The sequence below is a fragment of the Bradyrhizobium sp. 6(2017) genome, assembly GCF_011058295.2.
GTDB classification, from domain to species: Bacteria; Pseudomonadota; Alphaproteobacteria; order Rhizobiales; family Xanthobacteraceae; genus Bradyrhizobium; species Bradyrhizobium septentrionale.
The window spans coordinates 4,899,929-4,957,599 of sequence record NZ_CP049289.2; the positions used below are offsets into that span (position 1 = coordinate 4,899,929).

Consider the following 57,671-nt stretch of genomic DNA (forward strand, 5'->3'; position numbering starts at 1 on the left):
CTCGCCGGCGCGACCCATCAACTCATAGATTCGCACCGGCTCGGTTTTGCCGGCGACCGTGATGGTGTCGATTTCGCGCGCTTCAATCGCGCCTTGTGCGAGCCGGAAAGTCTCCTCGCTGATGATGATGAGGGTTCCATAAATCTTGTTCATGCCCTCAAGGCGCGAGGCAAGGTTTACGCTGTCGCCGATAACGGTGTAGGAACGAGCGGAATCCGAGCCAATGGTGCCAATCACGGCTTCGTCGGTGGCAATACCCATCCGGATCACCAGCTCCGGTGCGTTGCGCCGCATTCCAGTGATCTCCGGTACTTGCTCTCGCAGAACGGCAATCGCGTCCTGCTGCTCCAGCGCCGCTCGGCAAGCATCGCTTGCATGTTCGTCTCCGTTTGAAAACGGCGGCACCCAGAACGCCATGACGGCGTCCCCGATGTATTTGTCGATGATCCCACGATGGCCGTGAATGACATTGGCCACCGCGCCGAAATAATTGTTCAGGAGGTGAACGACGGCGCTGGCGGTTAGCTGCTCGCTGATGCCCGTAAACTGCTTGATGTCGGAAAAGAAGATGGTGAGGCTGCGCCGTTCGGCCTGATCCGCGCCACTGGCAATCAGCCGGCTGACGAGCCTGGGATCGACAAATTTTCCGAAGGTGTCCTTGACGCGGTCTCGCGCGCGCAACTCGTCGACCATCCGGTTGAACGAGAGTGCCAGCTCGCCGACCTCGTCGCGGGTGGCTATCAAAACCGGCTCGGCGTCCGTGCCCAGTTCAAGCGCCTTCGTGCTTACGACAAGCTGGCGCAGACCGGAGACCACACGTGTCGATCCGATGGCGCTAACGCCCAGACCGATGCCGCATGCCGCAACGAAAAGGGCAAGGCTCAAATAGGTGTTCAACCGCTGCCTCGCGAGAACCCTGCGGGTCGACCGGTCGGTCAGATCGGCAAGCTCACGTCGAATCTGCGTGAGATCAGGGCCGAACGCCTGGGCGAATTTGGCAAAGCCGAGTGAAATGGTCCGGGCCTCGTCGCGACGTCCCTCCGAGATAGACGCAAGCGTGGCGTCCCCCACGGCGAGGAAGTCTTCCAGACTACGGCTCATGTACTTGAGGACGCCGGCCATGCGAGCTAAGTCAACGCGATCCTCAGTGTCGTAGCCGGGATCGCCGGTTGCTTTGTGGAGCAAGGCGCCACCTGTCTTGACGGTATCACGCAGCTCATCGGCCGTTGCCCGCACTGCGGCCATCGCCGTCCGCTCCGTCCCAGCATCGGCTCGATCGGATATCAGGACACGCAAGACTTGGAGCTCGTATCTATCGGTAAGGACGTCGAATTCAGAAACCTTGCGCGATAGTGGCAGCTCATATTCGGTGATGTTCCCGAGCTGATCGCTGTCGAGCTTTTGCGCGAAGCCGAGAACGCCAACGACGGCGCCGAAAATTGCCAGCAGAATGCCTGCAAGCAGAAAGATTTTCTTACGAATCGTCATGGTTAGCCATCGCCGCCACGGGTGAGCAAAAGCGAAGACCGGGCGGACATGCGGTCCGCAACTCATCCAACTCTAAAGCAACGCCCTCTGACTACTCAAGGCCCTCTTGAGCTTGTAATATGCTAGTTTGAGCCGGCACGATCCCCCGTTTTTCAGCCCGGACGTTGCACCGTGACCGATGGTCGTCACCCGGCATGGACCGAGGAAAGCCGCTTCCGCGGTGCCCTCGACGATGTGGTTGTCATCCCACTTGTTGTTATCACGCTCGCCACAAACAAGATCCTGCGTTTCGTGCTTTCGATCTTGATGCGGATGCTCGACTACGCCTTCCCTTTTGCAATGCAGATTCTCTGGCTTCCGCTCTTCGTGGCTAAAGTGCTTGGCGATGTCATCGTTACCGTCATAAACGGCACGTTGCGCTTCCTTCCCGTATCCCATGCGAAACGTCGACAATGGAGTAGATCGATTCGCCGGAGCTGGTTGTGGTTGCGGCGGAAGATTAGCTATCGGGCGTTCGAACAAGCTGTACATGATGCCTTTGAAAGCGGCATGGCATGGGTGTTCAGAGAATGCCGGCATCTCACGCCAAACACCGCATTGCTCGTGATCTTGGGCGCGGTACTTTGGCTGCCGATCTCTTTCGGGGCTGCAACGGCGATGCACGCGGTATTGTTTGCCAAGGTCACCTCTTGGCCAGCTTGGATGCAACTCTTGCATCCGCTCGCAACGGTCATAGCGAAGAGCAAGCTTTTGGTGCTACCGGTCTACCCGGCAGCCTGGCCGCAGGCAAAAAAACACCCAATCGTTCAGCACGTGTTCAAGGGCTACGAAACCATCAAGTGCGTGTATGTGATCAGAAAAGTCGGCTTTCGCTATCGGCAGGCAGAGATCGCCGGAATCGCGGCGGTTGAGAGGCTCGAGCGCACCGCCGGCCTCACATCGGCGATGAGGTGGCTGCGCGAGGCGCATGTCGCCGAACATCTCGGGGTCGAGAACCCCACTCGGGAATTGCGTTCGTTCTTCACGCGATGGTCAATCAAGTTCTCAGCTGAATACTACGAAGCGAAGGAACGGCAAGCCTCGGGTGTCCCATCATCAAACAGCACAAGCTGCGAACGCTGAGTTGATCATCAGTCTTAAAATCGCCAACGGCCTCACCGTGCCGCCGTCGCAGCCCGGCCGCGCCGACAAGGTAATCGAATGAGGCGCAATTTGCTGCGATGCATGAGTCCGGTTGTGGCCCTTTTCGGAAGTGCCGCGCTGGCTATCGAAAGTCCGGTGTCGGGGGTGAAGCGGACGTTACGGTTGCGCGTTCCAACTTCCGAGTTTGACCCAATTCGGAAATCGCGCCCAGTCAGAACCGAAACCAGGGAAGTGTGAGATAGACGCACGCGATCATCGAGAGCGCGGGAACCAACCATACCCATCCCCGCCAGATGGTTCGCGTCCACCGCCCGGGTAACAGCGCGGCAACAAAGCCGAGCATCAATGCCCCGAGTGCAGCCGTTGCTGCCCAGCCATACCAGTAGATCGCCGGTGCGAGGAAGCCCATCGCGGGGTCGGCGACGTCTCGTGTATGATGCGTGCCCGCAAGGACAACGCCTAGCGAGGGAAAAACGGTGAATAGCGCAACATCCCTTGCGAGTGCGACCACGTAAAGGATGGCGAATGTCGTCCCGAACGCAAATGCAAAGCGGCGAAACGAGGCCGATGACGTCATGAGCCGAAACCCATGATATTGTTGGCGACGTGGCCGGACAGAAAGCCCCACCAGACAATAAAGGCAAGGATCGAAGTGAGCGCGGTGCGTGTTTGGGCTGGTTCATCGTCAAGCGGCCGTCGCCAGCATACCCAGTAGGCGGGCAGCAACGCCAATCCGATAGCTGCGAAGTGCTCCTTGAGGTCGAAGAAGCCGAGTACGTGCCAGTGACCCGCGCGCTCTAACTCGGGTCTGACATCCACACGGAAATAAAGGTAGATGATCCCACCCAGCAGCGTTGTGGCCACATACAGAGCGACCACAGCGTTTGCAAACAAGGCGGACGGCACGGAACGAAAGCGGCCAAAGAATGAAGGCGGTCGCTTATCCGCCGATGCCCATGCTGCCAAAGTCTGGTGAGTTATCGCGCCAAGTAGTGCGACTGCGATCAATCCGTGAATGATCAGAAGAGCTGTTGCCAGAACCTCACTCCCGTAAACGCCTGCTTCCGGCTCACTTGAAGAGTTCCTCAGCCCCGAATGGCTCTGCCGACCACGGTCTGAACCGATTGAGGGTGAATTTCGTCTTCTGGCCGGGTTGGACATCGACAAGCACGTAATTGTACTCCTCTTTCGGTGCCTGTCCCTTCCAGTAGAGGTCCGGTGGATAGTCAGCGGGTACCTTGATGCTCGTGCGGCCGGGAAGGATTGGGTCCTGTTCCGCGCCGCCACCGCCCAGCATCAGATACTTTACGCCATCTACCTCGTAGATTTCGGTGGTGTGAACGTGCCCGTTCAACACGACCACCTCCATGTCCTTGGCGTACGACGCGATCACCTTGTGCGGATTGTCGGGGGCCGGGATTGGACCTAAGCCAGACCGCGCAAACACAGGATAGTGGAAGACAATAAAGGCCTTACGAATGCCATTGGCCTTGGCTTCGTCCATCCACTTCTGAAGCTGCGTCATCTGTTCGGCATACTTTGGCCGATCGGCGTCCCAAAGCGAAGGCGAACGGTAGTCGTACTTGCCGCTCCAAAGATAGATAAAGCGGGCACCTTTGAAGTCGAATTTGTAAATGAGGTTTTCGGGCGTTACGCCGAATTTCTTCAAATACGGCACGGCCGAGAGAGTGCCCTCAATCTTGGGGTCCGCCCAAACCTCGTGATTGCCCACACTCATGAAAAAGCGCCCGTCCAACCCGGCTGCGCGCATCTCGTCGTCTGGCACGGGCAGCTTCTTCAACATCGTGTCGTTCACCCGCTTCCAGTATGGGCTGTCGTTGACGGTTAGGCCCTGATTGCCCCACCAGACGGCGTCGCCACTATTGACCACGAATTTGGCGCGCCCGGACTGAACGTCCTTCACGATTTCACGTGTCACCCATTCACCGCCCTGAAGCCGGAACATCGTCCGATGCACCCCGGGAAGCAGTTTAGTGTCCTCAACGGACGCCTCGGTGACCCAACCGCTATCCACTGTCAGTGTCATGACTTCCGTCTTCGACGCGAACGGCATGATTACCTTAATCAGCTCTTTGGTGACCGGATCGAAGATCATCTTCACATCCCTCGCCACCACCGCTTCAGCGACCTTTTCCGGCATGACCAACCCGAACATTTCGACGAAGAATTTGTTCAGGTCCGGCTGCCCCTCTTTCAATGGAAGGTACATCATCGGTCGGGTATCGCCGACCGCCGCGAACGAAAACCCGGCCCCAGTGGCGATTGTTGTCTGCGCGACGGCCGTCCGCACACTGGCGACTAGCGGCATAGAAATCATGGGCAGCGCAGCGAGCGTTTGGAGTACGAGGCGGCGGCTTGGGCTGTTGGATGATCGCATGGTCGCTAATCCCTAAATTGAGGAGAGGGAATGACCTTCGCATGTATTCTCGCGCACAACCTATCTCGACGCGCCGCTTAGTTACAGCGCAAAATACGCTTTCATCGGAATTCAGCGGGGCCATTGGTCGCGCTAACGACGTGATCGAAGAAGGGCGGCTCCTATCTGTAAATGGCCCTTTTCGGAAGTGCCGCGCTGGCAATCGAAAGTCCGGTGTCGGGGGTGAAGCGGACGTTACGGTTGCGCGTTCCGACTTCCGAGTTTGACCCAACGCGGACATTCGATGCTTGGATGTCTCCCTTAAAGGTTCTACGCTGTAGTGATACACAGCAGGGGCACGTACCAATGCGGCGGCGGTACCTCGTTGCACTAATTGCTGGCATTGCGGTTTTGCCGCTCGCGGCGCTCGCGCAGCAGGCTGCTCCCTCGATCGCGCCGCAGGTTCACGAGGAGATGTGGGCGATTCCCTCCTCGCCTGTCCCGATGCTCGCCTATTTGATCCGACCCATTGGGGGCGGTCCATTTCCACTTGTCGTGATGAACCATGGAGTTTCGCTTGACGCGACGGGGCGAAGCTACTTTCCCATGATCGAATTCCGTGACGCCGCACTTTGGTTTGCGCGACAGGGCTACGTGGTGGTCGCACCCGTACGCCCTGGATATGGCGCTACGGCGATCGAAATCCCCGAGCGCGGTCTGTTCGGGGTTTTTTTCTCGGGCGTAGGAAAATGTTCGAATGCTGAGTTTCGTGACGCGGGGCTTGCCGTCGCGTCGATTGACAAGTGGGTCATCGACTACATGTCAACGCAGTCATTTATCAAGCGCGATGGGATCATCATTGTTGGCCAATCGGGAGGCGGCTGGGGGTCTATTGCGCTAGGCAGTCAAAATCCGGAATCGGTGCGGGCGATCATCGGGTTCGCAGCCGGCCGCGGTGGTCGTCTCAATGGCAAACCGAACAACAACTGTGCCCCCGACCAGCTGGTCGATGCCGTTGCCGAATTCGGCCGCACGGCGCGCGTTCCAATGTTATGGATCTACACCCGTAACGACAGTTATTTTGGACCTGATCTGTCAAAGCGGATGGCGGAAGCGTTTCGGGTCGCAGGCGGTAATGTCGAATATCGTCTGTTATCCGATTTCGGAGGGGACGGCCATTTTTTGATAGACTCGGCCGATGCCGTTCAACTCTGGGCGCCCATTGTCAGCGAATTCCTGGCCAAACATCCATGAAAGGAATTGCTTTATGGACATTCGGCTTCTGCACTCATCGGCACGATCAGCCCGGTATAGATTCCTGGCGACTGGATCATTTGTGGTGTTCATGACGACCACAGCGATGAAGGTCGACGCGCAACAACTGGTGCCATTTGGCGACGTCCCGGCGACCGAAAATTTTTCTGAGGCAGAGATCGCTACTCGGGGACGACAGCCAGATCGCCCGCTAACGTACGCGCCGTGGCGCAAGGTGTGTTTCAAGGCCACCCAAGAGGCCGGGTCGAAAATGGTTTGTCGCACGACCATCAACGGTAGATGGGACACGGGTCAGATCGCGCTCAGAGTCGATCTGATCGAACGAGAGGGCGATCCTGTTGGACGTCTGCAGATTTTCGTGCCCCCCGGATCATTCCTGCAGCCCGGCATCAAATTGACTGTCGACCAGAGATCGCCCATGCAAATACCCTATGTCATTTGTCTCACTAATGGTTGCGTAGCCGGAAGCGTGGCGAATGCCAGCTTCATTCATGACTTGGAGACAGGCCAGATGCTGGCTTTGGAGGCCGTTAATTCCAATGTCGTGGGTGTGACCACCTCGCTTCCTCTTACGGAGTTTGCCAAAGTTCACCAAGGGGTGCCGGCGCAAGTGTTTGAGCAGAGGCTCGAAGGAGACTGGGAGCAATTGGGTCGATGAAACGTGGTACGTTCAAGTTGCGCCGCTCGGCAAACAGGAAGGCAGGGGAGCTTAGGGTGGAAAGCAGATTCTCCGGATGCTTTGAACCGCTTAATCACAATGGCTGCTATTGCTGACTAGGACCGTTCGATAGTCACCAAGGCCAGGTCCTTTTTTGCGCATGAGTCCGGAAGTGGCCCATCGCGTCAGTTAGCGCAGTGCAGCGAATGTCCGAAGTTGAGGCTACATCGGAAGTAGCTGGCCGACTGGAGAAAACGATGCGATTGACCCATTAGCGGACACAGGCATGAGCCGTGCTCAGACTTGATCTATGTCAAAGTAGACGGCAGTACCGACCCTGAAGGTGATCGCCCTAGGACAGATGATTTCTCAAGGCCAGAGGGAGAAACGGACAATGAAAATTGGACGCTGGCAGGAATCATCGAGTGACGGGCGGCGAGTGGCTTCAAGGAGCGGCTCGCCGCTGAGCTCCAAGCGCAAGGAGGAAGCCATGATAAATCTGAAAGTTCTTGGCGCGGTCGTTATTGCGGCATCCGCCCTGTCCAGTTCTGCTGCACTGGCGCAGGCGGCCCTCTCCAATCCGGACGCGTGCCAAGCTGAATTCGCCAGCTGCACGGGTCTTGGAACCGGGAGTACGCCCACCGGCGGCTATCGATATCGGCAATCAACTCCGCGAACGGCGTATCGCCAGCCGGCGGCGGCGGGCGCTACCGTCGGCGGCTGGGGCAATTCCTACGCCATGTCCGGCGAGACGGGCTGGCACGGGACCTGGAATGCGTATGCTGCGAGCAACGGCATCGTCTGCCGGCCCGGCACCTATTTCAAGGGTGCTGACGGTCTCCAGCATCCCTGCCAATAGGTTCATCCGCTCTGAGGCCAAATCGGACGGCCCCAAAGGGCGGTCTGTTTTATGCCGGAGAGTGGCTCTTGTCCTGAGTGGGCCTGCATGGAGGCAGGCTGGCAGGCGCTCGTCTGCCAGCTGATGACCGCTTCTGGCACTTTTCGGACATGGAGCGATGTCCGACTTGAGTCCGTTGTGCGTACCAAAGCGGACTCTCCTGACTACTACAGATTTATGGATTCACGCCGTAGCCAGCTTGATGCAGCGCGGATCGAGGACTATCCGGTCGGCGGCGGTTCGATGCCGCGCCCCAGCGCGAACTGGCCGACCGGTCCCTCGACGTGAAAGTCGAGTCCAGTCATCTTCGCGAACAGATCGATATTGGCGGTGCCGATCGCGCAGCCGCCGAGGCCCAGATCGGTCGCCACCAGATACAGCGTCTGGGTCAGGACGCCGACATCCTTCAGGATCAGCGCATAAGCGATGGCGCTGTACTTCCAGGAGATCCGGCCAAAGCGCGCGGCGATCGTGATCAGGATCTGCGGTGGCGAGGGGGCGTCCATGGCAAAGCCCGCGCTTTGCATCATGGCCTCGAAGTGTTGTGCGCGGACGTCGATGGCTGCCAGCGCGTGCGCATCGGCGTCGTAGTGATAGAAACCTGGCGTGAGGCCATCGCAATTCGCGACGGCCAGATAAAGCTCGAGCTCGTAGGCGCTGCCTGCTGCGGGGTACGGCCTGCTGGTGTATTCGATGTCGGGACCGTCGTCGGCAAACTCAAGCGGGCTGCTCCATGTCGCCCGGACGCGCGCGACGCGGTTCAGGAACATCGAAAGTTCAGCCAGCCTGATCGGGTTCTGATCGTCGAACTCGCGCGTCGAATGCCTGTCATGCAGCAGTTGGTCGAGTGGCGATGCGATCCGGTCGGATTCCGGCAGCTTGATGGTGTTGCCGGGCCAGGCAGGCCGGATCGCGGGGAGCGGCGCAATCAGGCCGGTGTGCGGATAAAGGCCGCCCAGCGGACTGGCCTGTCGTCCTTCCGTGCTGCGGGCATGGAACAGCAGGTCGTGAAAATCCCAGAGCACGAGGCCGTCGTCGCCCTCCGCCTGCCGCAGCGTATCGGGTTTTGTCGCGTCGACCTTGATCAGGATTTGGCAGTCCAGCAGCAGAGCGAGCAGCGCGGGGCCCGGATAGCCATCCAGACGCCGGATGCGGCTGATCTTCTGCGGAGTGGCAAGGATGGTCAGCAGGGCCGCAATCCGCTCATCGCAGATACGCAACAGCGCGCCGGCCCGTGGCGATTCCAGAACCATCTCGGTGCCGCGCCGCCGCAGATAGGCGAAGCGTGACAGCACGACCGTTTCTGCATCGTCGAGCTTTGGCGTGCGCGGCCAGTAATCAGGGATCTGCGGCTCGATCACGACGAGATCACTGGCGTCGGCCGCGCGCGCCAGGCGGTATTCCAGCAGGCCGCGGCGTGCCAGTTGCCGCATCAGCCGCTCGACCTCTTGCGCGACCGCATCGCCGCCCTCGGAGGAAGGCAGCGGCAGGCCTGCGCCCAGCTTCCGGGCGCGTTGCACGGCGGCTGTGCTGAACGTTCCCAAAGGCTCCGCATAGCCTTCGACATGAGCCGCTATGGCCCCGTCAGGTTGCGCTTCAAGCGCGACTGCCGGGTTGAGCCGAACGAAGAGAGCCGGCGGCGCGGCGCGTGGCGATTTCTTTTTCTCGTTGGTTTTCCTGGACGCGCGCACGCCGGCATCACCTCAGGTGTGCGGGAGGAATGGCGTCAGCTCGCTTTCCAGCGATGGCCGATCGCGCAATCCGAGCTTGACCGGCACATCATAGAGCCGTCCCGGCCCGAAGCGGCGATAGAAATGGCGCATCCCGGGAACGATGACCCGGACCACCGGAACCTCGACGTCGGGCCGCGTCTGGTCGAGCACGAGGAAGTCGAGACCCGCGCGCGCCGCGATGTCGACGCAGGCATCGACCTGTGCACGGGTGTTGTCGAGCGGCACGTCTGCCGCGGCAGCCGGCGGGATCACGGGATTGGGGCTTGGAATCAGGAATGGATGTTCGTCGAGCCGCAGTGGATTGACGCCATCGAGGCTCGGCTTCTCGCCGCTGCCGCCGCCCATCAGGCCGATCGAGAGGAACTGATTCAGCTCGGTCAACGACCGCAACAAGGCAATGCGCGGATCAAAATGGGCGCCCGAACCGAACTCGATGTTCTCCTGACCGTTCTGCATCCAGTGCACGATCGCGACATAGGTCGGGACGCCGAGATCGCTGGTGATGTCCAGCACCCAGAGCCGCCGGCCCGATTCCTCGAGTTGGGTCTTCAGATCGCGGACGTAGGAATCGTCGAACTGGTCCAGATCGACCGCGGCGCGTTGCGACCGGTTGTACCACCAGATCGCGTAGGCATCGCGCTCCATCAGTTCGAGGAAGCCCTGCACGATGGCTTCCTCGCGAGTATTGCCGGCCGCGCAGCCGTTGGAATCGGCAGCGAAGGGGGCGGGGCCCTCGTAGAAGAAATACAGCAGGCTGGTCGGAATCTGCCTGAACCGCTTGTCGCGCAGCGACCAGACCGGCGTCCATTCGATCCGGGCTGTGGGATCAAACGGCTCCGGGGCCGGTTGGGTGTGGTGCGAGTCGTGGTGGTTCGGCTCAGCCCTGCCGCGGTACTGCTCGTCGCTGAACAGCAGGATGTCGTTGGGGCGGATGGCATCGCCCGACGGAAAGTCGGTGAAGCGCTTGCGCGCCCGGATCTCGTCGCCCTGGAAAATCCCTGAGTACCGCTCGATCGCCTCCATCAGCGCGCTGGCTTCGCCTTGCTCGGCCGTGCTGCCCTTGCCGAAACTGCCGCCGCTCAACCCGGCGCGGAGCTGGTCCACATTCTGCGCCGGTGCGGAGAAATTATGCTGCGCGTAGAAATTGGTGTTCATCGGCAGGTCGACCTCGATCCGCTCCAGCCGTGTCACCACGCCGGCGAGGGGGCTGACATGCTTCCTGAAGCGCGCCACCGTGGCGCCTGACGTCACCGTACGATAGCCGCCGCTGGTCATCACGAGCTTGGCGCCGGGCCCCAATTCAATCGGCTCTGGCGCGCGTCGCGGGTTCTGCAATTTCTTGCTTCCGCAGGTGGGACATTGCGGGCGGGCCGCCACGTAGTGCCTGGCGATGGTCGAGCCCAAGAGGTCGAGACTGACGATGTGATTGCGCAGATCGGTGCGGAAGCCGCTGGCGATCGCCTTGGCGATTTCAACGGCAGCCAGCTGAATGGCGCTCTGCCCAACCGGGTGCTGCGCGAGCGGAGAAACCGCGACCGGCCGAGCCGCGCCGCGATCAAGGAAGCCCTTGACCTCGCGGTTGCGGATCATCCGATCGAACAGGCAGGTCCAGCACGCGGTCTCGCCCGGATTGAACACAGGGCCGACCAGGGGAAATACGCCTGAAGGCTGCACCAGCAGCCAGGGTGATCCGTCGGATACGCGCTGCAGGTTGCGCTCGGCAAGCCGCCGGTCGAGATAGTCGTTCACCAGTGTGACCGTGAGGTCGGCCGATGTCTTGACGACGCGGACGCCCAGCTCCTGCAGCGCCTTGCTCAATTCGGCGGCGCCCTTGACTTCGATCGTCTCAAGTCGAACGCGGCAGTTGTGAAGGTTTTGTTCGGCGACCGTGTCGGGAAGGCCCAGGCTCGCCCAAAGCCCGGCAACCGTGTTGGCGTGAGCTGGTACGTGACCTGATGGCTTCGAGATCACATAGCGGCGGTCGAGCAGTCGCTTGATGGCTTCATTGATCGCCTCAGGCGGAAACGTTCGCCCGAGCTCGTCGGTGAGCTTGGCGGCGCTGCATCCCTTGGTGCCGATAGCGGATGCAAGTGCACAATAGAGCTCGCCATGGAGAAAGAACTTTCGGTCTTCGGAATAGAGGCAGACGACATCTGGAGGCAGCACATAGGCCGTGAAATTCGGTGCGAACTGCAGAACGTCCTTGTTGGCGCGCTGGCTGGATTTTCCTGGCAAAGAATCGTTCCTGTGCAGCTTGTGGGGCGATTGTGGAATCGGGCGAGGCGCCGGCCTCGACAGCTCCGCTCCGTTGGGCGAAGCGAGCCGCGCAACGATACGGGGACAACATGATTTGGCCGGGTCGACGTGTGTCGGACCCGGCCATAACGATTGATAGATGTCAACGCGACGCTGTCTGGATCAGCAGATGCGGCAGGCGCCCCACGACAGACAGCAGCCACCGCCGCAACCACCACAGCCACCGCAGCGGCAGGCACGGCAAGCGCGACAGCCACGGCAACCTCGACAGCCGCCGCATCCGCGCCATGCCACCTGGACGCCGGCACCGGCGGTCTCCTTGTCGAACAGATGGAATGTCGCCAGGCTGACGTCGGCGATTTCTTCTTCGCCGAGTGTGATGGCTTGCGTCGGGGTGTACTTCTGGATCTGCGGCGCGTCTGCTGTCGGCACGGCGGCCGCCGACGCACTGCCCACCAGTGAGAAGGTCAATCCGGCTGCACCCAGAGCGGGCACAGCGGCCTTGGTCACACGCTTGCTGGTCACGCGCTTGCTCTTGGGGGCTTGCTTCACTCGTGGCATACTCGCATCCTCCATTCCTGACGTGGAATTCAACTCTCGCGCAGTTGTACAATCCGTCGCAGCTGCATGCAAGACGCGCTGCGCACACACACTCGCGAGGTGCTAGCGTGTATCAAGTGTTGTCGTTCATCTTCGTTCCTAGGTTCATCTTGATGAACACGATTATTGGCCAGCGCTCTCGCCCAGCCGCAATCGTTAACACTTCGAGAATCGTCATGCTGCATTGCGATCACGCCGCTGCCGAAGCGAGGAATAGGCATGCCGGATGATGGCGCGAGCTTCGCCTGGTACGAGCTGCTAACCACGGACGTCGATGGTGCGATTGCCTTTTACGGCAGCGTCCTCGGCTGGGTGACGAAGGATGTGTCCACTCCCGCGCTTTCTTACAAATTGTTCATGTCGGGCGAATTTCCCCGCAGCGGCCTGATGGAATTACCGGAGGAGGGCAGACGCCAGGGCGCGACCCCGCGCTGGATCGGCTATGTCGGTGTCGACGACGTCGACCTCGTCGTCCGCCACATGCAGGAACGCGGCGGCGCCGTTTACGTGCCGCCGACCAGCACCAATATCGGCCGCGTCTCGATTGTCGCAGATCCGCAGCGGGCGACGTTCGGATTGCTGAGCGGATCAAGCATCGCGCGTCCTGCGGCCGAAGGCCTCGATGCCCTTGGCCGCGTCGGCTGGCATGAGCTGCTGGCGGCCGACTGGCGCAAGGCCTTTGGTTTCTACAGCGAGGTGTTCGGCTGGCGGCAGGCTGATGGCGGCAACGCCCCGTCCGAGACCTATCAGTTGTTCTCGGCCGGTGGGCAGACCGTCGGCGGAATCTTCAACAAGCGTCCGCTCGAGCCGATTGCGTTCTGGCTTTACTATTTCAACGTTGACGACGTCGACGCCGCCATCGTGCGGGTGAAGGCCGGTGGCGGACGCGTCTATGAAGGGCCGCTGGAGCTGCCGAACGGGAGCTGGATCGTCCGCTGCCTCGATCCGCAGGGCGCCACCTTTGCCCTGGAGGGAGCGCGCAGCCCCGATGGCATCGCGAAGGCGCCGGCTGCCGAATATCGCTGGACCACCACCTGGGATGAGTTCAGCTCGAAGGGCAGGTGGCGCAGCGGCCAACCGGGCGGCAAAGGGCGGCCGCCCGGCAAATGAGACGGATCGTCAGTCCGTCGACTTAGCCTGCCTTGGCGGCCGGCGCGGCGGGTTTCGGCGCCGGCGGCTTAACCGGCTTGTCCTGCCGCTTCGACCACGAAATGTAGTAGGCCACGATCGTCATGATCGCGATGCCGGAGATGCTGACGAAGATCTGCGCGAACAGCGAGCCCGAGCTCATCGAGAGCTCGAAATGTCCGACAAAGGACAGGAACACGCCGACGCAGAACACCGCGAGCGACTGCTGGCCGCAGACGATCAGGGGATCGAACACCTTCCACTCCAGCGCCGCCCAGTCCTTCGGGATGAATCGGATCACCAGCACCGTGATCACCACGAAATGCAGGAAGCGATAGGGCGCGAGGTTGGTCTTGTCGTTCGGGTTGAAGGTCGCATAGAGCCAATGCGGGAACATCGCGCCGAAGTCCGGGAAGCGGCCGGCCATCGTCATGACCAGGGCGAAGATCATGTAGGCGATGCAGAACCACAGCGTATAGGGCGAGTTGATGATGTGCATGTTCTGCCGTGCGCCACCCATCGCGCACCACGAGCCGAACACGAACAGCACCTGCCAGGCGAACGGGTTGAAGTACCAGGTCCCTGCCGGGTAGGCCGGCAGGTTCCAGCCCATCTGGCGCGACACCAGCCACAGCGCGATCGAGGCCGCCATGGTCCAGTTCGGCTGTCGCAGCATGAACCACAGCACCGGCGGGAACAGCCCCATCAGCACGATATAGAGCGGCAGCACGTCGAGATTGACCGGCTTGAATTTCAGGAACAGGCCTTGGCGCAGCGTCTCGGTGGCGTTGTCGACGAGACCGGCGACGTTGAACTCGTTGATGATCTCGGAATCGCCGAAGCGCAGCGCCAGATAGCTGATCGAGGCGATGTAGATCACGAACAGGATGATGTGGGCGACATAGAGCTGCCAGACCCGCTTGGTCAGCCGGGTCGCGCCGACGATGAAGCCGCGCTCCAGCATCATGCGGGCATAGACGAAGGATGCGGTATAGCCGGAGATGAAGACGAACAAATCCGCGGCGTCGCTGAAGCCGTAATTCCGCGTCGTGATCCAGTTCACGACGTTGTCGGGGATGTGATCCAGATAGATGTACCAGTTCGCGACCCCGCGGAACAGGTCGAGCCGGAGGTCACGTCCTTTTTCAGGCAGGGTGGCGTGGATTTCCATGGGAGCGCCGCTTCCTCGAGGTGATGTTGTCAAGAGCACCGCGCCGCCGGCCCAAGGGACTCCTAAGGGAAGCCTCCCGGGGCCAGATTGTCACAGCGCGGCAGAATGACTATACCGGTCCGGCGAAGGCTACCTCCGAGATCGAGGAATCACCGATCAGATCGTTGAACGGTGTCTCTATACTATCCCGGCGGCTTCCTTCAAATCGCTTCCATGTCGCACATCCCACGGGGCCGACCATCCATGACCGCACGCATTTTTAAGCCCGCCAAAAACGCGATGCAATCGGGACGTGCCAAGACCAAAGAGTGGCAACTGGATTTCGAGCCGGAGCAGCCGCGCACCGTGGAGCCGTTGATGGGCTGGACCTCGTCCACCGACATGAAGCAGCAGCTCACGCTGCATTTCGAGACAAAGGAGGAGGCGACAGCCTATTGCGAGCGCAAGGGCATTGCCTACCAGGTGATCGAGCCGAAGGATTCGGCACACCGCCAGATCGCCTATGCCGACAATTTTGCGTTCCGCCGCTGGGAGCCGTGGACCCACTAAGGCCGCCGATCAGGTCGCCGCGGGGGCGGCGAGGACGCCCGGGATCGGCAGCGGCGCGTCCTTGGAGACGCCGAGCACCGGAAAGCTTCTAATTTTACGCACGTTTGGCAGACCAGCGAATTGCAGCAGCTGCTGGCGCATGTCGTCGACGCTGGGCGCGACGCATCGCAGCACAAAATCGGCGTCGCCCGAGATCCGCCAGCATTGCAGGAAGCGCGGCACGGCCGCCACCGCCGCCTCGAACGCCTCGATCGCCGTCAGGGTCTGGCTGTCGAGCTGGATCAGGACGAAGGTCGTCACCTCATAGCCGAGCAGCCGTTCGTCGAGCGTGGCGCGGATCGCCTGGACCACGCCGCGGCTGCGCAGGGCGCGGACCCGGCGCAGGCAGGGCGGGGCGGTGATTCCGACCCGCTCGGCGAGCTCGTTGATCCTGATCCGGCCGTCCCGCTGCAACTCGGACAGGATCCGCAAATCGATGTCATCGAGCTGTGGGCGTTCTGTCACAGTCACGAACCCGCCACCGCGGTCCGCGGGCTCTTGCTGCCGGCGCGGAGCTGGGCGATCGCGGCCTGCGGCGCCACGCCCGACAGCACCAGCTTCTCATGCGCTGCGATGATGGCGTCCCGGGTCAGGCGGCCGCCGGGGCGGTACCAGGTGCAGAGCCCGGTCAGCATCGCGATGATCGCGAAGGTCCCGACCTGGATGTCGACGACCTCGAACACGCCCTCGGCGACGCCGTCGGCGAGGATCTGCGCCAGCCGCTGCTCATAGGCGCCGCGCAGCGCCACCACCGCGTCATAGTTCTTCGGCTCGAGGCTGCGCAGCTCGGAATTGGCGATGAACACCTCGCGCTTGCGGGTCATGTGGTAGCTGACATGGAAGGCCACGAAGGCGCGCAGCTTCTCGACCGGATCGGCCTTGCCCGCGAGCGCCAGATCGAGCTCGCGCAGCAAATCGTTGATATGATCCTGCACCAGATCGAACAGCAGCTCCTGCTTGGTTGAGATATGATTGTAGAGTGAGCCTGCCTGGATGCCGACCTCGGCGGCGAGCTGGCGCAGGCTCATTGCCTCGTAGCCGCGCTCGAAGATCAGGCGCACGCCGGCCTTGCGGATCGCCTCCAGCGTCGTGGGGCCATGTGAGCCGATCGTGCGTGCCATCGCAGGCCTCGGATGGGTGTTGGCTTGCCGGAAGCGGAGGAAACAAGCGAACGACCGTATGTTTATTGCATGAAATCCCAGCAGATTCAATGCGCTGCCAATTTCATGCGCAAACCATAGCACGGATGCTTGCGAAGCCAAGAAAAAAACGTATGATCGTTTAATTGCAAGATGAATCTCACGGGAGGGATCATGGCCTCAAACCGGGCGGCAGTGTTCAATTTCGACCTTGGCGAGACCGCGGATGCGATCCGCGAGACGGTGTATGATTTCTCGAGCAACGAGATCGCGCCGCGCGCCGCCGAGATCGATCGCTCCAACAGCTTTCCGCGGGACCTCTGGCCCAAGATCGGCGCGCTCGGCCTGCACGGCATCACGGTCGAGGAGGAGTATGGCGGCAGCGGGCTCGGTTATCTCGAGCACTGCATCGCGGTGGAGGAGATCTCGCGGGCATCCGCCTCGATCGGATTGGCCTATGGCGCGCATTCCAATCTCTGCGTCAACCAGATCCGCCGCAACGGCAACGAGGCGCAGAAGCGCAAATATCTGCCGAAGCTGATCTCGGGCGAGCACGTCGGGTCGCTGGCGATGTCGGAGCCCGGCGCCGGCTCCGACGTGGTCTCGATGAAGACCCGCGCCGAGAAGAAGGGAGACCGCTTCGTGCTCAACGGCAACAAGATGTGGATCACCAACGGTCCCCACGCCGAGACGCTGGTGGTCTATGCCAAGACCGATGCGAGCGCCGGCCCGCGCGGCATCACCGCCTTCATCATCGAAAAGGGCATGAAGGGATTTTCCACTGCCCAGAAGCTCGACAAGCTCGGCATGCGCGGCTCCGACACCTGCGAGCTGGTGTTCGAGGATTGCGAGGTACCCGAGGAGAACGTGCTGAGCGAGGTCGGCCGCGGCGTCAACGTCCTGATGTCAGGCCTCGACTATGAGCGCGCGGTGCTGGCGGCCGGTCCGATCGGCATCATGCAGGCCTGCATGGACGTGGTGCTGCCCTACGTTCACGAGCGCCAGCAGTTCGGCGAGCCGATCGGCTCGTTCCAGCTGGTGCAGGGCAAGATCGCCGACATGTACACCACGATGAACGCCTCGCGCGCCTATGTGTACGCGGTGGCCAAGGCCTGCGACCGCGGCGAGACCACGCGCGAGGATGCCGCCGGCGCCATTCTTTACGCCGCGGAGAAGGCCACCCAATGCGCGCTGGATGCGATCCAGCTGCTCGGCGGCAACGGCTACATCAATGAATATCCCACCGGCCGGCTGTTGCGTGACGCCAAGCTCTACGAGATCGGCGCCGGCACCAGCGAGATCCGCCGCATGCTGATCGGCCGCGAACTGTACGCCAAGACGGCCTGAGCTTCGCACCTGCTGCCGCGCTCCCGGCGCGGCGGCCTGCCTTCAAAAAATCCTGACGGCCCCTCCAACGAACGTGCAACACAGATGCCGCTTCATTCGACGATCGATCCCGCATCTTCTGAATTCGCCCGCAACGCCGATGTGATGCGCAGCCTGGTCGCGGAACTCCGCGACAAGCTCGGCAAGGTGGCCCACGGCGGCGGCGAGACCTCGCGCAAGCGCCACACCTCGCGCGGCAAGATGCTGGCGCGCGATCGCGTCGATCTGCTGGTCGATCCCGGCACCGCGTTCCTCGAGCTGTCGCCGCTGGCCGCCAACGGGCTGTACGGCGGTGACGTGCACTCGGCGAGCGTCATCACCGGCGTCGGGCGCATCTCCGGGCGCGAATGCATCATCGTCGCCAACGACGCCACCATCAAGGGCGGCACCTATTACCCGATGACGGTGAAGAAGCATCTGCGCGCCCAGGACATCGCGCGGCAGAACAATCTGCCCTGCGTCTACATGGTGGATTCCGGCGGCGCCTTCCTGCCGCTGCAGGACGAGATATTTCCCGATGAGCGGCATTTCGGCCGCATCTTCTACAACCAGGCGCAGATGTCGTCGCAGGGCATCCCGCAGATCGCGATCGTGATGGGCTCCTGCACCGCCGGCGGCGCCTATGTGCCGGCGATGTCGGACGAGAGCATCATCGTGCGCAACCAGGGCACCATCTTCCTCGGCGGTCCGCCGCTGGTGAAGGCCGCGACCGGCGAGGTCGTCACCGCCGAAGAGCTCGGCGGCGCCGACGTGCACTCGCGCCAGTCCGGCGTGACTGACCATTATGCCCAGAACGACGCCCATGCGATCGGCATCGCGCGCCGCATCGTCGGCACGCTGAAGCAGCCGGCGAAGGCGCCGCTTAACATGCGTCCCCCGCGGGAGCCGCTGTTTCCGGCGGAAGAAATCTACGGCGTCGTCTCCGCCGACGGCCGCAAGCCGTTCGACGTGCACGACATCATCGCGCGGATCGTCGACGGCTCCGAGTTCGACGAGTTCAAGAAGCTGTACGGCACCACGCTGATCTGCGGCTTCGCCCATATCTGGGGCTATCCGGTCGGCATCATCGCCAACAACGGCATCCTGTTCAGCGAGAGCTCGCTGAAGGGCGCGCATTTCATCGAGCTGTGCTGCCAGCGCGGCATTCCCCTGGTGTTTTTGCAGAACATCACCGGCTTCATGGTCGGCAAGAAATACGAAGCCGGCGGCATCGCGCGCGACGGCGCCAAGCTGGTGACCGCGGTCGCGACCGCCGGTGTGCCGAAATTCACCGTCGTGATCGGCGGCTCCTACGGCGCCGGCAATTACGGCATGTGCGGCCGCGCCTACAGCCCGCGCTTCCTCTGGCTGTGGCCGAACGCCCGCATCTCGGTGATGGGCGGCGAGCAGGCCTCGATGGTGCTCAGTCAGGTCCGCCGCGACAATATCGAGGCCAAGGGCGAGAGCTGGTCGGCGGAGGAGGAGGACAAATTCCGCGCGCCGATCCGCGCCCAGTATGAGAGCCAGGGCAATCCCTATTACGCCACTGCACGGCTGTGGGACGACGGCGTGATCGATCCCGCCGATACGCGCCTCGTGCTCGGGCTCGGTCTGTCGGCCGCCGCCAATGCGCCGATCGAGCCGACGAAGTTCGGCCTGTTCAGGATGTGACCCAGGAACTGACCATGGACCGCTCAAAACTCTACCGGCGTTTCCGTACGCTTCTGATCGCCAACCGCGGCGAGATCGCCTGCCGCGTCATCCGCTCGGCGCGCGCGATGGGGCTGCGCACCGTCGCGGTCTATTCGGAGGCCGACCGCGACGCGATGCACGTCGCGCTCGCCGACGAGGCCGTGGTGCTCGGGCCCGCACGGGCGCGCGACAGCTATATCAACATCGAACGCGTCATCGCGGCGGCAAAACAGACCGGCGCCGAGGCAGTGCATCCCGGCTACGGCTTCCTGTCCGAGAATGCCGAGTTCGCGCAGGCCTGCCTCGAGGCAGGTTTGGTGTTCGTCGGCCCGACCGCCCAGATGATGACGGCGATGGGCTCGAAATCCGGCTCGAAGGCGCTGATGGAGAAGGCCGGCGTGCCGCTGGTGCCGGGCTATCACGGCGAGGCCCAGGACGAGGCGACCCTGGCCGAGGCCGCCAACCGGATCGGCTTCCCGCTACTGGTCAAGGCCTCGGCAGGCGGCGGCGGCCGTGGCATGCGCGTGGTGAATGCGGCGGCGGAACTGTCGGCCGCGATCACAAGCGCCAAGCGCGAGGCCAAGGCGGCGTTCGGCGACGACCGCATGCTGATCGAGAAATACGTGCAGAACCCGCGCCACATCGAGGTGCAGATCATCGGCGACAGCCATGGCAATCTGCTCTCGCTGTGGGAGCGCGAATGCACGCTGCAGCGCCGCCACCAGAAGGTGATCGAGGAGGCGCCGTCGCCGACCCTGAACGCCGCGCAGCGCGACGCAGTTTGCGAGGCCGCGCGAAAAGCGGCCGGCGCGGTCAATTATGTCGGCGCCGGCACCATCGAGTTCGTCTCCGACGGCAAGGACGTGTTCTTCATCGAGATGAACACCCGCCTGCAGGTCGAGCATCCCGTCACCGAGCTGATCACCGGCGTTGACCTCGTCGAATGGCAGCTGCGCGTCGCCTTCGGCGAGGCGCTGCCGTTGAAGCAGGACCAGATCACGCTGAACGGGCACGCCATCGAGGCCCGCGTCTACGCGGAAAACCCGCAGAAGAATTTCATGCCCTCGGTCGGCCGCATCAAGACCTGGCGGACGCCGCCCGAAGGTGACGGCCTGCGCATCGACGCCGGCTATCGCAGCGGCGACAACGTCTCGCCCTATTACGATGCGATGCTCGCCAAGGTGATCGCCTGGGCGCCGACCCGCGAGGGCGCGATCGAGAAGCTCAACCGCGGGCTGCAACAGACCGACGTCCGCGGCATCGTCACCAACATCCCGTTCCTGTCGGCGCTGGTGACGCATCCGGACACGAGGGCCAATGCGATCGATACCGGCTTCATCGAGCGCGAGCTGAAGAACCTGACGGCCGGCACCGGCGCAGCCAGCGAGTTCGAGCTCTGCGCGGCGGTGGCTGCGATCGTCAACGACGAGCAGAAGGCAGCGCAGCGTGAGGCGAACTCGCCCTGGCGGGCGTTCGGCTGGATGCCGGTCGGCCGCCGCCAGCGGGTATTTTCGTTCCGGCAGGGCCATGAGCCGCCGCATACGATCACGCTGCACTATGGCCACGGACCGATGACGCTGTCAGTCAGCGGGCATGAGCTCGCCTTCGCGATCTCGTCATCAGGCGAGGATGGCTTCGACCTGACGCTTGATGGCCTCAGGTCGCGCGTCACGGCAGTCGTCGAGGGTCACGAGCTTTACTTGCGCACCCGCAACGGCCGCTTCGACCTGCATTGGGTCGACCCGTTCGGCGGCGAGAGCGAGGAGCAGGCCGGTGAGGACAAGATCGTGGCTCCCTTGCCGGGCACCGTGGTCGCGCTGCTGGCCGAGGAGGGCGCGACCTTGGAGAAGGGCGCGCCGATCCTCACCCTCGAAGTGATGAAGATGGAGCAGACCCTGCGTGCGCCCTATGCCGGCGTGCTGAAGAAGCTCAAATGCAAGGTCGGCGACATCGTCGGCGAGGGCGTCGAACTGGCCGAAGTCGAGGCTGTGGCCGCGTCATGAGCGATCAGATCCATATCGTCGAGATGGGGCCGCGCGACGGCCTGCAGAACGAGAAGACGCCGGTCAGCGTCGAGGCCCGCATCGCCTTCGTCAAGGCGCTGGTGGCGGCAGGGCTTAACACCGTCGAGGTCGGCGCCTTCGTGTCGCCGAAGGCGATCCCGCAGATGGCAGGCTCCGACCAGGTGCTGCGCGGCGTCAGCCATATCAAGGGCGCCGAATTCCACGTGCTGGTGCCGAACGAGAAGGGCTATGACGCCGCACGCGCGGCGGGCGCGAAGGTGGTCTCGGTGTTCGCGGCGGCCTCCGAAGGTTTTTCGCGCGCCAACATCAATTGCTCGATCGCGGAGTCGATCGAGCGCTTCAAGCCGGTGCTGGCGCGCGCCAAAGACGACGGCGTCAAGGTGCGCGGCTATATCTCCTGCGTGCTCGGCTGTCCGTTCGACGGCGAGATCAAGCCGAAGTCGGTCGCCGACCTCGCCGTGACCCTGTGGGATCTCGGCTGCTACGAGATATCGCTCGGCGACACCATCGGCGTCGGCACGCCGCTCAAGGCCAGGGAGATGCTGCGCGCGGTCGGCGCCGAGCTTCCGGTTGGTAACCTCGCGATGCACTTCCACGACACCTACGGCCAGGCGCTGGCCAATCTCTATGCCGGCATGGAGGAGGGCGTCCGCGTCATCGATGCCGCCGCCGGCGGCCTCGGCGGCTGCCCCTACGCACCCGGCGCGACCGGCAACGTCGCGACCGAGGATGTCGTCTACATGCTCGAGGGCATGGGCATGAAAACCGGCGTAGATATGGACAAGTTGCTCGCCACGACGAACGAGGTGGCCGGTTTGCTGGGCCGTCCGCCCGTGAGCCGCGTCGCGTCCGCGCTCAACGCGAAGCGGAAACGGCTTAGCGGATCGTAGGATGGGTGGAGCGAAGCGATACCCATCGTGTCTCCGCACATATTGATTGACATGATGCGCTCCGCCCATCCTACGAACCATTTCCGTCCGGCGGGGGCGTGTCGAATTGACGACGCGCGCGCTTTCGGCCGTACGGATGTGGCCGGGTGACTCGTGTCTGGGCATGATCGGCTTGATGGCAACCCATTCATAATCGGCGAGTTCGTAGCGCATGATTCGAGCCCCAGTTTGGGAGTTTGAATCACGGGGGTCTGGCCGAACGCAACGCTCCTGGGCAGTCTTCGTTCGGCGCTTAGGGCAGAAGCGGACATCAACCAAACGACAATCCCTGCTGATACCGTCGAAAATCATCTGAGCGGACGCCGCAGCCCATTTGGCTGCCACATCTTTGCAGTGATCGGAACGAGAGGGAAACTAGGTCGAGACCGCAATCGGCAGAGGGCAGTCGCATTGATCTAGATCAAGGTCGCCTTAATCGAGTGAGTGTCACCTGATTTGGGTTCAAGGCGGCCAACCATGGAGATACGGATACTCGACCACGGTCCACGCACGAGGGTTTTGCCACGTAGCGTGTAACACGTCGGCCCGGAGGTGACGCCTTGACAGCGAAGCCCAAGCGAACGCGCGATATCGCTATTTGCGATGATCCGTCAGATATCGACAAGATGATCTGCATACCCGGCGGGACATTCCGCATGGGATCGGACAAGCATTATCCAGAGGAGGCGCCGGCACATCGGGTGACTGTCGACGGCTTCTGGATGGATCGCCATCCCGTCACAAACAAACAGTTCAGAAAGTTCGTCAAGGCGACAGGTCACGTTACTGTGGCCGAGATTGCGCCCGACCCGAGAGACTATCCCGGGATCCTACCGCATATGGTCTATGCGGGCTCACTGATGTTCTTGCCGCCGGGACATCCGGTCAGCCTGCGCGACTTCAGCCAGTGGTGGACCTTCGCCAAGGGTGCTGACTGGCGCCATCCCTACGGACCGAATAGCAACATCCATGCGCTCGACCATCATCCCGTCGTGCACGTGGCCTTCAACGACGCACTTGCCTACGCGCAATGGGCTGGCAAGGAATTGCCGACCGAAGCGGAATGGGAGTTTGCGGCACGCGGCGGGCTCGACGACGCCGAGTATGCGTGGGGCGACGAATTCATGCCGCACGGCCATCAAATGGCCAACACCTGGCAGGGTGATTTTCCGCACCAAAACACCAATGCCGACGGTTTCGAACGTACCTCGCCGGTCACCGCATTCCCGTCGAACGGCTACGGCCTTTACGACATGATCGGCAACGTCTGGGAATGGACGGCCGACTGGTATTCCCCAAAGCATCAGGCAGATGCTCCGAAGGCTTGCTGCATTCCGGAGAACCCGCGCGGCGGGAGCGAGGCCGACAGCTACGACCCCAGAACCACCAATGTGAAGATTCCACGAAAGGTCATCAAAGGCGGCTCGCATTTGTGCGCGCCGAACTACTGCCGACGCTACCGGCCGGCAGCGCGCCATGCGGAGCCGGTCGATACTTCCACCAGTCACCTTGGCTTTCGATGCATCAGGCGAGGAGCCACTGACCCATCATAAGAAGGAAAGCGACGCCATGTTGGATTCTATATTCAATGACAAGCCGCCTTCTGCCGCAACGCCGCCAAGCAAGGCGTCCGGTTGTCTCAAGCGATCCTGCGCCGCCCTGTTAGGCGCATCGATGTTGATGCCACTGTCCGGACTGGTCAGCGCGCCGGCGGTAGCGCAGCAACCGCCACAGAAACCCAATATCCTATTCATCATGGGTGACGACATCGGCCTCTACCAGCCAAGCATCTACCATCGCGGCTTGATGGTCGGCGAGACGCCCAACATCGATCGCATCGGCAATGAAGGCGCGATCTTCACGCATTACTACGCAGAGCAGAGCTGCACCGCCGGCCGCAACGCCTTCTTCACCGGCATGCATCCATTGCGCACGGGTATGATTCCTCCGCAGCTTCCCGGCAGTCCGTCCTATCTGCGGCCCGGCACTCCGTCGCTCGCGAAATTCCTGCTCGATCTCGGCTACAACACCGGCGAGTTCGGCAAGAACCATCTCGGCGATCATACCGACGCGCTGCCGACCGCGCACGGCTTCCAGGAATTCTGGGGCTACCTGTATCACCTCGACGCGATGCAGGGCGTGAGCTTCCCGGACATCAACAAGACGCCAACCCAGCAGACGGTTGCCCCGCCATGCAAGAACACGCCGATCCCGGGTCTTGCGGAAGTACCGGGCGCAGTTGATCCGAAAACGTCGGCGGTTTGCCTGACGCCGCCGCGGCCCGTGCTGGCGTGCAAGTCCTCTGACGGTACCGCCAAAAACATGACATGCGAGGACCAGGGTCCGTTGACACTGGAGCGATCGAAGGGCGTCGATGAGGAAATCTCGGCCAAGGTCGTTGACTTTCTTGATCGCAACGACCCCAAGAAGACCAACAAGCCGTTCTTCGCCTGGTATAATCCGGCCCGCATGCACATCACGACCGTGCTAAATGACAAATACGCAGGCATGATCGGCGAGGCAGGCGGCAAGGACTGGGGCCTCAACGAGGCCGGCATGAAGCAGTTGGATGACAACATCGGCGTTGTCATGAAGAAGCTCCAGGACATGGGCCAGCTCGACAACACGATCATCGTGTTCACGACCGATAACGGCGCCGAGACCATCACCTTTCCGGACGGCGGCACCACTCCGTTCAAGGGCGGCAAGCTGAGCACCTGGGAAGGTGGCATGCGCGCTCCGGCGCTCATTCGCTGGCCGGGGGTCATCAAGCCCGGCACCATCAAGAACGACATCTTCGCTTCGCTCGACTGGCTGCCCACGTTTGTCAATATCGCGGGCGGCGCAAAAGGAGACGCGCTGAAGAAACAGATCGAGGCCGGAAGTTATCCCGGCATCGTCAAGACGACGCTCGATGGCGTCGATCAGGTTGAATATCTTTCGGGGCGTTCGGAAAAGTCGGCGCGCGATACCTTCTTCTACTATTCGGGCAAGGACCCGTCAGCGGTCCGCTACAAGAACTGGAAGATCTACTTCACGATGGTGTCCGACAACCCGGCGGGCTTTATTGCCGGAGCGCTTCCTTATCACTGGGCCCAAGTCGTCAATATCAAGCGTGATCCGTTCGAGACCTCGATCGGTTCACAATACAAGACGCTCATGGGCCAGGGCGGCACAATCGGCTCCCCTTCGACCGCCTACGTCTATGACTGGAACATGCTGCCCATCGGCCAGGCGCTTTGGCTGAAGGAGCTTGAGAGCTATATTCCGTACCCGCCGCTACAGGACCCGGCGAGCTACAACCTCGAGCAGGTGCTGCAACAGGTCAAGCAGGCCAAAGTGGCTGGTCGCAGCGACTAGTCGCTCGATACTAAATTGGCGGGCGTCACTTTCGGCGCTCGCCAATCTACTGCGCTCAGAACCCAACTGCTCACGAAGCTGCATATCGGCAAGCGTGCGACGAACAGCAGCGATACACCAGCCTCGCACTTGCCCTCAATGTTGACCAGTGCGGGCCATCGAATCGGACCGACAATGAAACAGATCATGGAAACAGATCATGCGATTTGCACGCCTTGACCGTCGCGCGCTGCTCTCGTCTCTGGCGATGCTTCCGTTTCTATCTGCCGCTCTGCGTTCCACGTCTGCCATGGCCCAAACGCAAACCGGTCCTCTGCCATCTTGGAATGAGGGGCCGACGAAAGCATCGATCGTCGATTTCGTCGAACGGGTCACAGAGAATGGTGGACCCTATTTCGTACCTTCCGATCAACGCATCGCGACCTTCGACAATGACGGGACCCTTTGGATCGAGCAGCCGATGTATGTGCAACTCGCATTTGCGTTGGATCGCGTGAAGGTTCTTGCGCCCATGCATCCGGAATGGAAGGACAAGCAGCCCTTCGCGGCAGTCCTGAACGGCGACTTGAAGGCGTTCGCAGCTTCCGGCGAAAAGGGCGTAGCCGAGCTGGTGGCGGTGACTCACGCCGGTATGACGACAGCGGAGTTTGAGAAGATCGTCACAGACTGGCTTGCGACCGCGCGTGATGATCGCTTCAAACGCCCCTACACCGAACTCGTTTATCAGCCCATGCTCGAATTGCTCGCTTACCTCCGCGCCAACGGCTTCAAGACCTTCATCGTGTCAGGTGGCGGCGTCGAGTTCATGCGGCCATGGACCGAGACGATTTATGGAGTGCCTCCTGAGCAGGTCGTCGGATCGTCAATCAAGACCCGCTATGAAATGCGCGACAGCACGCCGGTTCTATTTCGATTGCCGGAGGTCGATTTCATCGACGACAAGTCCGGCAAGCCAATCGGGATCAATAGCCACATTGGCCGGCGTCCGATTGCCGCCTTCGGCAACTCCGATGGCGACCTCGAAATGCTGCAATGGGCGACGCTCGGTACCAGCGGCGCGCGGTTCGGCCTGATTGTCCACCATACCGACGTGGAACGCGAATATGCCTACGACCGCCAGTCGCATTTCGGCAAGCTCGATGTCGCTCTCGATGCCGCAGCGCTGAACAGGTGGACCGTTGTGGACATGAAGAAGGACTGGAAAAGGATATTCCCGTTTGACTAGCGGCGGAATCGCGACGTTCGTGGCCGCGCGGATGCGGCGCACAGCCAACCCCAATGCCCGCCATCCGGCGATATTCCAGTCGGCGCATATGATCCCAGCCGATCCCGGTAGGATTTTTACGGCGGCTTATGGCCTGATCGCAGGGTGTATCGATCCGGTTGTTCTAAAAGGCCAAGCTTCAACATGATTGGCTCAAAGTCCAGCACGCGGGCCGCCTTTGCTTCCGCTTTCGGCGGCATGGCGGACTTGGCCGGGTTGCTGTTGGCTCGACTTGGTCGCGAATGACCCAAAGGCGACATTCAACGTCTGGAGTGATTTCCAGCTTCTGGCTGACCTTCGGATGCTAGCCGGGGAAGTCGCGGAACTCCTTGACGAGATTAAACGGAATTTTCCACCCGGCGCCTCCACCGCGCATCAGCATCTTGATGTCTTCCGCCCTGTTTTCTTTTCCGGTTTTCGGATCGGTCTCCAGCGTGTGGCCTTGGCTGTCCCAAGGTTTGCTCGCGCTTTTCGAGTAGTAGCCGAGAAAATGCCCGGCTTCATGGGCAGACGTGTTAGGCCCGCGTTGCGAGCTGATGAAGGCAATGTCCAGCGATCGAGCAAACGAGCCATTGGCGGAGCCGCCATTGGACCAGAGCTTATCGACGCAGAAAATGGTTAGATGGGCGCCCTGAACTTTGTGTTTGACGAACAAGCTCTTCAGCTTTTCGACCTCGATCACATCGGGAAAGGTCGCCAGGCTCGCATCCTTCATGCCAGTGGCGTTGGCGAGCTCCTGTTTGACGGCAGCCTGCGAGTCGTCGATGACCAGCCAGTCGCTTGGCACCCGCTCGAAGCGGATGTTGGCCTGCGGCCTCCATATATTGTTCATCGTCAGCAATTCATCTTGCTCGTTGCAGGGCTTCTTGGCGTGAAATGCCGGAGCGCCGCCACTCCCCGGAACCATGACATTGCGGAACGCCACCTTGATCTTGATTTCCGGCAGCACGGCGACATTGAGCTTGGCTTCGATCTTCCGGCCGGCCGACCGGGCCACCACCTCCAGGCCGGGAAAGCCAATCGGCTTAATCCGGCCATTGATTTCGAAAAACCGTGCATCGCCATTGAAGGTGGCGGGAAGTGACGCCGCCCTGAGCTGCGGATCGATATCGGGTTTGGAGAAGGTGTCTCTGGCCTGCATTAGGCGTCTAAGGGTATCGGCGCCATCGATCTCCTTGATCCCGAGGGCATGGGCGTTAGGATCGACTTTGAGCTTTCTTCCGGGATCGATCAGCGCCACGATGTTGGAGCCGCCGAACGGCACCACCATGCCCGGCGGGCTGCGGCGCTCATCGATGCCGGAGCGGCGGAAAACCTCTTGAAAAGCGGCCACGTCTGGTTCTCCTCTCCTGGTTCGGTCCGTCAACGCGAAATTTTGCGCGCGGAAATGAGAGCCTCCTTCTGCGGCGGCGGGAACACAATCCGGCCGGCCCCCGCGGCGAGATGCAGAAAATTTCGGCTGCGAAGTTGGCCAGTCCCTCCACAACAATTGGGCACGGACGGCAGTAGGCGTAGCCTACTCCGTTTTCCGGAGAACGCGGAAGGCCAGTCAATGTCCGCTAATGGCCCATCGAGGTGCGACAAAACAACCCGACGGGCAACCCAGCAAAACCTGTCAATCCTCGCGCGCGAAAATATTTCGCTTTATCAGAAATGCAACTCAGTGTATAGATTTGCCCGTCTCACCCGATCGAGGGGCGCTTCGCGGTCGTCACGAACGAGGTGTGAGATGCGGTGGACGCCCGAACGTTGTGACTGACGAGCACACGTGAAGCGGACGGTGAAGTCGTGTGGTCCTGACGCCCTAGCGGCAGGTGTCTCGTCGCAACACGCGAAGGCGTTTTGCGAAGGCGGTGACAAGCAAGCCCAGTCTCGCCGGGGAGAGCACGAAATAAGCCGTAAGCCATCGCGCAGGGAAAGCCGGATTGCTCCGGTTACACCTGTGGTCCTACCCCCGTGCTTTCTACCTTTGCACGGGGCCCATGGGTGCGATCGGCACCCGGCTTTCCCTGCGCCCTCTGTTCGAGCGAGGGCGGTGAGCCAACCCACAACTCGGGCGAGTTCCGTCGCGAGGCCGCAATCTCTTGGTTATTCCGTCAGGCACGGATCAGGTTCCCATAAGGACCGATAATACATGGTTGCCCGGGAGCCACGATTGTTGCGCCATCGCAACAGTAGTGGGGCATTTAACCCTAAACACAGCCGGTCCGTAGTCGCGCCGCTTTTTAGCCACACCCCGACATGAAAGGATATTCACGTAGCTGAATTGCCAGCGCTCCGACGGCGGGACTTTTGATGGGTTCCGGCGTTGATGAAGCAAAGAGCGCCGGAAACAGGGTCGCGATTGGACGCCAGGATGGACGCCAAGACGAACATCAAGGGCAGGCTGCCGAGCCGTCACGTGACGGAGGGGCCCCAGCGCGCGCCGCATCGTTCCTATCTCTACGCGATGGGGCTGACGACAGCCCAGATTCATCAACCCTTTGTCGGCGTTGCTTCATGTTGGAATGAAGCTGCCCCCTGCAACATCTCGCTGATGCGCCAGGCGCAGGCGGTGAAGAAGGGCGTGGCCTCCGCCGGCGGCACGCCGCGCGAGTTCTGCACCATCACCGTCACCGACGGCATCGCGATGGGCCATGACGGCATGCGCTCGTCGCTGCCGTCGCGCGAATGCATCGCCGATTCGGTCGAACTGACCGTCCGCGGCCATTCCTATGACGCCCTGGTCGGGCTCGCCGGCTGTGACAAGTCGCTGCCGGGCATGATGATGGCGATGGTCCGGCTCAACGTGCCGTCGATCTTCATCTACGGCGGCTCGATCCTGCCCGGCAACTTCCGCGGGCAGCCGGTGACCGTGCAGGACATGTTCGAGGCGGTCGGCAAGCACTCGGTCGGCGCCATGTCGGACGAGGACCTCGACGAAATCGAGCGGGTGGCGTGCCCGTCGGCCGGCGCCTGCGGCGCCCAGTTCACCGCCAACACCATGGCGACCGTCTCCGAGGCGATTGGCCTCGCGTTGCCGTATTCGGCCGGGGCTCCGGCGCCCTACGAGATCCGCGACGCCTTCTGCTCCGCCGCCGGCGAGAAGGTGATGGAGCTGATCGAGAAAAACATCCGGCCCCGCGACATCGTCACCCGGGAAGCCCTTGAAAATGCTGCAGCTGTGGTTGCAGCCTCAGGTGGTTCGACCAATGCTGCACTGCACCTGCCGGCGATCGCGCATGAGTGCGGCATTAAATTCAATTTGTTCGACGTTGCCGAAATCTTCAAAAAGACTCCTTACGTCGCGGATTTGAAGCCGGGCGGCCGTTATGTTGCCAAAGACATGTTTGAAGTAGGTGGCATTCCGCTGCTGATGAAGACGCTGCTCGACAATGGCCACCTGCACGGGAATTGCCTGACCGTCACTGGCCGAACGATCGCCGAAAACCTCAAAAGCGTGAAATGGAATCCGCACCAGGACGTGGTGCGGCCCGCCGACAATCCGATCACCGTGACAGGTGGCGTTGTCGGGCTGAAGGGTAATCTCGCTCCGGAGGGTGCGATCGTGAAGGTCGCGGGAATGTCCAACCTGAGGTTCACCGGTCCGGCCCGGTGCTTCGACCGCGAGGAAGACGCCTTCGAAGCGGTGCAGAAGCGCACGTACAAGGAAGGCGAGGTTATCGTGATCCGCTACGAGGGGCCGAAGGGCGGTCCCGGCATGCGGGAGATGCTGGCGACCACGGCGGCGCTGACCGGGCAGGGGATGGGCGGCAAGATTGCCCTGATCACCGATGGCCGGTTCTCCGGCGCCACCCGTGGCTTTTGCATCGGACATATTGGACCCGAAGCGGCCGTCGGCGGGCCGATCGGGTTGTTGCAAGACGGTGACATCATCGAGATCGATGCGGTCGTCGGCACCCTTAACGTAAAATTGAGCGACGCCGAACTCGCAAATCGTAAGACCAAATGGGCCCCTCGCGCGACGAACCATACATCTGGTGCGCTGTGGAAGTACGCCGAGCAAGTGGGGCCGGCGGTGGATGGCGCAGTCACCCATCCGGGTGGCGCGTACGAGAAACAGTGTTATGCGGACGTTTAGGCGTACGATAGTTGCGTTGGCGTTAGGGGCCATTCCGGTGGCGGCCCCCGTATTTGGATTCGACGGCGCCCCGGTCAATCCCCAGGATACGGTCCTTCCGGTGGCGTCCCCACAGCCGGGGACGGCCGGAGCGCTGAAGCGGGCCACGACCCCAGTGACCCCGGCGGCGACCTCACCGACCTCGTCCTTCAGCACGCTGCAGTATCAGGCCGAGGGCGGCCACCCCGTGGCGCAGTGGAAGCTCGGCAAGATGTACGCCGAGGGCGACGGCGTCATCCAGGACGACATGCGCGCCTTCGAATATTTCAGCCGGATTGCCAACGCGCATGCCGAGGATTCGCCGTCGGCGCCGCAGGCCTCGATCGTGGCCAACGCCTTCGTCGCGCTCGGCCGCTACTATCTGAGCGGCATCCCCAATTCCAAGGTGAAGGCGGACACCGAGCGGGCGCGGGAGATGTTCTCCTATGCCGCGTCCTATTTCGGCAATGCCGACGCCCAGTATGACCTTGCCCGGCTGTATTTGAAGACGCCGGACGCCTCGCGGGATGACTTCCGCTATGGCGCGCGCTGGCTCGGGCTCGCTGCCCAGAAGGGCCAGCATCAGGCGCAGGCGCTGCTTGGCGCGATGCTGTTCAACGGCGACCGGCTGCCGCCGCAGCGGGCGCGCGGCCTGATGTGGCTGACCTTGGCGCGTGACAGCGCCACGCCGGACGAGGCCTGGATCAAGGAAAGCTACAACCGGGCGATCGCCAAGGCCTCCGAGGACGATCGCGCGATGGCGCTCCAGATGCTCGAGCATTGGGTGCAGGGTCGCCGGGATTGATGTCCCGGCAGGCCGTCGCTCAGGCGGTCTCGAAATCCAGATCGGCCCAGACCGGAACGTGGTCGGACGGCTTCTCCCAGGCGCGGACATAGCTGTCGATGCCGACATCGATCAGCCGGTCGCTGGCCTGCGGCGACATCAACAGGTGGTCGATGCGCAGGCCCCAGTTCTTCTGCCAGGCGCCGGCCTGGTAGTCCCAGAAGGTGTACTGGCCGGGCTCGTCATTGACCGCCCGCAGCGCATCGGTGAGGCCGAGGCCAAGCAGCGACTGGAAGGCCTTGCGGGTGGCCGGGCGGAACAGGGCGTCATCGGTCCAGGCGGTCGGGTTGTAGACATCGCGGGCGGCCGGAATGACGTTGAAGTCGCCGGCCAGGATCAGCGGCTCCTCGGTCTTAAGCCGCTCCCGCGTGTACTCAAGAAGCCGCGACATCCATTTGAGCTTGTAGGGATATTTGTCGGTATTCGCCGGATTGCCATTGGGCAGATAAAGACACGCGACCCGCACCACGCCCTGCTTCAGCGTGACGACGCCTTCGAGGAAGCGGGCATGGGCGTCCTCGTCGTCGCCGGCCAGCCCCGATTTGGTCTCGTCGAACGGCAGCTTGGAGAGCAGCGCGACGCCGTTGAAGGTCTTCTGGCCGTGGGTGACGACATTGTATCCGAGTGCCTCGACCTCGAGCCGGGGAAACGCGTCGTCGACGCATTTGATCTCCTGCAGGCAGACGATGTCGGGGGAGCACTCCTTCAGCCAGCTGACCAGAAGCTCGATCCGTTGCCGGACCGAGTTGACGTTCCAAGTGGCGATGCGCATGCAAATGACCGGGATTGAAGCCGCACGATTTTACTTAGGTGGCATACCATGGGCGGTCCGCCTGTGCTAACTCTCTCCGGAAACAAGGCGTAACAATTGCCGACGGGGGAGTGACGAAGCGTTCCGGCCTTCAAGGGTGGCCTGTGGCGCACGTGCAAAACAAATGAAAAAACGCAATTTGGTTCTGACTGTCGCCATTCTCGGCATTGCGGCCGGGGCGGCTTACATGACCCGCGCTTCATGGATGGCTGGCGGTGCCGCCACCGCGCAAGGGACCCCGCGGCCGCGTGTGGTGTCGGTGGATCTCGCCAAGGCGGAACGCAAATCGGTGCCGGTCGACGTCGACGCCATCGGGACCGTCACGCCGATCTCCAGCGTGGCGTTGAAGTCGCGGCTGGAGACCACCATCGTCTCGGTGCATTTCGAGGACGGCGCCAAGGTCAATGAGGGTGACCTGCTGTTCATGCTCGATGCGCGGCAGATCGACGCCCAAATCGAGCAGGCCGTGGGTGTGCTGGCCCGCGACCAGGCCCAACTCGAGGGCGCGCAGCGCGACCTCCGCCGCTACACCGAATTGGTCGGCAAGGGCGCGACCACCCAAGTCAATCTCGACAACGCCAAGACCCAGTCCGACGTGCTGATCGGCACCATCAAGGCCGACCAGTTCGCGCTGGAAAATCTCCGCGTCCAGAAAAGCTACACCGTCATCCGCGCACCATTCGCGGGGCGGATCAGCGCCGCCAACGTCAAGGTCGGTAACTTCGTTCGTCCCGCCGACACCCAGCCGCTCGCCGTCATCAACCAGATGGCGCCGGTCTATGTCACCTTCGCGATCCCGCAGCGTGCGCTGGTCGATCTGCGCGACGCGATGGGGAAGGGCGGTTCGAAGGTGATCGCGACCATTCCCGGCCACCAGCGTTCCGAGAGCGGCAAGGTCGCGATGGTCGAGAACGCCGTCGACGCGACCACCGGCATGGTCACCGTGCGTGGCATCATGAGCAACGAGAACGAAACGCTGTGGCCTGGCACCATCGTGCAGACCAAGCTGATCATCCGCAGCGAGGACGCGGTCGTGGTGCCGACGGTCGCGGTCCAGCGCAGCCAGAACGGTAATTTCGTCTTCGTCGTCAGGGATGGCGTCGCCAAGGTCCAGCCGGTCAAGGTCGATCGCACCTTCCAGGGCAGCTCGGTGATCTCTGAGGGATTGGCGGGCGATGAAAGCATCGTCGTCGACGGTCAGCTCTTGCTCTCGGAAGGATCGCGGGTCGAGCAGCGGGCGCGCAAGGCCGGAGCCTGACCGATGACGCTCTCCGAGCTCTGCATCCGCCGCCCGGTCATGACGACGCTGATCACGGCGTCGATCATCGCATTCGGCGTGTTCGGCTTCCGCCTGCTGCCGGTCTCGGCGCTGCCCAAGGTGGACTTCCCGACCATCGCGGTCACCGCGACCCTGCCGGGCGCCAGCGCCGATACCATGGCCGCTTCCGTTGCCGGCATCATCGAGCGCCAGCTCTCGACCGTTTCCGGCATCTCCTCGATGAACTCGAACTCCTCGCAGGGCACGAGCGTCATCACCATCCAGTTCGACCTCAACCGCAACATCGACGCCGCCGCGCTCGACGTGCAGACGGCATTGACCATCGCCCAGCGCCGGCTGCCGATCGAGATGACGATCCCGCCGAGCTTCCGGAAGGTGAACCCGGCGGATTTCCCGGTGCTGTTCGTCTCGCTGGGATCGGCAACGCTGCCGCTGTCGAGCGTCAATGAATACGGCGACATCACGATCGGGCAGGCGCTGTCGCAGCTGCCGGGCGTCGCCCAGGTCCTGATCTACGGCACGCAGAAATTTGCGATCCGCGTCCAGGCCGATCCGGAGGCCGCGGCCGCCCGCGGCGTCTCGATGGAGGATATCCGCGCCGCGGTGTCGCGCGCCAATTCCTCGACGCCGGTCGGCACACTGAACGGTCCCAAGCAGGATGTTGCGCTGCAGGCCTCCGGCCAGATGGACAAGGCGGCCGACTACCGCAAGATCTACGTGGCCTGGCGCAACGGCTCGCCGGTTCGGCTCGACGAGATCGCCAAGGTCTATGACAGCGTCGAGAACGACAAGATCGCGACCTGGATGAACGACGAGCGGGCAATCGTGCTCGCGATCCAGAAGCAGCCCGACGCCAACACCGTGGCGGTCGTCGATGCCGTGCTGGCCAAGCTGCCGGCGCTGCGCGCCGCGATCCCGCCCTCGGTGACCATGCAAGTCATGATGGACCGCTCGGTCTCGATCCGCCAAGCGGTCAGCGACGTCGAGGAGACCCTGCTGATCGCGGTCGCACTGGTGATCCTCGTGATCTTCCTGTTCCTGCGCTCGGCGTCGGCGACCTTCATTCCGGCGCTGGCGGTGCCGATCTCGCTGTTCGGCACGTGCGCGGTGATGTACGCGCTGGACTACTCCATCAACAACATGACGCTGTTGGCACTGACGCTCTCGGTCGGCTTCGTGGTCGACGACGCCATCGTCATGCTGGAGAACATCGTCCGCCATATCGAGCACGGCATGAAGCCGTTCGAGGCGGCGCTGAAGGGCGCCCGCGAGATCGGCTTCACGATCATCTCGATCACCTTCTCGCTGATCGCCGTGTTCATCCCGGTGCTGCTGATGGGCGGCATCGTCGGCCGCGTGTTTCGCGAATTCGCGGTCACGATCTCGGTCGCGATCATCGTCTCCGGCTTCGTGTCGCTGACCATGACGCCGATGCTGTGCGCCCGCGTGCTGCGCGCGCATGACGCGACCAAGCGGCCGAACGTCGTGCTGCGGGCGTTCGAGGCGATGTTCGAGGCCTGGCTGCGCGCCTATGAATGGGCGCTGGACTGGGTGCTGGCCAAGAAGGCCCTGATGCTGGTGGTGACGCTCGCGACGCTCGGCGGCACCATCTACCTCTACATGATCGTGCCGAAGGGCTTCTTCCCGCAGGAGGACACCGGCTTCCTGATCGGCGTGACGGAAGCGGCGACCGACACCTCGTTCGAGGCGATGAGGGTGCGGCAGCAGGCGCTGGTCGAGGTGCTCCGGACCGATCCGGCGATCGACTACATCAATTCCACGGTCGGCTCCGGCGGTCCCAACCCGACCACGAATTACGGCCGGCTGTTCATCGCGCTGAAGCCGCAGAAGACCCGCGACAACGCCGTTGTCGTGATCGGCCGTCTCAGGCAGAAGGCGCGCGAGATCCCGGGCATGCAGGCGTTCTTCCAGAGCGTCCAGAACCTCAGCATCGGCGGCCGCATCTCCAAGAGCCAGTATCAGTATGTGATGCAGAGTGGCGATACCGAGTCGCTCTACCGGCTGGCGCCCGAGATGCGGGACAAGATCGAGAAGATTCCGGGCCTGCTCGACGTCACCACCGACCTCTACATCAAGAACCCGCAGATGACGGTCGATATCGACCGCGAGAAGGCCGCGGTCTACGGCGTCACCGTCGATCAGGTCCGCAACCAGCTCTACAACGCCTACGGCGCGCGGCAGGTCGGCACCATCTACATGCCTTCGAACGACTACCAGATCATCCTGGAGGTGCAGCCGCAGTTCCGTGTCGATCCGTCCGATCTCTCGAAACTCTACATGAAGACTGGCAACGGCCAGACCATCCCGCTGGATGCGGTGGCGAGGCTGGTGCCGACGGTCGGGCCGCTGCAGATCAACCACCAGGGCCAGCAGCCGGCCGTGACGATCTCGTTCAACCTCGCGCCGGGCACTTCGCTCGGCTACGCGGTCGACAAGATCACCGAGCTCGAGCAGACCGCGAACCTGCCGCCGACGATCGCGACCGGCTTCTCGGGCACCGCGCAGGTGTTCCAGGATTCGCTGCGCGGGCAGGGCGTCCTGATCCTCGCCGCGGTGTTCGCGGCCTTCGTGATCCTGGGCATTCTCTACGAGAGCTTCATTCATCCGATCACGATTATCTCGGGCCTGCCCTCGGCCGGCATCGGCGCGATCCTGACGCTGATGATGTTCGGCATGGAGCTGTCGGTGATCGCGATGATCGGCATCGTGATGCTGGTCGGCATCGTCAAGAAGAACGCGATCATGATGGTCGACTTCGCGCTGGAGCGCCGCCGCGTCGGCCTCAGCGCCGAGCACGCGATCCGCGAGGCGGCGCTGCTGCGCTTCCGCCCGATCATGATGACGACGTTCGCGGCAATCTTCGGCACGCTGCCGATCGCGCTCGGCGCGGGCGCCGGCGCAGAGCTGCGTCAGCCGCTCGGCGTCGCCGTGGTCGGCGGCCTCTGCGTGTCGCAGCTGCTGACGCTGTTCATCACGCCTGTCATCTACATCTATCTCGACCGCATCGACCGCAGGCTGCGGCGCAAGCTCGATCCGCAGGCGGAGGCGGGCGGCGACGTCGAGCGCCCGCAGGTGGTCGCGGCGGAATAGCCGCGCATCCCGGCGAGCCGGCTAGCGTCGTGGAAACGCGTCAGAGCGTCGGGTGATTAGATCGAGAAGCTGGTGCCGCAGCCGCAGGAGGCGGTGGCGTTCGGATTGACGACGCGGAACGAGGCGCCGATCAGGTCGTCGACGAAGTCGACTTCCGAGCCGGCGAGGAACGGGACCGAGGCGGGATCGATCAGCACCACGGCGCTATCGCGCTCGATCACGAGGTCGTCATCGGCCTGGGTGCGCTCGACGTCGAATTTGTACTGGAAACCGGAGCAGCCGCCGCCCTCGACCGAAATGCGCAGCTTGGCGCCTTCGCCTTCCTTGCTGAGGATCTGCCCGATCTTGCGGGCGGCCCGTTCGCTGACGGTGATGGCAACAGTCATGTCGGTCTCCGAAACCCTATTTGAGCATGGTCTGATCGGATCATGCCCGGCGTCATACCCAATTCATTTGGTCGGCCGCCTCAAGCATAGTTAAGTGCGTCGGACCATGGAATCAAATGGATAAGGACTAAAATACCGTGTCGGTCGGAATGGCTGCCCCCCGCGCGCCCTATGCCTGCGACCCCGATCGTAGCCGGGGCCGGCTGGTCACGGAGCCGCCGAGCCAGACCAGGAGCCCGTTCCGGCGCGACTGCGACCGGGTGATCCATTCGACCGCGTTCCGCCGCCTCAAGCACAAGACCCAGGTTTTCGTCTTCCACGAGGGCGATCATTACCGCACCAGGCTGACCCATTCGCTGGAAGTGGCACAGATCGCCCGCGCGCTGGCCCGCCAGCTCGGGGTCGACGAGGATCTGACCGAGACGCTGGCGCTGGCGCATGACCTCGGCCATCCGCCGTTCGGGCATGCCGGGGAGCGGGCGCTCGACGCATGCCTGAAGGATGACGGCGGTTTCGACCACAATGCGCAGGCGCTGCGGGTGGTCACCTCGCTGGAGCATCGCTATCCTGAATTTGGCGGGCTGAACCTGACCTGGGAATCGCTCGAGGGAATCGTCAAGCACAACGGGCCGCTGACCGAGCGCAACGGCGCGCCGGCCGGCCGCTACCTGGAAAGCGGGATTCCGGTCGGGATCGCCGACTACAACAGGAGCTACGATCTCGAGCTCTGGAGCTACGCTTCGCTGGAGGCGCAGATCGCGGCCTTCGCCGACGACATCGCCTATGACGCCCACGACATCGACGATGGTCTGCGCGCCGGTCTGTTCGCGGTCGACGACCTCAAGGAGATGCCGCTGACCGCCGAGATCATCGCCGAGATCGAGCGGCATTATCCCGGGCTCGACGAGGTCCGGCGCGGCGCCGAACTGGTGCGCGAGCTGATCTCACATTTCATCAACGCCGTCTTCACGGAGGCGAACCGGCGCCTTACGGCGGCCCGGCCGCAATCGGCCCACGATGTGCGCCACCACAATGCCCCGCTGATCGCGTTTCCCACAGAGGTGGCCGAGCAGGAGGCGGCGATCAAGGCGTTCCTGTACCGGCGGATGTATCGCCACCAGCGGGTGATGATCGTGATGCGGGAGGCGGAGCAGGTGGTCCGCAATCTGTTCGAGCGCTACCGGCAGTCGCCTGAAGACCTGCCGGCGGAATGGATCGAGGGCAGCGCAGAGGAGACCGGCAGCGCGCGGAACAGGCGGATCGGCAATTTCATTGCCGGGATGACCGACCGTTTCGCCTTGATCGAGCACCAAAGGCTTTTTGACTCGACCCCGGATTTGCGTTAGCGCCCTGCCATGGCCGACACCACTGCTTCACCACACCTTTTTGCCGACATGCTGACGCGCGTGCACGCGATCTGTGCCGCTGTTGCAGCCGAGGATAACTGGCCCGCCGGCATCGATCTCTCCCGCGTCGTGGTGGAGCCGCCGCGCGATGCCAGCCATGGCGACATGGCGACCAATGCCGCGATGGTGCTCGCCAAGGATGCCAAGGCCAAGCCGCGCGAGCTCGCCGACAAGATCGCCGAACGGCTGCGGGCCGACGCGCTGGTGGCCTCCGTCGATGTCGCCGGTCCCGGCTTCATCAACCTGACCTTGAAGCCGCAGGTCTGGGCCGACGCGCTGCGCGCCGTGCTGGCCGAAGGTGCAGCCTATGGGCGCAGCAGCATCGGCAAGGACGAAAAGGTCAATGTCGAATACGTCTCGGCCAACCCGACCGGGCCGATGCATGTCGGCCATTGCCGCGGCGCCGTGTTCGGCGACGCGCTGTGCAGCCTGCTGCAATTCGCAGGCTTCGACGTCTGCCGTGAATACTACATCAACGACGCCGGCGCCCAGGTCGACGTGCTCGCGCGCTCCGCGTTCCTGCGCTATCGCGAGGCGCTCGGCGAGGACATAGGCGCGATCCCGGAAGGGCTCTATCCCGGCGATTACCTCGTGCCGGTCGGCGAGGCGCTCGCGAAGGAGCATGGTGACAAGCTCCTGACCATGCCGGAAGCCGCGTGGCTGCCGATCGTGCGCGACACGGCGATCGCCATGATGATGGAGATGATCAAGGGCGATCTCGCCGCGCTCAACATCCATCACGACGTGTTCTTCTCCGAGCGATCGCTGATCACGTCAGGCAACAACAAGGTTGCCGAGACCATCGATTTCCTGCGCGCCAAGGGCGACATCTACGAGGGCCGCTTGCCGCCGCCGAAGGGCAAGCCGGTCGAGGATTACGAGGACCGCGAGCAGTCGCTGTTCCGCGCCACCGCCTATGGCGATGACGTCGATCGTCCGCTGATCAAGTCGGATGGTTCGTACACTTATTTCGCATCCGACATCGCCAACCACCGCTACAAGTTCGAGCGCGGCTTCACCAATCTGATCGACGTGTTCGGTGCCGATCACGGCGGCTACATCAAGCGGATGCAGGCGGCGGTGAAGGCGGTGTCCGCGGGCAAGGCTGTGCTCGACGTCAAGATCGTACAGCTCGTGAAGCTGCTGCGCGACGGCGAGCCGGTGAAGATGTCGAAGCGTTCCGGCGAGTTCGTGACGCTGCGCGAGGTGGTCGACGAGGTCGGCTCCGACGCTGTGCGGTTCATGATGCTGTTCCGCAAGAACGACGCGGTGCTCGATTTCGACCTTGCCAAGGTGATCGAGCAGTCAAAGGACAACGCCGTCTTCTACGTCCAGTACGGCCACGCCCGCGGGCATTCGATCTTCCGCAATGCGCGGGAGGAGGCGGTTCCAGACCTGCCGGAGACCGACGAGGCGCGGCTGGCCTATCTGCGAAATGCCGCCGTCGAGCGGCTGGCCGATCCGGCTGAGCTCGATCTGCTCAAGCGTCTTGCGCTTTATCCCCGGATCATTGAGGCGGCGGCCATTGCACATGAGCCGCACCGAATCGCTTTTTATCTCTATGATTTGGCCAGTGAATTTCATGCACTCTGGACCAAGGGGCGGGATTTGCCCTATTTACGCTTCATTATCAATAATGATGCAGAGATCACGAGGGCGCGACTGGCAATGGTTCAGGGCGTCGTCTCGGTTCTGGCATCGGGCTTAGCTGTTCTAGGCGTCCAGGCTCCAACCGAGATGCGGTAGGTAGGGGCATTTGGCCCTCACGAGTGGGGATTTGTGAGGGCATCTGGCAGGGGCCAATTCGTTCGGACCAGCAGCGCCGGCGATCCTGGCGCTGTCCCGGAGGGGATGCATCATCACAATGGCTGATCGATATCAGGACCGAAATTTTTCCGCCGACACGGCCCAGAGGGCCGAAGTCGATCCGCTCGCCGAACTGGCCCGGCTGATCGGCCAGACGGATCCGTTCGGCAGCGCCAACAAGCCGCCGCCACCGCATCCACTGCAGTCGCGCGCCAACGTACGGCCGCAGCAGTATCAGCCGCAGGCGGACGACGAGGATGCGCCGCCCGCAGGTCCGCCACCCTGGATGCAGCGCGCGCGACAGGAGGCTGTTGTTCCGCCCCCTGTGCAGCTGGCACCCGTGCAGCACACCGAGTACGACGAGCCTGAGCAGGACGACCAGCCGAAGCCGGTCCATCCGTTGCACCGCTATGCAGCCCCGCAGACGCAGCCAGCGACTGCGCCGGTGGCGCAGTATCGGCCGGTCGAGCCCCCCCGGCAGCCCGAGGCGTTTGACGAGGAGCCGCACTATCAGGGCGGCGGTCAGAATGTCGATCCGTCGCGCTATGACGACGCGCTCTATGGCCAGCTGGAAGCCGGCCAACAGGATCTCCAGCGCGATCCGGCCTATCCGGACGATCCCTATGCCTATGAGGGCTACGAGGAAGAACCGGAGCCGCGCAAGCGGCGCAGCGGCCTGATCACGGTCGTAGCGGTGGTGGCGCTTGCGGTGGTCGGCACTGGCGCTGCGCTCGGCTATCGCAACTATGTCGGCTCGCCCCGCAGCGGTGAGCCGCCGATCATCAAGGCCGACAACACGCCGACCAAGGTGATCCCGGCCCAAGCCGACGCGCCGGCCAAGACGCCGGACCGCATGGCAACGGGGGACGGCACCGAGAAGATCGTCTCGCGCGAAGAAACCCCGGTTGACGTCAACTCGAAGACCGCCGGACCGCGCGTGGTGTTTCCGCCGCTGAACGCCAATGCGAATCCGCCGCCGGCGGCGAGCGTGCAGACGACGCCGCCCGCGCCGGCCCCGGTCAATGCGAACGGGACCTTGCCGAACAACGAGCCGCGCAAGATCCGCACGCTCGCGGTCAAGGGCGATGGACCTGATGGCACGCAAGCCACAGCGGCCGTGCCGGCCAAGCCTGCGGCGGCTGCGAAGCCACCGGTGTCACGCGGCAACCCGGCTGCGGCCAATGCCAGCGTGAACGCGCCGATGTCGCTGGCACCCGGTCAGGCTGAAGCTGCGCCTACCGCGCCTCCGACCCGGGTGGCATCGACCTCGACGGCCTCGGTCGGCGGTGGTGGTGGATATCTGGTTCAGGTGTCGTCGCAGAAGAACGAGGCCGACGCGCAGTCGTCGTACCGGACGCTGCAGGGCAAATATCGCAACGTGCTCGGTTCGCAGCCTTTGGTGGTGAAACGCGTCGATCTCGGCGAGAAGGGCGTCTATTACCGCGCCTTCGCTGGCCCGTTTGCGTCCTCGGAGGAGGCGAGCCAAGTGTGCAAGAGCTTGATGTCGGCCGGTGGGCCGCAGTGCCTCATCCAAAGAAATTAAGGGCCGTTTCCTTGACCCGTGGGCTGCATACGGCCTAATCGGCCGAATGACGACGAACCGCGCATTCATTACGGGCGTATCCGGGCTGACCCTCAATGACGCTGAACGCGAATTCGTTCGCGCCGAGCGGCCATGGGGCTTCATCCTGTTCAAGCGCAACATCGAGAGTCCTGCCCAAGTGGCCGCTCTTGTTGCGGAACTCAGGTCTGCAGGCGGCGAGGCCGATGCTCCGGTCCTGATCGACCAGGAAGGCGGCCGGGTACAGCGGCTCGGCGCGCCGCATTGGCCGGTCTATCCGCCCGGCGCGAGCTTCTCGGCCCTCTACGACATCGACCCGAAGCTCGGCCTTGCGGCGGCCAAGCTCAGCTCGCGGCTGATCGCAGCCGACCTGATCGACCTCGGAATCACCGTCGATTGCCTGCCCTTGGCCGACGTTCCCGTCGCCGGGGCGGACGCGGTGATCGGCAACCGGGCCTATGGAACCGAACCGGACAAGGTTGCGGTGATCGCCCGCGCCGTCACGGAGGGGCTGGAACAAGGCGGTGTGCTGCCGGTTCTCAAACATATTCCTGGCCATGGCCGGGCCACGGCGGACAGTCATTTCCGGCTTCCGACGGTCGATACCGCCCGAGACGAGCTGGAACGGACCGATTTCGCCGCGTTCCAGCCACTTGCGGACCTGCCGATGGCCATGACTGCACATGTTGTGTTTAGCGCGCTCGACCCCGTCCATCCGGCGACGACTTCTGCGACAATCATCGAACAGGTGATTCGCGGCCTGATCGGGTTCCAAGGTTTGTTGATGAGTGATGACGTGTCGATGAATGCGCTGGCCGGATCAATTGCCGAGCGGACCCGCGCCATCGTCAGCGCCGGTTGCGACGTGGTTCTGCACTGCAACGGCAACATCGACGAGATGCGCGACGTGGCGCGGGAGACGCCGGAACTGACCGGCAAGGCGCTTGAGCGAGCCAAGGCGACGCTCGCGGCGCGGAAGCAGCCTCAGCCGCTCGACCGGCAGGCGGCACGGGCTGAACTGGATGCGTTGTTGGATCGGGTAGGGACGGCATGACCGCTGAAATTCTATCGTTTGAGACCGGGCGGCCGGCTGACCTCGCCGAGGGCGAACCGGCGTTGGTGGTCGATGTCGAGGGCTATGAGGGCCCGCTCGACCTGCTGCTGACGCTGGCGCGGCAGCAGAAGGTCGATCTGTCGAAGATTTCGATCCTTGCGCTTGCCGACCAGTACCTTTCGTTCATCGAGGCGGCACGCAAGATCCGCCTCGAGCTCGCGGCCGACTATTTGGTGATGGCGGCCTGGCTTGCGTTCCTGAAGTCGCGGCTGTTGCTGCCCGAACCGCCGAGCGCTGAGGGGCCGAGCGCCGAGGAAATGGCGACCGCGCTCGCCAACCGGCTGCGCCGGCTGGAGGCGATCCGCGAGGCGGCAAACCGGCTGATGAACCGGCCGCAGTTCCAGCGCGATATCTTTCCGCGCGGCAATCCGGAATCGATCGCCGAGATCAAGCATCCGAAGTTCACCGCGACCTTGTACGACCTGCTGTCGGCCTATGCGACGCAGCGCGCCTCGCGCGTGCTGACCTCGGTGCATCTGGCCAAGCGGACGGTATGGTCGCTCGCCGAAGCACGCGCCTCGCTGGAGCGGCTGGTCGGCCTCGCCGAGGACTGGAGCTGCCTCGACGAGTATCTGATGAACTACGTCGCCGATCCGAAGCAGAGAGCGACGGTGTTCGCATCGAGCTTCGCTGCCGCCCTCGAGCTGGTTCGCGAAGGCGAGATGGAGATCAACCAGAAACAGGCGTTCGCGCCGATCTATTTCCGAAAGCGTCCAGCGCAAGCCGTAATGGCCGCGCCGAACCTGTCGGTTGAGTAAGTGGAAGAAGGAGAGCAGGCCCATGGCAAGCTTGGCGGAAGTGCGCAGAGAAGAGCCCGAGGAGGAGGAGGTTTCTCCTATGGATCCGGTGGCGCGTCCTGAGGAATTGCGGCTCCTGGAAGCCCTGTTGTTCGCATCGGCCGAGCCGATCGATCAGGCGACGCTCGCAAAGCGGATGCCCGACGGCGTCGATATCAAGGTGGCGCTCGCGCAGTTGCAGGCGGAATACGCGCCGCGCGGTGTCAATCTGGTGCGTGTCGCCAACAAGTGGACGTTCCGGACCGCCGGCGATCTGTCGTGGCTGATGACGCGCGAGAGCACCGAGACCCGGAAGCTGTCGCGTGCAGCGATCGAGGTGCTGGCAATCGTCGCCTATCACCAGCCGGTGACCCGCGCCGAGATCGAAGAGATTCGCGGCGTGGTGACGTCGAAGGGAACCATCGACGTGCTGCTGGAGACCGGTTGGATCCGCCCGCGCGGCCGCCGCAAGACGCCGGGCCGTCCGCTGACCTTTGGAACCACGGACGGATTCCTGTCGCAGTTCAGCCTGGAAGCGCTCGGCGATCTGCCGGGACTAGAGGAGCTGAAGGGCACCGGTCTGCTCGACTCGCGCCTGCCGACCGGCTTCTCCGTTCCGTCGCCCTCGGACGACGCGACGCTGCGGGAAGACGAGGAGCCGCTCGAGCCGGGCGATACGCTGGAGCTGCTGCTGGCGCCGGCCGTCGAGCCGGAGGCCGAGGAACCGAAGACTGCAGCCGAAGCGTCGGCTGAGGCTGAAATGACAGCCGAGGCCGAAATCGAGATCGAAGCGGACGTTGCCGACGAATCGGAAGCGGCCGAAGCCGACGTCGACGAACCGGATTCCCACGGCGACGAGCGCGGCGAGGCCGACCCCGAGGACAGAGGCGAATAGCCGCCAAATATTCCCGGTTAAGGCTAGCAATATTACGTAGCCGCGACAGCGATTTGCCGCGGCCGAGGTCCTTGTTTTTGACACCCCGCGGGCCTACCTTCCGGCAAAGTTCAGGCCGGCCCGCCGGCCATTTCTGGAGGGTTGCAGGATGGGTTCACTCAGCATTTGGCACTGGATCGTCGTGATCGCAGTGGTCCTGCTGCTGTTCGGGCGCGGCAAGATCTCGGACCTGATGGGTGACGTCGCCCAGGGCATCAAGGCCTTCAAGAAGGGCATGCAGGACGACGACAAGGTCGCCGAGAAGACCGAGCCCACCAAGTCGATCGATCACAATGCGGCGCCGTCAGCCGCGCGCCAGGATGTCGGCAGCAAGGCCGTCTGACGCGCCTGTACTGACACATATTTCGACGTTTATCTTTGCGCGAAACGGTGACGCCGTCGCTCGGAAGCGCTATTGACGCCGATTGAGAAGAGGCGCCGGCGGCCCCAAATCCTGTTAGGACCGATGGGGCCGATCGCGGCGCGCTAGGCGGAAGAATTCATGTTCGATATCGGGTGGAGTGAACTGGTCGTCATCGCGGTCGTCGCGCTGATCGCCATCGGCCCGAAAGAACTGCCGGGCGTGCTGCGCATGGTCGGGCAATGGATGGGCAAGGCCCGCAAGATGGCCTCCGAATTCCAGGGTCAGTTCCAGGAAGCCATGCGCGAGGCCGAGATGGCCGACATCAAGAAGAGCTTTGACGAGGTCAAGGAAGCCGCAACCGGCATCACCAGCGGCAACATCATGACCTCGCTGCAGAAGGACGTCAGTGACGCCCTGCAGATCGACAAGCCCGTCGATGCGCAGGTCGCCTCCGCGATCGACGCGCCGGTGACGTCGAGCGACGCACAGGTGACGTCAAGTGACGCACTGGTCACGCCAACAACACCCGCAGCGCCGACGCCGGAGACTTTCGTCGAGGCTGAGACGCACGCTGCCACAACTGAGCCACTTGCGATCACCAGCGAGGTGAAGCCCGCGCCGGCACCGTCGCAGGATGTGACGCCGGCGGAGCCTGAGGTGCTCAAGGACGCGAGGGCGTCATGAGCGCAGAAGATATCGAGGCCAGCAAGGCCCCCTTGATGGATCATTTGATCGAGCTGCGCTCGCGGCTGATCAAGGCGCTGCTCGGCTTCGGCGTGGCCTTTATCATCTGCTTCTTCTTTGCCAAGCAGATCTACAACGTGCTGGTCTGGCCGTTCGTGCTGGTGGCGGGGCCTGAGAATTCGAAATTCATCTACACGCAGCTGCTGGAATATTTCATCACGCAGTTGAAGCTCGCGATGTTCGGCGCCGCCTTCATCTCGTTCCCGATCGTCGCCGGACAGATCTACATGTTCGTGGCGCCCGGCCTCTACAGGCACGAGCGCAACGCCTTCCTGCCGTATCTGATCGCGACCCCGGTGTTCTTCGTGATGGGCGCGATGTTGGTCTACTTCGTCGTGCTGCCAATGCTGGTGCGGTTCTCGCTCGGCATGCAGCAGGCCGGCAGCGCGGAGACCGCGCAGATCCAGCTGCTGCCCAAGGTCGGCGAGTATCTGTCGCTGATGATGTCGCTGATCTTCGCCTTCGGCATCGCTTTCCAGCTGCCGGTGATCCTGACGCTCTTGGGCCGCATCGGCATCGTCACCTCGAAGATGCTGAGAGAGAAGCGGCGCTACTTCATCGTGATCGCCTTCATCATCGCCGCGGTGCTGACGCCGCCGGACGTGCTGAGCCAGGCCTCGCTCGCGATCCCGCTGCTCGCGCTCTACGAGGGCGCCATCATCGCGGTCCGGATCGTGGAGAAGAAGGCCGCGACCAAGGCAGCCTCGTCCAGCGTACCGCCGGCGGCCAATCCGGCCGAGTAGGGCCCGTCTCCCCCGAAACAGGTGTCATACCCCGCGAAAGCGGGGTATCCAGTACGCTGCGGCCCCTCCGTCACGCACGGATCTCTGGAATACTGGATCACCCGCTTTCGCTGATAATGACGGTCGTGGTAGTGGAAACATGCAACGCAAGCGTTGACGTACGACGTTATCTGCAAGCCCGCCATCAGGACTACCATGCACGACATCAAAGCGATCCGCGACAACCCGACAGCCTTCGACGCCGGCCTGAAGCGCCGCGGATTAGAGGCGCTGTCGCCGTCGCTGCTGGCGATCGACGAGAAGCGCCGTGCCGCAATCCTGGCGTCCGAGCAGGCTCAGGCGCGGCGCAATGCGGCCTCGAAAGAGATCGGCGACGCCAAGAAGGCCAAGGACGAAGACCGTGCGGCCAAGCTGATGGCCGAGGTCGCGGAGCTCAAGACCACGATGCCGCAGCTCGAGCTGGCGGCGAAATCGTTCGACGACGAGCTGACGAAGGAGCTGTCGTCGATTCCCAATCTGCCGCTCGACGAGGTGCCCGACGGCACCGACGAGCACGGCAACGTTCAGCACCACGTGTTCGGCAAGAAGCGCGACTACGGCTTCGCGCCGAAGCTGCATGACGATCTCGGCACCGCGCTCGGCGACATGGATTTCGAGGCGGCCGCGAAACTGTCCGGCGCGCGCTTCGTCGTGCTGAAGCGGGGGCTCGCGCGGCTCGAGCGTGCGATCGGGCAGTTCATGCTCGATCTGCACACCGGCGAGCATGGCTACACAGAGATCAATCCGCCGCTTCTGGTGCGCGACGCCGTGATGTTCGGCACCGGGCAATTGCCGAAATTCGAGGACGACCAGTTCTGGGCGATCAAGGGTGAATTGCTCTCGACGCCGAATGCCGATTTGCGCGGCGAGCGCCTCGGACTGATTCCGACCGCTGAAGTCTCGCTGACCAACCTCGCGCGCGAATCCATCCTCGATGAAAAAGAGTTGCCGATGCGGCTCACCGCGCTGACGCCGTGTTTCCGCGCCGAAGCCGGCGCGGCGGGACGCGACACGCGCGGCATGATCCGCCAGCACCAATTCACAAAGGTCGAGCTGGTGTCGATCACGACACCCGAAGCCAGCAAGGACGAGCTCGAGCGCATGCTGTCCTGTGCGGAGCAGGTTCTGCAGAAGCTCGACCTGCATTATCGCGTGATGACGCTGTGCGCCGGCGACATGGGCTTCTCCGCGCAGAAGACCTACGACATCGAGGTCTGGATGCCCGGGCAGGGCGACGGCGGCGCCTATCGCGAGATCTCGAGCTGCTCGGTGTGCGGCGATTTCCAGGCCCGCCGCATGGACGCGCGCTATCGCGGCCCCGACGGCAAGCCGCGCTTCGTGCATACGCTGAACGGCTCCGGCACGGCGGTCGGGCGCGCCCTGATCGCGGTGATGGAGACCTATCAACAGCAGGACGGTTCGATCGCGGTGCCCGATGTGCTGCAGCCCTATATGGGCGGGCTCAAGGTCATCGAGCGCGGCATGTGAGGCGAGGGCCAGTGTGATGCCGCTCCACCGTGACATCCACTGGCTTGGTCGACAATGGGCCGTCACGGGCCATGGTCTGCAGCTGATCAATCAGAAGCAGATGGGCTACTACGACATCGAGGCCGCGCGCTTGTGGGAGGCGCGCGTGACCGAGGTGCAATCGAAGGCCTGGATCGACAGGCCGGACTTCGACAACGCACTGGAGCTCGCACGCGCCAGGTTCGCCCAGCTGGCGCCGGCCGATTTTTCGCCATCAGCGGCGGTTGCGCCGCTGCCGCCACCGGTCCGGACGCCGCCGCTGGCCGTGCCGCGTGCTCCGCTTGAACCGTCATCGGTGCCCTCGATCGAGGAGCTGCTGGCCAGGCTGAAATCAAAATCGGCTGCAGCAGCGCTGGTCGCAAAACCGGCCGAGGCACCCACACCGGATCCGCCCGAACCCGAACCGGCCAAACCCGAACCGCCTCGGATTGAGCTTCGCCAGGTTGAAGCGAGCAAGTCAGAGCCTGCCAAATCAGAGCCTCCCAAATCAGAGCTTCCCAAGCCAGAACCTCCCAAGCCGGAGCTTCCCAAGCTCGTGCTTCGCCGAACTGCGCCCCCCGAGCCACCGGGGCCTGCCCGGACGCTTGAACCTCCGAAGGCTCTGCCTGCCAAGCCCGTGTTTCTCAAGCCCGAGCCTCCCAGACCTGCGCCCGCCAAGTTCGAAGCTGGCAAGTCCGAAGCTGGCAGGTCCGAGCTTCTGAAATCGGAGTCTCCGAGCTCTCCCCAGCCGGAGCCTCGCCAGACAGCGCCGGTCGCCCCCGAGCTGCCCAGCTCCGAAGCACCGAGGGTTGAACCTGCCAAAGCCGAAGTCGCCAAGCCCGAGCTTGCCGAGCCTGCGTCTGCCGAACGCGAGGGCTCCAAGCCAGAGTCTCCTCTCAAATCTGAGCCTCTCAACTCCGAAACTCCCAAGCCCGACGTTCGCCGGCCCGCTGTCGTGCTTGTGCGGCCGCGAGCCGGGCCTGCCTGGCCGGCGTTCGACGGCAAGATTGCCGCGACCGGCAGATTTGTGCGTCCCTGGCGCGTGACGTCGGCGCAATGGCACGGGCCTTCGGCGGGTTTGCCTCCGCGGCCCTAGCCGGTTAAGACGGCAATCAACTCAAGAAACTGCAACTCAAGAAACCCGCGTCGAATCGGAACAAAGGGCACTTTGACGGATGCGAATTCTCTGCACCAATGATGACGGCATCCACGCTCCCGGCCTGCAGATCGTCGAGCAGATCGCGCGCTCCTTGTCCGATGACGTCTGGATCGTTGCCCCCGAGCTCGATCAGTCCGGCGTCTCGCATTCGCTGTCGCTCAACGATCCGCTGCGGCTGCGCGAAGTCAGCCCGCGTCACTTCGCAGTGCGCGGCACGCCGACCGATTGCGTCATCATGGGCGCGCGCCACATTCTCGGTGACAAGCTGCCCGATCTCGTGCTGAGCGGTGTCAACAAGGGCCGCAACGTCGCCGAGGACGTGGTCTATTCCGGCACCATCGCCGGCGCGCTGGAAGGCACCATCCTGGGCTTTCCGTCATTCGCGTTGTCGCAGGAATTTTCCATCGAAACCCGCAACGCGCCGCTGTGGGAGACCGCGCTGAAATTCGGACCCGACATCATCCGCAAGGTCATTGCCGCAGGCGTCCCGAGAAACACCGTCGTCAATGTCAACTTCCCGTCCTGCATGCCCGATGACGTCAAGGGCATCAGGATCACACGGCAGGGCAAGCGCAATCAGGGGTTTCTGAAGATCGATCGCCGTCACGATGGCCGCGGCAATCCATATTTCTGGATCGGCTTCGAGCGCGCGGCGATGATGGATACGCCGGCCGAAGGCACCGATCTCGCCGCGCTTGCGGCGCGCTACGTCTCGGTGACGCCGCTGCGGCTCGACCGCACCGATGAAGCGTTTTCGGAAACGCTGGCCGCGACGCTGAAGTAATCCAGTAGCGCGGATGAGCCATCGGGCGCGCGTTCGCGCGACCCGTTGGCTCATCCGGGCTACGCGCTCCGTATGCGGTGAGATCTAGACCGGCGCGCTCTTCATCGCGCTTGAGATCACTTGGGCCAGCGTTTCCAGCTGGAAGGGCTTTTGCAGCGCCGGACGGTCGCGATACTCCGGAGGCAGGCCGGACGAGCCGTAGCCGGTCGCGAAGATGAAGGGGCGGTTGCGGGCGTTGATCAACTCGGCGACCGGGGTGATCACCTTGCCATTGACGTTGACGTCGAGGATCGCGAGGTCGAATTCGGTGGATTGCGCAAGCCTGACCGCCTCGCCGATTTCGCCGGCCTCGGCCGCGACGGTGTGGCCGAGCTCCTCCAGCATGTCGGCGACCATCATCCGGATCATGACCTCGTCCTCCACGAGGAAAACTGAACAGCCCGCCGGCCGTATCGCTGTCATGATGGAATCCTTGCCCGTCCCTGAAATAGGCTCGCAAATAACATTACAGCGCGCAACGCAAACGTTTGGGATTTGGTCGTTTTCCAGCGCCGACCGCCGTTCGTCGCATCGCCCCGCTGAAGCATTACCCGCAGTCAGCGAGGTGTGGCGATACAGCCAGATACCCCGGTCGGCGCCACCAGCACGTTAGCCGCGCGGCGTTGCCGATTATATGGGAAGGTGCCAACGCCAAATCAGAGTGCTGGTTCCTGACGAGGAACAAAACGCAACGGGAAATTTTTCCTTAACGCGGTATTTCGGATTTCAATGGCATCAAGCAGAGCAAGATTCCGTGCTGCTGCCCAGAGACGCTGACGAACATGGCCGTGAAGTCAGATCCGACCGAGAAGATGATGTTTCAGCTCACCCTGCGGCGGCGAGGGGTGAGCGATCAGGCGGTGCTCCGCACCATGGAGGAGGTGCCGCGCGAGCTGTTCGTCGATCCGCGCGATCGCGGCGAGGCCTATCGCGACAGCGCGCTGGCGATCGCCTGCGGGCAGACCATCAGCCAGCCCTTCGTCGTGGCCTACATGACCGAGCAGCTGCAGCTGCAGAAGGACCACCGCGTGCTCGAGATCGGCACCGGCTCGGGCTACCAGGCGGCCGTGCTGTCCCGGCTGTGCAAGCAGGTCCTGACCATCGAACGTTACCGGACGCTGGCCGACGGCGCCCGCAAGCGCCTCGAAACGCTCGGCTATTACAACATTGAGGTGCTGCTCGGGGACGGCTTCGATATCCCGGCCGGGGCAGGTGATTTCGACCGCATCATGGTCACTGCGGCGATGGAGCAGATCCCGGAGAAACTCCTGGAGCGGCTCGATCCGGGCGGCATCCTGATCGCCCCGGTCGGACCGCATCAGGGCACCCAGACCCTGGTCCGCGTGGTGCGGACGGAGAACGGCTTCGACCGCAAGGACCTGGTCGACGTCCGCTTTGTGCCGGCGCTGCCGGGAATCGCGCGCGAATTGTAAATTTGGCGATTTGCCGCTTGGCGCCAACGCCTTATTCGCAGGGTTAAGCGGTTATTTACTCGGTACGTGTTTACTCAAAACAGTCTTTTGTTGCGTACGAGTGAGTAACCATGTCCGGGGTTGTTGAGTTGCTTCGCTCGCGTCGCGTGCCGCAGGTTGCGGTGCTGACGCTGATGTCCATGGCTTTTGCCGGTTGCAGCGCCGACATGTCGTCGCGCTTCTCGCAAAACTCCTACTCGCAAAATCCGTTTGCGTTTGATCCGCAGCCGACCGGCACCGTGCAGCAGGCACAGCCGCCGCGCGAGCTGCCGCAATACGCGCGGCCGCACAGCCAACCGCAGTATTCCCAGTATCAGTCACAGCCATTGCCGCCGCCGGTTGCGGCGCCGCAATCCTATCCGGTCGCCGGCGCTGGCGTCTCCGGCGGAGGGCGCGGGCTTTCGTCCTACACACCGCCGGCCGCGCGCCCGCAGATCGAAGCAACCGGCACCGTTCCGCGTTCGGTCGCCGCGGCGCATGCCGGGCATAACGGCACCACCATCATCGTCGGCACCAGCGATACGCTGGAGCTGCTGGCGCGCCGCTACAACGTCTCGTCGGCCGAGATCCTGCGCGCTAACGGCTACAAGGGACCGCGCGCACTGTCGCCCGGCCAGCAGCTGATCATTCCACGCCCGACGGCGTCAGCTGCGGCGCCTGCGATGGCGGCGCCGGCCGCGCGTCCTGTTGCCGTGGCAGCCGCGCCTGCCGGCATCCACTACGTCAACCGCGGCGACACCCTGCACAGCATCGCGCGCCAGCACCACATCCCGGTCGCCGATCTCGCGCGCGCCAACAATCTCGATCAGTCGGCCCGGCTCAGCCTCGGCATGAAGCTCGTCGTGCCCGGCGCCAAGACTGCGATGGCGGCTCCCGCGCCCGTTGCGCAAGCTGTTGCTGCGGCACCGGTCGCAGTCGCCCCGGCACCGACCCTGGCAGCCCCGAAGGTCGTCGCCACCGCGCTGCCGCAGCAGAGCGCGCGGCTGGTTCAGCCGACCGCGACTGTGGAACAGCCCGCGGCTGCCGTAGAAGCGCCCGCAGCCACCAAGTCGAGCGAAGCCACCGGCGCATTGCCGACCTTCCGCTGGCCGGTGCGCGGCAAGGTCATCACCGCCTATGGCTCGAAGACCAACGGCAAGGTCAATGACGGCATCAACGTCGCGGTGCCCGAAGGCACGCCGGTGAAGGCCGCCGAAGACGGCGTCGTCGCCTATTCGGGCAACGAGCTGAAGGGCTACGGCAATCTGGTGCTGGTCCGCCATTCCAACGGCTACGTCACCGCCTACGCCCATGCCAGCGAGATCCTGGTCAAGCGCGGCGATACCATCAAGCGCGGCCAGGTGATCGCCAAGTCGGGCCAGTCGGGTGAGGCGGGCTCACCGCAGCTCCATTTCGAAATTCGCAAGGGATCGTCGCCGGTCGATCCGCTCCAGTTCCTCAACGGCGCGTAAGTCACGCGCCGGGACTTCCAAGGGACTTCCAAGTCTCACAACAAAGACAACGGGGGAAGCGCAAGCCTCCCCCGTTTTGTTTTGGTCGAGCGCAGGTGCGATCCCGCTTTCGGAATATCGCTACAGATCGTTCCGGATCATGCGCTATAGCCCCGTTCCGATGGAATCGGAACGGGGCAATAGATTCTTCTTTTGACGCGTTTTCTTCACGCGAACCGGTATCCACTTCGCTCGAAAACGCTCTAGAAGTCGAACGTCATGCCGGTGGTCACGGCCGACGCCTTGTTGCCCGCGACAACATTGTTGTTGGCGTCACGCCCGCACACGCCATAGCCGTGACCGCTCACGCCGAGGCAGTAGTGTGCGCCGGGGCCGTTGCGCAGATAACTGCCGACAAGATACCAGGCCACGACCGGGCTGAAGTGGTACTTGACACCAGCTGCATATTGATCGGCGCTGCTGTCGAGCGTGTTGAGCGCAAAGTCAGCCGATCCCGCAGCCGGAGTGACGGTGTAGTTGTTGAGCACGCCGGTCCCGGGCGAACCGGGTGAGGCGTTGGCGTGGGCCCATGACGCGCTGACATCCCAGGCGCCGACGGTCTGGGTGGCGCTGAGGAAGTAGCCGTCGCGCGACCGCTCGTTGAAGTCGGCCACGGTGTTCTCGCGCCGCATCACTTCGTAGATGCCGTAGAGCTGCAGCTTGCCGATGCCGTCGTCGAGGCGATATCCGGCGCCGATCTTCGCGGCCCATTCGTTGGCGATGCCGACCGCTCCCGGCGGCACGATCAGCACGCCGCCATTGCTCAACGGCGTGACGGCCTCGTCGCCGGTGCGGTTGGTGCCCTCATGCATCTCGTAGGCGGCGATCGCCGTGAACGGTCCCTGATTGTAGGTCAGCGACGCGCTGTAGAGGTTGCCATAGGAGCCGTCGGTGCAGCCTTCCGGCGCCGAGGTCAGCGGGAAGCCGCTGCCGCTGCCGCGTGCGGAGGTGCCGGGGCAGTTGAAATCGCCGAGCGCGAAATCGCTGTTGTCCTTTGCGGTGTTCTGCCCTGGCGAGATCATCAGCGTGGCCTGGAAGCCGTTCCAGAACGGCGATTCGTACCAGATCGCGTGGGCCGCGCGCCAGTCGAACTTCGCACGCAGGTCGCCGCCGGTATTGCCCATGATCGAGTTGTAGTCGCCGAGCGTCGCCGAGAACGGATCGAACTTTGATGTCGATTTCTTGTAGGGCGTATCCGATTTGCCCGCCTTGATCGTGCCCCACGGCGTTGCCATCCCGATGAAGCTGTCGCGCGTCCCGAACGCGGCACGCTCGGTCGGAACCGCGGCGACCTCGACGAGGGATTCAAACTGGGCGACGGCGGCCCACCCGGCGTAGCCATAGGGTTCGAGATCGTGACGCGCGTTGATGCCGAAAAAGGTGAGGTTGCTCGCCACGCCGGTCTTGGTGCCCTGGTCGAACACACCGGGATTGAAGACGTCACCCGACAGATCCACGTGGCCGTAGAGCGTGACGGTCGTGTTGTCGACGAAGGCGTTGCTGCCCGGTGCCTTGCTGTAGAGTGGCGCGCCACCGATGCTGACGATGGGCCGCTCGGGCGGCTGCTTCGGGGAGGGCGCGACCCAGGCGTGCTGCACCGGGTTGCCCTTTGGCGGCGAGCCTGTCGAAGCGGGCTCGGCGGGACGGCTCGCGATGTGATTTACGCGGTCCCTTAGCTGCGCATTCTCCTTGGCGAGCTTCGCATTGTTTCGTTCGAGTGCATCCAGGCGCGCCATCACGTCGTCCAGTGTCGCTGCCTGTACCGGCTGTTGCGCGAGCACGAGGCAGATCGCCGTGAATGCGGTTCCGGCGAGAAATACCTTCTTCATTTGATCCCCCCTTTGCCAATCGCCTCAGCGGGGTGCTGGGCGACACAAAGTGAGGGAATGTTAATGTATACCAAACACCAGATACACGGATGCCAGCAATGCCGGGGAGATAATCACCTGCTGTGATATAGGAGGTACAATAATACTAATGCACTGCATCAATTTGTCGCAGGGGGATTTTGGAATAGAATTCATGAGACTATCAAGTGTCAGATTTAGAACGATAAAATATGATCCTCCGATTGAGACAGGTGTACTGACAAATTATGGTTGCGATGCAAAATTGTCGACCCGTTCTGGGATAATGGATTCCAGAAACTGCGCTGTCTGGGACGAATTCAAGCCTCGCGAGAGGCCTAGACCGACGGCCAAGGGCCGCGCCCGGCTGCGAGACGCTCGACCATGTCGGTCAGGAATTGCGGCGGTCCATTCGCGTGCCAGTCCCCGTCGGACTGCAGCAACAGGGGACGGCGAGTGTCGCGGCTGAAGGCTTCGAGCCACGCGCGCGCCTTTGCTTTCGGACGAGCGCCGACGGCAACCGCGACGTCGACCGGAATGGTGCGCCAGACGAAGCTCGCCGGAAGAAAGATCAGATCGGATTTATCCGGACGCATCCACTCGGGCAGCGGGCTCGTCGGAGCAAGCCAACCGCAGACGAAATTCCGGCACGGGTCGACCGGACGCTCCTCGTAGATCGCGCATTGGCCCGCACGGCTGAACGGACAGGGATGACCCGGATAGACGTCGTGGTCGCGAATCCGGATCTTCAGCCAGCCGTCGCAGCAAGCCGTACAGTCGCCACATCGTCTCTTGGTCGTGCTTGGATCGGCCGGCATGGAGCGAGTGTACCCATGCCGCGCCGAATTCAGAAGGCCGGTGGCCGGCCCAAATCGCGATTCGGGCTACGCCCCTGCGAGCCGCACGCCGAGCCGCCCCGCCAGTTCCTGGGTGTATTGCCAGGCGACGCGGCCGGAGCGCGATCCGCGAGTGGTCGACCATTCAAGCGCCTCGCGCTCGAGTTCGTCCTCGGCGATCTTGATGCCGTAATGGTCGCAATAACCCTTCACCATCGCGAGGTACTCGTCCTGGCTGCAGCGATGGAAGCCGAGCCAGAGGCCGAAACGGTCAGACAGCGACACCTTCTCCTCGACCGCTTCGCCCGGATTGATCGCGGTCGAGCGTTCGTTCTCGATCATCTCGCGCGCCAAGAGATGCCGCCGGTTCGAGGTCGCATAGAGGATGACGTTGTCGGGGCGCCCCTCGATACCGCCTTCGAGCACCGCCTTCAGCGATTTGTAGGAGGCGTCGTTGCCGTCGAAAGAGAGGTCGTCGCAGAACACGATGAAGCGGAAGGAGGAGTTGCGCAACAGCTCCATCAGGCCGGGCAGGCTTTCGATGTCCTCGCGGTGAATCTCGATCAGCTTGAGCCGATCGGCCGGCTTGCGGTCGACATTAATGCTGGCATGGGTGGCCTTCACCAGGGACGACTTGCCCATGCCGCGGGCGCCCCACAGCAGCGCATTGTTGGCGGGCAGTCCGTTGGCGAAGCGCTCGGTGTTCTCCATCAGGATATCGCGCATCCGGTCGACGCCCTTGAGCAGGCCGATCTCGACGCGGCTGACGCGTGGCACCGGGGCCAGGCGCCCATCCGGGTGCCAGACAAAGGCGTCGGCGACGCCGAACGACTCGGCCGGATCGGCGGCGGGGGAGGCAGCCGAAAGTCGGCTCGCAATGTTCTCCAGGGCGTTCGCGATCCGCTCGGCGGTCGCGCCGTCGAGCGGCGTTTCCGGGCGTTTTGTCGCGGCTTTCGCAGCGCGTTTGCCGGCGGTTTTGGGGGCTGTTTTACTGGTGGTTTTCTTGGCTTTTTTCGGCATTTGTCCAGTTCCTGACGGCGCAGCCTTATCGGGCTGGCGGCGGTCCCGCAAGCGCCCTAAATGAAGGTCCGTTAACGTTGCAATTGGGACCGCGGCCGCTATAGTCCGCGCGAATTTGTCCGGACCGCCATACCGCCCCGAAACCGAGGGCGCTGCCGGTTCTTTCCCGTCTTATCCGAGGATCGTCCGAATGCTGATTACTCCTGCGTTTGCTCAGGCTGGAGCTGGCACTGATACCAACAGCATGTTGATGTCGCTGCTGCCATTCGCGCTGATCTTCGTCATCATGTACTTCCTGATTCTGCGCCCGCAGCAGAAGAAGGTGCGCGATCATGCGGACCTCGTGAAGAACATCCGCCGCGGCGACACCGTGGTGACCACGGGCGGCCTCGTCGGCAAGGTGACCAAGGTGG

The 57,671-nt window shown here is 63.0% G+C and carries 48 protein-coding genes and 1 pseudogene (2 of these 49 running past the window's edge); 31 read left to right on the forward strand and 18 right to left on the reverse strand.

The window, feature by feature from the left end; all coding sequences use genetic code 11:
- Positions 1–1,488 carry the 5' portion of an adenylate/guanylate cyclase domain-containing protein gene (locus tag G6P99_RS22815; RefSeq protein ID WP_051346561.1) on the reverse strand. It extends 219 nt beyond the left edge of the window, so only the first 1,488 of its 1,707 coding nucleotides appear in the window; it begins with the start codon at positions 1,486–1,488; its stop codon lies beyond the left edge, outside the window.
- Between the two features lie 171 nt (positions 1,489–1,659).
- On the opposite strand from G6P99_RS22815, the gene G6P99_RS22820 reads away from it, so the two are divergent.
- The gene (locus tag G6P99_RS22820) at positions 1,660–2,610 is read left to right on the forward strand and encodes a hypothetical protein (protein ID WP_029083319.1); all 951 of its coding nucleotides are present in this window, start codon (positions 1,660–1,662) and stop codon (positions 2,608–2,610) included.
- Positions 2,611–2,842: 232 nt separating this feature from the next.
- On the opposite strand, the gene G6P99_RS22825 is transcribed toward G6P99_RS22820, so the two are convergent.
- The 3 genes from G6P99_RS22825 to G6P99_RS22835 all read right to left on the reverse strand — a co-directional run bounded on the left by G6P99_RS22825 (position 2,843) and on the right by G6P99_RS22835 (position 5,029).
- Positions 2,843–3,208, reverse strand: coding sequence for a DUF1446 domain-containing protein (locus G6P99_RS22825; protein WP_165123495.1), 366 nt, complete (start codon positions 3,206–3,208; stop codon positions 2,843–2,845).
- Positions 3,205–3,639 carry a hypothetical protein gene (locus G6P99_RS22830; RefSeq protein WP_156928796.1) on the reverse strand — a complete coding sequence of 145 codons (435 nt, stop codon included), beginning with the start codon at positions 3,637–3,639 and terminating at the stop codon, positions 3,205–3,207. Before G6P99_RS22830 ends, G6P99_RS22825 begins: the two co-directional genes overlap by 4 nt.
- A 61-nt stretch (positions 3,640–3,700) precedes the next feature.
- The gene (locus G6P99_RS22835) at positions 3,701–5,029 is read right to left on the reverse strand and encodes a metallophosphoesterase family protein (protein WP_245284805.1); all 1,329 of its coding nucleotides are present in this window, start codon (positions 5,027–5,029) and stop codon (positions 3,701–3,703) included.
- 345 nt (positions 5,030–5,374) lie between these two features.
- Here G6P99_RS22835 and G6P99_RS22840 point away from each other — a divergent pair, with 345 nt between their 5' ends.
- From G6P99_RS22840 to G6P99_RS22850, 3 genes are all read left to right on the forward strand, one after another.
- A complete protein-coding gene (locus tag G6P99_RS22840; protein WP_029083315.1) occupies positions 5,375–6,262 on the forward strand; it encodes an alpha/beta hydrolase family protein in 888 nt (295 codons plus the stop codon).
- 91 nt (positions 6,263–6,353) lie between these two features.
- Positions 6,354–6,941: an invasion associated locus B family protein gene (locus tag G6P99_RS22845; RefSeq protein WP_165123497.1), complete on the forward strand. Its 588-nt coding sequence runs from the start codon at positions 6,354–6,356 to the stop codon at positions 6,939–6,941.
- A 394-nt stretch (positions 6,942–7,335) separates the two neighbouring features.
- Entirely contained in the window at positions 7,336–7,800 is a 465-nt protein-coding gene (locus G6P99_RS22850; RefSeq protein ID WP_371261218.1) for a hypothetical protein, read from the forward strand.
- Between the two features lie 260 nt (positions 7,801–8,060).
- Here G6P99_RS22850 and G6P99_RS22855 read toward each other — a convergent pair whose 3' ends face one another.
- The 3 genes from G6P99_RS22855 to G6P99_RS22865 form a co-directional block, all read right to left on the reverse strand.
- Positions 8,061–9,530, reverse strand: a complete 1,470-nt coding sequence (locus G6P99_RS22855; protein ID WP_029082717.1) for a SagB/ThcOx family dehydrogenase — start codon at positions 9,528–9,530, stop codon at positions 8,061–8,063.
- A gap of 12 nt (positions 9,531–9,542) precedes the next feature.
- Positions 9,543–11,807 (reverse strand): TOMM precursor leader peptide-binding protein, encoded by a 2,265-nt coding sequence (locus G6P99_RS22860; protein ID WP_029082716.1) that lies wholly within the window; start codon positions 11,805–11,807, stop codon positions 9,543–9,545.
- 183 nt (positions 11,808–11,990) lie between these two features.
- Positions 11,991–12,353: a hypothetical protein gene (locus G6P99_RS22865; protein ID WP_165123499.1), complete on the reverse strand. Its 363-nt coding sequence runs from the start codon at positions 12,351–12,353 to the stop codon at positions 11,991–11,993.
- Positions 12,354–12,647: 294 nt separating this feature from the next.
- On the opposite strand from G6P99_RS22865, the gene G6P99_RS22870 reads away from it, so the two are divergent.
- Positions 12,648–13,538 (forward strand): VOC family protein, encoded by an 891-nt coding sequence (locus G6P99_RS22870; RefSeq protein ID WP_051346496.1) that lies wholly within the window; start codon positions 12,648–12,650, stop codon positions 13,536–13,538.
- A 22-nt stretch (positions 13,539–13,560) separates the two neighbouring features.
- On the opposite strand, the gene G6P99_RS22875 is transcribed toward G6P99_RS22870, so the two are convergent.
- Entirely contained in the window at positions 13,561–14,727 is a 1,167-nt protein-coding gene (locus G6P99_RS22875; RefSeq protein ID WP_029082715.1) for an OpgC domain-containing protein, read from the reverse strand.
- Positions 14,728–14,970: 243 nt separating this feature from the next.
- Here G6P99_RS22875 and G6P99_RS22880 point away from each other — a divergent pair, with 243 nt between their 5' ends.
- Positions 14,971–15,276 (forward strand): ETC complex I subunit, encoded by a 306-nt coding sequence (locus G6P99_RS22880; RefSeq protein ID WP_029082714.1) that lies wholly within the window; start codon positions 14,971–14,973, stop codon positions 15,274–15,276.
- A 9-nt stretch (positions 15,277–15,285) separates the two neighbouring features.
- On the opposite strand, the gene G6P99_RS22885 is transcribed toward G6P99_RS22880, so the two are convergent.
- Both G6P99_RS22885 and G6P99_RS22890 read right to left on the reverse strand, forming a co-directional pair.
- Positions 15,286–15,780 (reverse strand): Lrp/AsnC family transcriptional regulator, encoded by a 495-nt coding sequence (locus tag G6P99_RS22885; protein WP_035977386.1) that lies wholly within the window; start codon positions 15,778–15,780, stop codon positions 15,286–15,288.
- Between the two features lie 2 nt (positions 15,781–15,782).
- Positions 15,783–16,436, reverse strand: coding sequence for a TetR/AcrR family transcriptional regulator (locus G6P99_RS22890; protein ID WP_029082712.1), 654 nt, complete (start codon positions 16,434–16,436; stop codon positions 15,783–15,785).
- Positions 16,437–16,628: 192 nt separating this feature from the next.
- Between G6P99_RS22890 and G6P99_RS22895 the strand changes: the two genes are divergently transcribed.
- The 7 genes from G6P99_RS22895 (at position 16,629) to G6P99_RS22925 (ending at position 27,049) form a co-directional block, all read left to right on the forward strand.
- Positions 16,629–17,801, forward strand: a complete 1,173-nt coding sequence (locus G6P99_RS22895; RefSeq protein WP_029082711.1) for an isovaleryl-CoA dehydrogenase — start codon at positions 16,629–16,631, stop codon at positions 17,799–17,801.
- An 84-nt stretch (positions 17,802–17,885) separates the two neighbouring features.
- Complete coding sequence (locus G6P99_RS22900) at positions 17,886–19,490, forward strand: carboxyl transferase domain-containing protein (RefSeq protein WP_165123501.1); 1,605 nt, start codon at positions 17,886–17,888, stop codon at positions 19,488–19,490.
- Between the two features lie 14 nt (positions 19,491–19,504).
- Entirely contained in the window at positions 19,505–21,514 is a 2,010-nt protein-coding gene (locus tag G6P99_RS22905) for an acetyl/propionyl/methylcrotonyl-CoA carboxylase subunit alpha (protein ID WP_029082709.1), read from the forward strand.
- Positions 21,511–22,425 (forward strand): hydroxymethylglutaryl-CoA lyase, encoded by a 915-nt coding sequence (locus G6P99_RS22910; protein ID WP_165123503.1) that lies wholly within the window; start codon positions 21,511–21,513, stop codon positions 22,423–22,425. Before G6P99_RS22905 ends, G6P99_RS22910 begins: the two co-directional genes overlap by 4 nt.
- 665 nt (positions 22,426–23,090) lie before the next feature.
- Positions 23,091–24,017, forward strand: a complete 927-nt coding sequence (locus G6P99_RS22915) for a formylglycine-generating enzyme family protein (protein WP_035977384.1) — start codon at positions 23,091–23,093, stop codon at positions 24,015–24,017.
- A 127-nt stretch (positions 24,018–24,144) separates the two neighbouring features.
- The gene (locus G6P99_RS22920; RefSeq protein ID WP_165128959.1) at positions 24,145–25,824 is read left to right on the forward strand and encodes an arylsulfatase; all 1,680 of its coding nucleotides are present in this window, start codon (positions 24,145–24,147) and stop codon (positions 25,822–25,824) included.
- Between the two features lie 247 nt (positions 25,825–26,071).
- Positions 26,072–27,049 (forward strand): HAD family hydrolase, encoded by a 978-nt coding sequence (locus tag G6P99_RS22925; protein ID WP_051346500.1) that lies wholly within the window; start codon positions 26,072–26,074, stop codon positions 27,047–27,049.
- 343 nt (positions 27,050–27,392) lie between these two features.
- Here the strand turns inward: G6P99_RS22925 and G6P99_RS22930 are convergent, their stop codons facing one another.
- Positions 27,393–28,421, reverse strand: coding sequence for a hypothetical protein (locus G6P99_RS22930; RefSeq protein WP_165123505.1), 1,029 nt, complete (start codon positions 28,419–28,421; stop codon positions 27,393–27,395).
- Positions 28,422–29,444: 1,023 nt separating this feature from the next.
- On the opposite strand from G6P99_RS22930, the gene ilvD reads away from it, so the two are divergent.
- On the forward strand, positions 29,445–31,169 hold the full coding sequence (gene ilvD, locus G6P99_RS22935) for a dihydroxy-acid dehydratase (RefSeq protein ID WP_029082703.1): 1,725 nt from the start codon (positions 29,445–29,447) through the stop codon (positions 31,167–31,169).
- Positions 31,156–31,992 (forward strand): tetratricopeptide repeat protein, encoded by an 837-nt coding sequence (locus tag G6P99_RS22940; RefSeq protein WP_029082702.1) that lies wholly within the window; start codon positions 31,156–31,158, stop codon positions 31,990–31,992. The genes ilvD and G6P99_RS22940 overlap by 14 nt, the downstream gene beginning before the upstream one ends.
- Positions 31,993–32,011: 19 nt before the next feature.
- On the opposite strand, the gene xth is transcribed toward G6P99_RS22940, so the two are convergent.
- Positions 32,012–32,803, reverse strand: coding sequence for an exodeoxyribonuclease III (xth, locus tag G6P99_RS22945; RefSeq protein WP_029082701.1), 792 nt, complete (start codon positions 32,801–32,803; stop codon positions 32,012–32,014).
- 163 nt (positions 32,804–32,966) lie between these two features.
- Here xth and G6P99_RS22950 point away from each other — a divergent pair, with 163 nt between their 5' ends.
- Positions 32,967–34,100 (forward strand): efflux RND transporter periplasmic adaptor subunit, encoded by a 1,134-nt coding sequence (locus G6P99_RS22950; protein ID WP_165123507.1) that lies wholly within the window; start codon positions 32,967–32,969, stop codon positions 34,098–34,100.
- 3 nt (positions 34,101–34,103) lie between these two features.
- Entirely contained in the window at positions 34,104–37,232 is a 3,129-nt protein-coding gene (locus G6P99_RS22955; protein ID WP_165123509.1) for an efflux RND transporter permease subunit, read from the forward strand.
- A 56-nt stretch (positions 37,233–37,288) separates the two neighbouring features.
- Here G6P99_RS22955 and erpA read toward each other — a convergent pair whose 3' ends face one another.
- Positions 37,289–37,618: an iron-sulfur cluster insertion protein ErpA gene (erpA, locus tag G6P99_RS22960; protein ID WP_029082698.1), complete on the reverse strand. Its 330-nt coding sequence runs from the start codon at positions 37,616–37,618 to the stop codon at positions 37,289–37,291.
- Positions 37,619–37,755: 137 nt separating this feature from the next.
- Between erpA and G6P99_RS22965 the strand changes: the two genes are divergently transcribed.
- The 10 genes and pseudogenes from G6P99_RS22965 (at position 37,756) to serS (ending at position 48,593) form a co-directional block, all read left to right on the forward strand.
- On the forward strand, positions 37,756–38,964 hold the full coding sequence (locus G6P99_RS22965; RefSeq protein ID WP_029082697.1) for a deoxyguanosinetriphosphate triphosphohydrolase: 1,209 nt from the start codon (positions 37,756–37,758) through the stop codon (positions 38,962–38,964).
- 9 nt (positions 38,965–38,973) lie between these two features.
- On the forward strand, positions 38,974–40,770 hold the full coding sequence (argS, locus tag G6P99_RS22970; RefSeq protein ID WP_029082696.1) for an arginine--tRNA ligase: 1,797 nt from the start codon (positions 38,974–38,976) through the stop codon (positions 40,768–40,770).
- A gap of 118 nt (positions 40,771–40,888) precedes the next feature.
- Positions 40,889–42,373 carry an SPOR domain-containing protein gene (locus tag G6P99_RS22975; RefSeq protein WP_029082695.1) on the forward strand — a complete coding sequence of 495 codons (1,485 nt, stop codon included), beginning with the start codon at positions 40,889–40,891 and terminating at the stop codon, positions 42,371–42,373.
- Between the two features lie 46 nt (positions 42,374–42,419).
- Positions 42,420–43,445, forward strand: coding sequence for a beta-N-acetylhexosaminidase (gene nagZ / locus G6P99_RS22980; protein ID WP_165123511.1), 1,026 nt, complete (start codon positions 42,420–42,422; stop codon positions 43,443–43,445).
- Entirely contained in the window at positions 43,442–44,263 is an 822-nt protein-coding gene (locus G6P99_RS22985; RefSeq protein WP_165123513.1) for a segregation and condensation protein A, read from the forward strand. Before nagZ ends, G6P99_RS22985 begins: the two co-directional genes overlap by 4 nt.
- Positions 44,264–44,285: 22 nt before the next feature.
- Positions 44,286–45,155, forward strand: a pseudogene (gene scpB, locus G6P99_RS22990) (SMC-Scp complex subunit ScpB); the annotation flags it as partial.
- Positions 45,156–45,324: 169 nt separating this feature from the next.
- Positions 45,325–45,558: a twin-arginine translocase TatA/TatE family subunit gene (locus G6P99_RS22995; protein ID WP_028332136.1), complete on the forward strand. Its 234-nt coding sequence runs from the start codon at positions 45,325–45,327 to the stop codon at positions 45,556–45,558.
- A 159-nt stretch (positions 45,559–45,717) separates the two neighbouring features.
- Positions 45,718–46,263 carry a Sec-independent protein translocase protein TatB gene (gene tatB / locus G6P99_RS23000; protein ID WP_029082691.1) on the forward strand — a complete coding sequence of 182 codons (546 nt, stop codon included), beginning with the start codon at positions 45,718–45,720 and terminating at the stop codon, positions 46,261–46,263.
- Complete coding sequence (gene tatC, locus G6P99_RS23005) at positions 46,260–47,066, forward strand: twin-arginine translocase subunit TatC (protein WP_029082690.1); 807 nt, start codon at positions 46,260–46,262, stop codon at positions 47,064–47,066. The genes tatB and tatC overlap by 4 nt, the downstream gene beginning before the upstream one ends.
- Before the next feature lie 195 nt (positions 47,067–47,261).
- Positions 47,262–48,593 carry a serine--tRNA ligase gene (gene serS / locus G6P99_RS23010; RefSeq protein WP_029082689.1) on the forward strand — a complete coding sequence of 444 codons (1,332 nt, stop codon included), beginning with the start codon at positions 47,262–47,264 and terminating at the stop codon, positions 48,591–48,593.
- A gap of 108 nt (positions 48,594–48,701) precedes the next feature.
- On the opposite strand, the gene G6P99_RS23015 is transcribed toward serS, so the two are convergent.
- Complete coding sequence (locus tag G6P99_RS23015; RefSeq protein WP_029082688.1) at positions 48,702–49,013, reverse strand: hypothetical protein; 312 nt, start codon at positions 49,011–49,013, stop codon at positions 48,702–48,704.
- 773 nt (positions 49,014–49,786) lie between these two features.
- On the opposite strand from G6P99_RS23015, the gene surE reads away from it, so the two are divergent.
- Positions 49,787–50,554: a 5'/3'-nucleotidase SurE gene (surE, locus tag G6P99_RS23020; RefSeq protein WP_029082687.1), complete on the forward strand. Its 768-nt coding sequence runs from the start codon at positions 49,787–49,789 to the stop codon at positions 50,552–50,554.
- Positions 50,555–50,638: 84 nt separating this feature from the next.
- Here the strand turns inward: surE and G6P99_RS23025 are convergent, their stop codons facing one another.
- On the reverse strand, positions 50,639–51,016 hold the full coding sequence (locus tag G6P99_RS23025) for a response regulator (RefSeq protein WP_029082686.1): 378 nt from the start codon (positions 51,014–51,016) through the stop codon (positions 50,639–50,641).
- Positions 51,017–51,375: 359 nt separating this feature from the next.
- Here G6P99_RS23025 and G6P99_RS23030 point away from each other — a divergent pair, with 359 nt between their 5' ends.
- Together G6P99_RS23030 and G6P99_RS23035 are read left to right on the forward strand one after the other, a co-directional pair.
- A complete protein-coding gene (locus tag G6P99_RS23030; RefSeq protein ID WP_029082685.1) occupies positions 51,376–52,026 on the forward strand; it encodes a protein-L-isoaspartate(D-aspartate) O-methyltransferase in 651 nt (216 codons plus the stop codon).
- A 110-nt stretch (positions 52,027–52,136) separates the two neighbouring features.
- The gene (locus tag G6P99_RS23035) at positions 52,137–53,516 is read left to right on the forward strand and encodes a LysM peptidoglycan-binding domain-containing M23 family metallopeptidase (RefSeq protein ID WP_029082684.1); all 1,380 of its coding nucleotides are present in this window, start codon (positions 52,137–52,139) and stop codon (positions 53,514–53,516) included.
- Positions 53,517–53,758: 242 nt separating this feature from the next.
- Here the strand turns inward: G6P99_RS23035 and G6P99_RS23040 are convergent, their stop codons facing one another.
- From G6P99_RS23040 to G6P99_RS23050, 3 genes are all read right to left on the reverse strand, one after another.
- Positions 53,759–55,384: a porin gene (locus G6P99_RS23040; protein WP_165123515.1), complete on the reverse strand. Its 1,626-nt coding sequence runs from the start codon at positions 55,382–55,384 to the stop codon at positions 53,759–53,761.
- A 356-nt stretch (positions 55,385–55,740) separates the two neighbouring features.
- A complete protein-coding gene (locus G6P99_RS23045; protein ID WP_165123517.1) occupies positions 55,741–56,220 on the reverse strand; it encodes a hypothetical protein in 480 nt (159 codons plus the stop codon).
- 66 nt (positions 56,221–56,286) lie between these two features.
- A complete protein-coding gene (locus G6P99_RS23050) occupies positions 56,287–57,258 on the reverse strand; it encodes an ATP-binding protein (RefSeq protein WP_029082683.1) in 972 nt (323 codons plus the stop codon).
- Positions 57,259–57,448: 190 nt separating this feature from the next.
- Here G6P99_RS23050 and yajC point away from each other — a divergent pair, with 190 nt between their 5' ends.
- Positions 57,449–57,671, forward strand: partial view of a preprotein translocase subunit YajC gene (gene yajC, locus G6P99_RS23055; protein ID WP_029082682.1) — the 5' portion only. 134 nt of this gene lie beyond the right edge of the window; the window shows 223 of its 357 coding nt (coding positions 1–223); the start codon lies at positions 57,449–57,451; its stop codon lies beyond the right edge, outside the window.

Coding starts and splice junctions, on each gene's coding strand:
- G6P99_RS22915 (WP_035977384.1), top strand. CDS start 23,091: ATGATCTGCATACCCGGCGGGACATTCCGCATGGGATCGGACAAGCAT.
- G6P99_RS22975 (WP_029082695.1), top strand. CDS start 40,889: ATGGCTGATCGATATCAGGACCGAAATTTTTCCGCCGACACGGCCCAG.
- G6P99_RS22875 (WP_029082715.1), bottom strand. CDS start 14,727: ATGGAAATCCACGCCACCCTGCCTGAAAAAGGACGTGACCTCCGGCTC.
- surE (WP_029082687.1), top strand. CDS start 49,787: ATGCGAATTCTCTGCACCAATGATGACGGCATCCACGCTCCCGGCCTG.
- G6P99_RS22950 (WP_165123507.1), top strand. CDS start 32,967: ATGAAAAAACGCAATTTGGTTCTGACTGTCGCCATTCTCGGCATTGCG.
- argS (WP_029082696.1), top strand. CDS start 38,974: ATGGCCGACACCACTGCTTCACCACACCTTTTTGCCGACATGCTGACG.
- ilvD (WP_029082703.1), top strand. CDS start 29,445: ATGGACGCCAAGACGAACATCAAGGGCAGGCTGCCGAGCCGTCACGTG.
- G6P99_RS22890 (WP_029082712.1), bottom strand. CDS start 16,436: ATGGCACGCACGATCGGCTCACATGGCCCCACGACGCTGGAGGCGATC.
- G6P99_RS22905 (WP_029082709.1), top strand. CDS start 19,505: ATGGACCGCTCAAAACTCTACCGGCGTTTCCGTACGCTTCTGATCGCC.
- G6P99_RS23025 (WP_029082686.1), bottom strand. CDS start 51,016: ATGACAGCGATACGGCCGGCGGGCTGTTCAGTTTTCCTCGTGGAGGAC.
- G6P99_RS22995 (WP_028332136.1), top strand. CDS start 45,325: ATGGGTTCACTCAGCATTTGGCACTGGATCGTCGTGATCGCAGTGGTC.
- G6P99_RS22925 (WP_051346500.1), top strand. CDS start 26,072: ATGCTTCCGTTTCTATCTGCCGCTCTGCGTTCCACGTCTGCCATGGCC.
- G6P99_RS22845 (WP_165123497.1), top strand. CDS start 6,354: ATGACGACCACAGCGATGAAGGTCGACGCGCAACAACTGGTGCCATTT.
- G6P99_RS22870 (WP_051346496.1), top strand. CDS start 12,648: ATGCCGGATGATGGCGCGAGCTTCGCCTGGTACGAGCTGCTAACCACG.
- G6P99_RS22910 (WP_165123503.1), top strand. CDS start 21,511: ATGAGCGATCAGATCCATATCGTCGAGATGGGGCCGCGCGACGGCCTG.
- G6P99_RS23045 (WP_165123517.1), bottom strand. CDS start 56,220: ATGCCGGCCGATCCAAGCACGACCAAGAGACGATGTGGCGACTGTACG.
- G6P99_RS22835 (WP_245284805.1), bottom strand. CDS start 5,029: ATGCGATCATCCAACAGCCCAAGCCGCCGCCTCGTACTCCAAACGCTC.
- G6P99_RS22880 (WP_029082714.1), top strand. CDS start 14,971: ATGACCGCACGCATTTTTAAGCCCGCCAAAAACGCGATGCAATCGGGA.
- serS (WP_029082689.1), top strand. CDS start 47,262: ATGCACGACATCAAAGCGATCCGCGACAACCCGACAGCCTTCGACGCC.
- nagZ (WP_165123511.1), top strand. CDS start 42,420: ATGACGACGAACCGCGCATTCATTACGGGCGTATCCGGGCTGACCCTC.
- G6P99_RS22850 (WP_371261218.1), top strand. CDS start 7,336: ATGAAAATTGGACGCTGGCAGGAATCATCGAGTGACGGGCGGCGAGTG.
- G6P99_RS22895 (WP_029082711.1), top strand. CDS start 16,629: ATGGCCTCAAACCGGGCGGCAGTGTTCAATTTCGACCTTGGCGAGACC.
- G6P99_RS22920 (WP_165128959.1), top strand. CDS start 24,145: ATGCCACTGTCCGGACTGGTCAGCGCGCCGGCGGTAGCGCAGCAACCG.
- G6P99_RS22840 (WP_029083315.1), top strand. CDS start 5,375: ATGCGGCGGCGGTACCTCGTTGCACTAATTGCTGGCATTGCGGTTTTG.
- xth (WP_029082701.1), bottom strand. CDS start 32,803: ATGCGCATCGCCACTTGGAACGTCAACTCGGTCCGGCAACGGATCGAG.
- G6P99_RS23035 (WP_029082684.1), top strand. CDS start 52,137: ATGTCCGGGGTTGTTGAGTTGCTTCGCTCGCGTCGCGTGCCGCAGGTT.
- G6P99_RS22940 (WP_029082702.1), top strand. CDS start 31,156: ATGCGGACGTTTAGGCGTACGATAGTTGCGTTGGCGTTAGGGGCCATT.
- tatC (WP_029082690.1), top strand. CDS start 46,260: ATGAGCGCAGAAGATATCGAGGCCAGCAAGGCCCCCTTGATGGATCAT.
- tatB (WP_029082691.1), top strand. CDS start 45,718: ATGTTCGATATCGGGTGGAGTGAACTGGTCGTCATCGCGGTCGTCGCG.
- G6P99_RS23040 (WP_165123515.1), bottom strand. CDS start 55,384: ATGAAGAAGGTATTTCTCGCCGGAACCGCATTCACGGCGATCTGCCTC.
- G6P99_RS22955 (WP_165123509.1), top strand. CDS start 34,104: ATGACGCTCTCCGAGCTCTGCATCCGCCGCCCGGTCATGACGACGCTG.
- G6P99_RS23050 (WP_029082683.1), bottom strand. CDS start 57,258: ATGCCGAAAAAAGCCAAGAAAACCACCAGTAAAACAGCCCCCAAAACC.
- G6P99_RS23030 (WP_029082685.1), top strand. CDS start 51,376: ATGGCCGTGAAGTCAGATCCGACCGAGAAGATGATGTTTCAGCTCACC.
- erpA (WP_029082698.1), bottom strand. CDS start 37,618: ATGACTGTTGCCATCACCGTCAGCGAACGGGCCGCCCGCAAGATCGGG.
- G6P99_RS22825 (WP_165123495.1), bottom strand. CDS start 3,208: ATGACGTCATCGGCCTCGTTTCGCCGCTTTGCATTTGCGTTCGGGACG.
- G6P99_RS22900 (WP_165123501.1), top strand. CDS start 17,886: ATGCCGCTTCATTCGACGATCGATCCCGCATCTTCTGAATTCGCCCGC.
- G6P99_RS22985 (WP_165123513.1), top strand. CDS start 43,442: ATGACCGCTGAAATTCTATCGTTTGAGACCGGGCGGCCGGCTGACCTC.